The sequence below is a fragment of the Shewanella sp. 3_MG-2023 genome (genome assembly GCF_030548765.1).
Lineage (GTDB): Bacteria > Pseudomonadota > Gammaproteobacteria > Enterobacterales > Shewanellaceae > Shewanella.
In genome coordinates, this window is record NZ_JAUOSH010000007.1 from 1 (window position 1) to 57671 (window position 57671).

General features: G+C 38.7%; 39 protein-coding genes and 1 other RNA gene. 24 read left to right on the top strand and 16 right to left on the bottom strand.

Annotated features, from left to right (window positions below; genetic code table 11):
• The 4 genes from Q4591_RS05530 to Q4591_RS05545 form a co-directional block, all read left to right on the top strand.
• Positions 1-421 (top strand): hypothetical protein (locus tag Q4591_RS05530; protein ID WP_303459838.1); only part of this gene is annotated, 421 nt, incomplete at its 5' end.
• A gap of 167 nt (positions 422-588) precedes the next feature.
• Positions 589-756 carry a hypothetical protein gene (locus Q4591_RS05535; RefSeq protein ID WP_164717954.1) on the top strand — a complete coding sequence of 56 codons (168 nt, stop codon included), beginning with the start codon at positions 589-591 and terminating at the stop codon, positions 754-756.
• Positions 757-1365: 609 nt separating this feature from the next.
• The gene (locus tag Q4591_RS05540; protein WP_303459840.1) at positions 1366-2469 is read left to right on the top strand and encodes a DUF4238 domain-containing protein; all 1104 of its coding nucleotides are present in this window, start codon (positions 1366-1368) and stop codon (positions 2467-2469) included.
• A gap of 858 nt (positions 2470-3327) precedes the next feature.
• A complete protein-coding gene (locus Q4591_RS05545) occupies positions 3328-3798 on the top strand; it encodes a hypothetical protein (protein ID WP_102532013.1) in 471 nt (156 codons plus the stop codon).
• A gap of 571 nt (positions 3799-4369) precedes the next feature.
• Here Q4591_RS05545 and Q4591_RS05550 read toward each other — a convergent pair.
• On the bottom strand, positions 4370-4882 hold the full coding sequence (locus tag Q4591_RS05550) for a hypothetical protein (protein WP_102519582.1): 513 nt from the start codon (positions 4880-4882) through the stop codon (positions 4370-4372).
• A 157-nt stretch (positions 4883-5039) separates the two neighbouring features.
• On the opposite strand from Q4591_RS05550, the gene Q4591_RS05555 reads away from it, so the two are divergent.
• The 11 genes from Q4591_RS05555 to Q4591_RS05605 all read left to right on the top strand — a co-directional run bounded on the left by Q4591_RS05555 (position 5040) and on the right by Q4591_RS05605 (position 24955).
• Complete coding sequence (locus Q4591_RS05555) at positions 5040-5279, top strand: helix-turn-helix domain-containing protein (protein ID WP_102440054.1); 240 nt, start codon at positions 5040-5042, stop codon at positions 5277-5279.
• Between the two features lie 230 nt (positions 5280-5509).
• Positions 5510-6637 (top strand): tyrosine-type recombinase/integrase, encoded by a 1128-nt coding sequence (locus Q4591_RS05560; protein WP_303459841.1) that lies wholly within the window; start codon positions 5510-5512, stop codon positions 6635-6637.
• Between the two features lie 68 nt (positions 6638-6705).
• Positions 6706-8376, top strand: coding sequence for a hypothetical protein (locus Q4591_RS05565; RefSeq protein WP_303459842.1), 1671 nt, complete (start codon positions 6706-6708; stop codon positions 8374-8376).
• A 2230-nt stretch (positions 8377-10606) separates the two neighbouring features.
• Entirely contained in the window at positions 10607-10933 is a 327-nt protein-coding gene (locus Q4591_RS05570) for a hypothetical protein (protein WP_102530780.1), read from the top strand.
• Positions 10934-10989: 56 nt separating this feature from the next.
• Positions 10990-11583: a hypothetical protein gene (locus Q4591_RS05575; protein WP_303459844.1), complete on the top strand. Its 594-nt coding sequence runs from the start codon at positions 10990-10992 to the stop codon at positions 11581-11583.
• Between the two features lie 58 nt (positions 11584-11641).
• Positions 11642-12316 (top strand): metallophosphoesterase, encoded by a 675-nt coding sequence (locus Q4591_RS05580; RefSeq protein ID WP_102530782.1) that lies wholly within the window; start codon positions 11642-11644, stop codon positions 12314-12316.
• Positions 12317-12407: 91 nt separating this feature from the next.
• Positions 12408-12995 (top strand): ECF-type sigma factor, encoded by a 588-nt coding sequence (locus Q4591_RS05585; protein WP_303459847.1) that lies wholly within the window; start codon positions 12408-12410, stop codon positions 12993-12995.
• Complete coding sequence (locus Q4591_RS05590; RefSeq protein WP_303411095.1) at positions 12992-14125, top strand: serine/threonine-protein kinase; 1134 nt, start codon at positions 12992-12994, stop codon at positions 14123-14125. The genes Q4591_RS05585 and Q4591_RS05590 overlap by 4 nt, the downstream gene beginning before the upstream one ends.
• Positions 14126-15254: 1129 nt before the next feature.
• A complete protein-coding gene (locus Q4591_RS05595; protein WP_303459848.1) occupies positions 15255-19091 on the top strand; it encodes an AAA family ATPase in 3837 nt (1278 codons plus the stop codon).
• Between the two features lie 97 nt (positions 19092-19188).
• Positions 19189-22872 carry an ATP-binding protein gene (locus Q4591_RS05600; RefSeq protein WP_303459850.1) on the top strand — a complete coding sequence of 1228 codons (3684 nt, stop codon included), beginning with the start codon at positions 19189-19191 and terminating at the stop codon, positions 22870-22872.
• A 160-nt stretch (positions 22873-23032) separates the two neighbouring features.
• Entirely contained in the window at positions 23033-24955 is a 1923-nt protein-coding gene (locus Q4591_RS05605) for an NAD-binding protein (RefSeq protein WP_303459851.1), read from the top strand.
• A 669-nt stretch (positions 24956-25624) separates the two neighbouring features.
• Here the strand turns inward: Q4591_RS05605 and lepB are convergent.
• Positions 25625-26344 carry a signal peptidase I gene (gene lepB, locus Q4591_RS05610; RefSeq protein WP_303459854.1) on the bottom strand — a complete coding sequence of 240 codons (720 nt, stop codon included), beginning with the start codon at positions 26342-26344 and terminating at the stop codon, positions 25625-25627.
• Between the two features lie 1107 nt (positions 26345-27451).
• On the opposite strand from lepB, the gene Q4591_RS05615 reads away from it, so the two are divergent.
• The 6 genes from Q4591_RS05615 (at position 27452) to Q4591_RS05640 (ending at position 33725) form a co-directional block, all read left to right on the top strand.
• On the top strand, positions 27452-27976 hold the full coding sequence (locus tag Q4591_RS05615) for a hypothetical protein (protein ID WP_303459856.1): 525 nt from the start codon (positions 27452-27454) through the stop codon (positions 27974-27976).
• Between the two features lie 96 nt (positions 27977-28072).
• Positions 28073-28564 carry a hypothetical protein gene (locus Q4591_RS05620; RefSeq protein ID WP_303459859.1) on the top strand — a complete coding sequence of 164 codons (492 nt, stop codon included), beginning with the start codon at positions 28073-28075 and terminating at the stop codon, positions 28562-28564.
• 73 nt (positions 28565-28637) lie between these two features.
• Positions 28638-29366: a molecular chaperone gene (locus tag Q4591_RS05625; protein WP_303459863.1), complete on the top strand. Its 729-nt coding sequence runs from the start codon at positions 28638-28640 to the stop codon at positions 29364-29366.
• Between the two features lie 86 nt (positions 29367-29452).
• Positions 29453-30262: a hypothetical protein gene (locus Q4591_RS05630; RefSeq protein WP_303459865.1), complete on the top strand. Its 810-nt coding sequence runs from the start codon at positions 29453-29455 to the stop codon at positions 30260-30262.
• A gap of 5 nt (positions 30263-30267) precedes the next feature.
• On the top strand, positions 30268-32742 hold the full coding sequence (locus tag Q4591_RS05635) for a fimbria/pilus outer membrane usher protein (RefSeq protein WP_303459867.1): 2475 nt from the start codon (positions 30268-30270) through the stop codon (positions 32740-32742).
• Positions 32743-32780: 38 nt separating this feature from the next.
• A complete protein-coding gene (locus Q4591_RS05640) occupies positions 32781-33725 on the top strand; it encodes a hypothetical protein (RefSeq protein ID WP_303459870.1) in 945 nt (314 codons plus the stop codon).
• A gap of 150 nt (positions 33726-33875) precedes the next feature.
• On the opposite strand, the gene Q4591_RS05645 is transcribed toward Q4591_RS05640, so the two are convergent.
• The 8 genes from Q4591_RS05645 to Q4591_RS05680 form a co-directional block, all read right to left on the bottom strand.
• Positions 33876-34544, bottom strand: coding sequence for a LuxR C-terminal-related transcriptional regulator (locus Q4591_RS05645; RefSeq protein WP_303459872.1), 669 nt, complete (start codon positions 34542-34544; stop codon positions 33876-33878).
• Between the two features lie 801 nt (positions 34545-35345).
• Positions 35346-36995 (bottom strand): pyridoxal-dependent aspartate 1-decarboxylase PanP, encoded by a 1650-nt coding sequence (panP, locus tag Q4591_RS05650; protein WP_102476376.1) that lies wholly within the window; start codon positions 36993-36995, stop codon positions 35346-35348.
• Positions 36996-37127: 132 nt separating this feature from the next.
• Positions 37128-38288: a glycerate kinase gene (locus tag Q4591_RS05655; protein ID WP_303459875.1), complete on the bottom strand. Its 1161-nt coding sequence runs from the start codon at positions 38286-38288 to the stop codon at positions 37128-37130.
• Positions 38289-38572: 284 nt separating this feature from the next.
• Positions 38573-39148, bottom strand: coding sequence for a hypothetical protein (locus Q4591_RS05660; RefSeq protein WP_303459880.1), 576 nt, complete (start codon positions 39146-39148; stop codon positions 38573-38575).
• Between the two features lie 205 nt (positions 39149-39353).
• A complete protein-coding gene (locus Q4591_RS05665; protein WP_303459883.1) occupies positions 39354-41441 on the bottom strand; it encodes an MtrB/PioB family decaheme-associated outer membrane protein in 2088 nt (695 codons plus the stop codon).
• Positions 41442-41453: 12 nt separating this feature from the next.
• Positions 41454-42443 (bottom strand): DmsE family decaheme c-type cytochrome, encoded by a 990-nt coding sequence (locus Q4591_RS05670; RefSeq protein ID WP_303459887.1) that lies wholly within the window; start codon positions 42441-42443, stop codon positions 41454-41456.
• An 82-nt stretch (positions 42444-42525) separates the two neighbouring features.
• Positions 42526-44580 carry an OmcA/MtrC family decaheme c-type cytochrome gene (locus tag Q4591_RS05675; protein ID WP_303459891.1) on the bottom strand — a complete coding sequence of 685 codons (2055 nt, stop codon included), beginning with the start codon at positions 44578-44580 and terminating at the stop codon, positions 42526-42528.
• 248 nt (positions 44581-44828) lie between these two features.
• Positions 44829-47021, bottom strand: a complete 2193-nt coding sequence (locus Q4591_RS05680; RefSeq protein WP_303459894.1) for an OmcA/MtrC family decaheme c-type cytochrome — start codon at positions 47019-47021, stop codon at positions 44829-44831.
• 811 nt (positions 47022-47832) lie between these two features.
• Between Q4591_RS05680 and ffs the strand changes: the two genes are divergently transcribed.
• Positions 47833-47929: signal recognition particle sRNA small type (gene ffs / locus Q4591_RS05685), an RNA gene on the top strand.
• Between the two features lie 134 nt (positions 47930-48063).
• Here the strand turns inward: ffs and Q4591_RS05690 are convergent.
• From Q4591_RS05690 to dinG, 6 genes are read right to left on the bottom strand one after another with little or no spacing between them, the layout of a single operon-like run.
• Positions 48064-48387 (bottom strand): late competence development ComFB family protein, encoded by a 324-nt coding sequence (locus Q4591_RS05690; protein WP_102436094.1) that lies wholly within the window; start codon positions 48385-48387, stop codon positions 48064-48066.
• A gap of 55 nt (positions 48388-48442) precedes the next feature.
• Entirely contained in the window at positions 48443-49348 is a 906-nt protein-coding gene (locus Q4591_RS05695; RefSeq protein ID WP_102436092.1) for a histone deacetylase, read from the bottom strand.
• Entirely contained in the window at positions 49348-50076 is a 729-nt protein-coding gene (locus tag Q4591_RS05700; protein ID WP_102476368.1) for a DUF2057 domain-containing protein, read from the bottom strand. The genes Q4591_RS05695 and Q4591_RS05700 overlap by 1 nt, the downstream gene beginning before the upstream one ends.
• A 9-nt stretch (positions 50077-50085) precedes the next feature.
• On the bottom strand, positions 50086-50751 hold the full coding sequence (locus Q4591_RS05705) for a primosomal replication protein (RefSeq protein ID WP_102436088.1): 666 nt from the start codon (positions 50749-50751) through the stop codon (positions 50086-50088).
• A complete protein-coding gene (locus Q4591_RS05710) occupies positions 50748-51521 on the bottom strand; it encodes a TSUP family transporter (RefSeq protein ID WP_102436086.1) in 774 nt (257 codons plus the stop codon). The genes Q4591_RS05705 and Q4591_RS05710 overlap by 4 nt, the downstream gene beginning before the upstream one ends.
• A gap of 8 nt (positions 51522-51529) precedes the next feature.
• On the bottom strand, positions 51530-53605 hold the full coding sequence (gene dinG, locus Q4591_RS05715) for an ATP-dependent DNA helicase DinG (RefSeq protein WP_102436084.1): 2076 nt from the start codon (positions 53603-53605) through the stop codon (positions 51530-51532).
• A 129-nt stretch (positions 53606-53734) separates the two neighbouring features.
• Between dinG and Q4591_RS05720 the strand changes: the two genes are divergently transcribed.
• The gene (locus Q4591_RS05720; RefSeq protein ID WP_303459897.1) at positions 53735-56074 is read left to right on the top strand and encodes a DNA polymerase II; all 2340 of its coding nucleotides are present in this window, start codon (positions 53735-53737) and stop codon (positions 56072-56074) included.
• Between the two features lie 225 nt (positions 56075-56299).
• Positions 56300-57484: a porin gene (locus Q4591_RS05725; RefSeq protein ID WP_303411066.1), complete on the top strand. Its 1185-nt coding sequence runs from the start codon at positions 56300-56302 to the stop codon at positions 57482-57484.
• Positions 57485-57671: the final 187 nt, after the last annotated feature.

A 57671-nucleotide genomic window follows, 5' to 3' on the forward strand; every position in this document is an offset into this window, starting at 1 on the left:
CATTAACGTTGATGACAGCGGCAAAGGGCAACGTATTAAGAATGCCAATGCAAGACGCAGTATTCCAATCCACCAAACCCTGATAGAGCAGGGCTTTATTGAATTCGTAGATAAGCGTAAAAAACATCCCCAGCTGTTTAATTACAAACCAGTGGGATTAGTGGAAGATTGGTCAAAAACCTATTGTAAGCACCTATCGATATTACAAACCTGCATTGGCATGAAAGCGAGTCAACGACCAACGGCTTATAGTCTACGACACACTTTTATCGATGAGTTTAAGCGTTTGGATATCAGCGAGCATATTGTGGCGCAGATAGTCGGCCACGCAAACCCAAACATCACCTACGGCCGCTATGGGAAGGATATTCAGGCTAGGGCATTACTCAAATACATTGAGCGACTTGAATATAATATTTGATGATCGGTGTGTTTATTCGAAAGTGGTAGAGGAGTGTGTAGCTCATTTATGCCCCTTTTCGTTTTACATGATCTATCCGCGACCCACTTACAATGTGTCAGTTGACCAAATTTTATTAATGAGCCAAGGTATCTAAAGGACTAAGGAATTACCAGAGAGGGAATGCAATGAAAGTCGAAATCGAAAGAACCGAAGATGGAGAGGCTTTTTTCAGATTACCTGATGAATATCTTGCAGACCTAAAATGGCAAGATGGTGATGTCATTGAGTGGATTGATAATAAAGATGGTACCTGGACCTTACGAAAGTCCTCGGTAGCAAGTCCTGCGGATTAGTCATGCTGGTCAATGGGTTTTATTCATAATTATTTAGAAAATGGATGCAGCATCAGACTTATGTACATCATTGATGATTGATCATGAAGTACTGGCGATAGAGATAGATTATTGGAAAATGGGCGGGAAACATGATATCGAGCTCAGGTTTATCCAATCAGCAACCCACAACAAATGCCTATGTGGAAAGCTACACACTACTGTACGGCATGAATAGCTGTGGTTTTATAACAATGAACGACCTAACACATATGAGCCTTCCGCCAGTCAATAGGCGAACCTAACTTATTTGACTGCTTTTGCAGTCAAATAAAAATCAATCAACAAATTCATCTACTTCGTCTGTCATTTAGCTGTAGTGGTATGGTGAATTTTGCCACTATTTTAGAGCATACCTAGCTTATTTATGCCCCAAAACGTTTTAGTATCAATTGTGCGACGGCTATTGCTTCTAATTTCTTGACCAAATTTATCTAATGGAAGAATATGACATTAATTGTACAAATAGACTAGTGATGTAATTCGTAATGAGCATAACTTTGGCAATGATGTCGATATCAGCTCGGTTGTAAGTAAGCACAAATAGAAGAAGTGCAAAGGTAAGTATGGATGTCAAAAATCACTAAGAATCAGCACTTTGTGCCTCAATGTTTACTCAGAAATTTCACTTCAGAAAGTGGAGTGGTGAACATCTATGACTCTGCTCGGAAAAAACTAAGAAACCCAACGAGTGTTAATCGAGTTTTATCGGAAAACTACTTTTATGATAAAGATAACATCGTTGAAAATTTCTTAGCTGAGTATGTTGAGGGGCCAGCTTCGCACATTTTCAAAATGATTGCGGGTGAAGTGAGTGGTGGTTCACTGGATGAGAAAGCTCACATAGACTTGCTCAGATTTATTATTGTGCAATTGAGTCGTACACCAAGAGCGTTTTCATCTTCACTGGACAATATAGATACTGTTTTTAGCGAGCTAATAAAGCAACTTGGTGAGCTTAACAACTTCGATGAGGATGTAATAAATAGCGTAAAATTCTCTTTAAATGATCCAAAAGACATTTTGCGATTACAAACTTTAGAGGCAGCCCTTGATTGGCCTCTTTTAGACGATTTAAAATGGCACTTTTTAATCAATGACACTGATAAAGAATTCGTTATATCGGATCATCCTGTAGTCCATTACAATTGGTATCTCAGGAACCTAGATGTAATGGATGTTTCGAGTTTAGCGAAATGTGGTTTGCAAGTATTCCTTCCAGTATCTAGTAGAATTACACTTTGTTTATATGACAAGAAAATCTACAAGATAGGTGATAAGAATAAGCATTTTTCACTAGTGAATGATCTATGTGACATTCATTTGCTAAATGAGCTTCAGTTTAGAAGTAGAGAGTCATTCATAGTTTTTAGCTCAAGGTCTGACTCCAACTACGTTGAAAAGCAATGCCAACGCTTTCCAAGCAATAGCCTATATAATAATGACTTCAAATCATCTCCTCCGGTCTTTAATGGTAATGAAGCTAAAAGTAAACTTGCTCTTTGGCGGAGGCCGCATGTTTTTGAAAGATGGCTATCGTTCTGCAAAGTCAAAAATAAAATAAGCAGGCAACAAGTTATTAGCTATGACAGACGACCGGACATTGTGAGAGATCATCGGCAATTTAAGGAGCATATGCGAATGAATAGAAAGCGCACTCTCACAAACGTATAAGGCTTCAACATACTTGCTCTAATCCGAAAGAGTACGTATTAGATCATTCTTCTTAACAGGTTTATGTCCCAAAATGTGTTTCGCAACTCAAAAGGCAAGTTGGCCGAATAAAGCTTTGGCTTTAGAAAAGCTAATGATAAATGGGTTTGCTTAGTCTATAAGCTATGCCTGTCCTATCTTTGCTTTTCAGCAAAAGCATCGTTAATTGGTACTTTGTCATCTTTCAACCGCCAATCTAAAAATATGATTTGATCGTTTAATGTGGCATGGAGCTTAAAACTGGAAGGTGTCACTATCTTGTTGATTTATAGATATTAGATAGAGTTGTTTTACTAACATAATTTCGAATAGGTACCACTATAAGTGATTAGGAAAACCTGCGGCGCTAGAGTATTTATTGAAACTCACGCTAAATAAGCATCTTAAAACTACTTGAATAGTGGCTACATTATCCCCATCTAATTTATATGGCTAGATGGAGTGAAAATGGATTTACTTAACTCAATTGGTATAAAGGATGTGCTTCTTCAATACTGTGTTGGAGTCATTCTATTTCTTATTTTAGTTAACTCTTTGTATAAAATGGTTATTTGGGGTAAGAAAATGTCCAAAGGAGCATTTATATTTTTGGCAATTTTCCCTTAATTTCAGTTTTTCCGATCCCGCCCCCAGCATTTAAAAATGTGGAAAAAGCGAAACAGGAGCAACATAAGAGAAAAGAGGATAGTGGTGATCCGCCAGATGAAGAGTGAGGTTAATTATAGTTATAGTAAATTAAGCCACTAAGCCTTTTAATTCTTCATTTCAAATTTGTGCGCGAAAAATTCTAAATCAAAAATCCGATATTGAGCGAATATCATGGCCGATAAATATCAATCTGACTCACACAACAATCAAAAGGATAATTTTATGATTTTCAAGGAAGAATCAGTATTTAAAACAATAATACTATGTATGCTGACGTTAGGGGGATATTTGATGTATAAATTGTATACATTTTCAGTGCAAATTAATGAAAATACAGAAATGAAAATTTCAAAAGTATTTATGACTATAACTATTGTTTTGTTCTCGGTCTCACTTATTACTCTTGCTGTTGGTTTATTCTATTTACCTGAGAAGAAAATTTTAATCAGTTCGCTAGGGTTACATGTTCTTTCTACCGTTTTTGATATTTCATGGATATTAATGGTTCGTAATCGAATGAATCTAATCACTGGCGCCAAAAAAGGTGAGGCTCTGTGGTTGGATCCACTTAAAACTTCACTATTACATGTTATTTATATGCAACATAAGATAAATCAGGGCCATGAGCAAAGCTCCATGTAACAAAAACTTCTATTAGGTGACTAAAGCTTTAGATTGGCATTATCTCATATCCGATTGTCATACTTTCCCTAATGAGACTCATCATCTTAAGAGCTTTAACTCTAACAAGCTTTTGTCCAGGTACGTGTCAGAGGGGGACTACTGACACGTTTATGTCCAGGGCAGTTAAGCCGTTTTTCCTTGCTTGTGTTAACTGTTGATATTATTAACTCAAAAAATCTCATAAACGCGAACAAGTTGCTCGCTTGATGACACCCTAGTGTTAGGTTTTCTATTAAATACTCAGTTCTGACAAGTTTGTTAGGCTAATCGTTTGATGATAAATAATACAATATGGAAAACAAAACACACAATAATCCAATACTTGCCAAAATCAAACCCAAGTCTATATGCTCCATGCTGCCTCTTAACACTCCTTGTTAATTGTTCTAAAACTATAGTGCCTGATTAATGTTTATGACAATTCTCACAAAATTATTTTTGAACTCTCTGTCCAAAAGTCGCTAGACAAGTCAATGCTGTGGCCTGTGTTCATTGGTCACTAAAATAGAATTCAACGACATAATGACTTCTAAATCAGTTGCCTTTTTTTGACTTCATTAATCAACTCATTCACCGCATTGAGTTCAATGCTTTTTTTATACAGTTCGGCATCTAACTTCTTGAGCTTGGGATTAATGATTGCGCGACATGACTCAAACTTATCACTAAGCGATTTAAATGCATCGAATTGATGCTTTAACTGCTTGATATGTTTCTGTAGTGCATTATAGTGACTTGTGAGCGTACTCGTGTTGTTTATGTGCTTATTTGAAGTACCTTCAGGTCTTTTGGTGAGCACTTTAGTTGTGCTTTCTTGACTGAAAAGCTTTTCAAATTGGCCATTAGGGCTGCCTTTTGGAGAAAGCCGCTTTATAAGCTGTTTTTGTTCTAATCGGTATAAGTGGTTATGCATGCATTTTCGCAGAACGGCGACACTCTCAGATGAGTTAGAGTCCCACTTAAGTGCTTTTAATAACTGTTCTGTTTGAAAGATATCGGAACAATATCTGTTAAGTATTCTAATAAATTCAGCTTGTTTCATCGGTGATAGATTCGAGTTGTGATTAAGTTAACCCACTGATGCAAGCACCAGTGGGCGGGAGTTTAGCTAATAAGGCAGCGGCAAACTGATATTAGCTAAGTGAATAATTATCACAAAACACACTATAGTGTGTTTTGTTCTGGTCTTCAAGATAAGAATGAAAAAAAAGATTGCGACTGAGTTTGGAAAAAAACTAGCAGAAAAAAGAAAAGAAAAGGGACTACTTCAAAAAGACCTGTCTCAACAGTGTGGCTTTAGCCTTAATTATATCGGTATCGTAGAGCGCGGAGAGAAGAGCATTAGCCTTGAAAAAGTATTTATTATTGCCAGCGTTTTATCGTGCTCGGTGCATGATTTAATGCCTGATGAGAAAGCATTAGCTATCGATACTGAATAAGCTTAAAGCATAAGGTGACTTAATGAGGTAGCGATATATTTTGCATTAGGCTTAACTCACTTTAACGATACAGATAAGATTTCTATAAACTTGTCAAAATCAAAAGTTAGCAATATACTTATTTAAAATCATGCACTTACAATTAAATAGGTGTTGATTATATAACTGTGAAGTGTATTATTGTTCCCAAGAATAAAGCAGGCTAAATCAAAGCTGCAGACCTGGGGATAATGACTCAAACAGTTAATCAATTTATAGAAAAATACCTCGCATTTAGAAAAATCAAAGCAGCGCCTTCTACATTGCGCTCTGAACGCAGTAAAGCCACTAAACTATCTAGGTTGATTGGTCATCGTTCAATTTGCTCCGTCAGTCACAGTGACGTTCTGCAGCTCATCCAGACGCTCGATACACATTACGCGAACAAAACCATCAATGAGTTCTTAATCATTTTGCGTGCTGTATTTAATTATGCAGAACGTGATGGTGCGATTGCTCATAACCCTATGGCAGGGATTGCCAATTTAAAGGTCATTCACAGCGAGCCTGAGCCTTTTACGCTCAATGAGTTAAGCTTGATGAACCAGGTGGTCGTTGAGTGTGAAAGCGGTAAAAACCTGTTTCAGCTTGGGGTGTTAACTGGGCTGCGCATTTGTGAGTTGCTGGCGTTAACCTGGGAGGTCGTGGATGTAGACAAAGCGCAGCTGCATGTAAAAATCGCGCTGGTTGATAACATTTATAAGACCCCAAAGACCGCTGGTTCAGTCCGAATAGTTGAATTATGCGATTCAGCGGTTGAGATATTACAACAGCAACACTTGATAACCGGTCATAAAAAAACCGTTAACTTAACGGTCTTGCAAGCAGATAATAAAACCAAAAAAATTGAACGGCTTTCACCTGTTTTTTACAATAGCAAAACCCACAAGCCGTTTATTCACGCCAAACAATTCAACAAAACCTATTTTGCACCATTACTGAAAGCTGCAGGTATCAGCCATCGTGGAGCGGGGCAGTTACGCCACACGTTTGCGAGCCAAGCATTAACCGCAGGCATATCAAAAGAGTGGATTGCAAGGCAAATGGGGCATACCTCGACGGCGATGATAGATATTCACTATGGTCGCTGGATGTCACAAGATGCACCGAACAATGTCGCTCAGGTATCAAAGCAGTTTTCTAGCGTATTTGGTCGGTTTAACCCTCAAAACAAACAGATTCAATCGCCACCTTCCGCACCAGACAATGATATTTCGCTAACTTCTGAGCAGTTAAAAAGCCTGCTACACCAGCATCCTGAATTGCTAATGCAGTGCATTGGTCAGCTATTCGGACAGACTGATGTGGAGGGGGCGTAATGCGTATTATTAGAGCCTTTTATTCATGTATAAATTTTGCTTATAACAAAAAAGGTCGGCGCACAGGCATGGCATCGCTGATACATTCACTGCGTCTTACTTGCCCCAGTGTCGCCGGGTTAACCCATTTAGGAAAAATGCAAAAATACCTACGCACGAAAGAGGAAATTCAAGTCGAATGGGATGAGTCACTATCGGATTCAAATCTGATAGATACACCAGATGGTATTATTCCTCTTAATTCTATTTCGCCAGAACAGCGTGAAGCTATTTTATTTGATGTCATGGGTGAAACCACTCAGAGTGCGGCTTCTTATGCGCAAAAAGGCAAAGCCAAATCGAAAGCAAAATCCAAATTGAAGTCGTGGATTGCAGATGACAAACTTCCTCAGCAAGTTGCTAAATTAGTGACGAGCTGCATCGAGTCCACCGTCTTTATCAACGTCAATGAGATTAGCGCTGAATTTAATCAGTTTGAACTGCCGAGAAAAAATCAAAAACTCAAACAACTTATCAAATATATCAATTCACATAATGCGCTCATTGATAAACCGAAGACCCTAAACTCGACTAATTTCCAAGAGATACTCTTTAAAATTCCTATCAAACATGGCGTTGGCGCGGATGTGATTAGTCATAGAAGCATGATGGAATCGATGAAGTTATACCTGCAAACCTACTTCCCTGAATACCCCATTAAACTCATGACATTGCACCATGATGAGCGTCTACCCACGGAAAACACTGGCGGTCATGTTCACGTGTTTATTTCTGGTCAAAACAGTTTAACAGGCGAGCATGATTTACGTCTGTCTCAAATTAAACGTGTCAATGAGTTTTTGATAAAACGCGGTGATGGCGCAGATTGCCTCGCAGAGTCTGGACGACTGTATTATATCGAGAGCAGTGAGGTTTATAGTTATCTGCAGCAGATGTTTTATGAATTTATCAATGAAAACCTGTTTAACGAAAAAGACCTCAATGCTGAATTCTCACCAGAATCTGAGCGTCAGTCTGCAAAGCGAAAAGCGATGAATAAAGAGGCTAAATTACCAAAACATCAGCGTCCATTTAATTTCTACACGCGCAAAATAGAATGGCTACAGCAACAGATAAGCGTGCTGAATAAGCAGTACCAGTCGATAACTTATAACATCTCAAATGGCGAGCAAACCCTCGCGAAATTGCAGACTGAAAACAGTGAGATACAAAAACAAAATCTTGATTGGCAACAAAAAACATCTGGATTACACAAGGAGTTCAAACAATTGCTCGTTAAACGCGACGATATCTGTACTGACATTGAGAAAGGGCAGAAGTTTATTCACGAGCAGGCGTCTGTGAGTGAGCAATTAGATGTTGAAGTCAAAAACAAATATGCTGAAGTGAATAAGCTAAATCAAGTAGCCGCGGTCAAACATAAGCAGGTCATTGAGCTCGATGATGATATTAGCAAAAAACAGGCGTTATTAGCGCGTCTAAAAGAGATAACCGCGCAGGCTCTTCAGCCGTTAGAGCAAATGATATCGAAAATCTATATGCGCTTCCAGACTGCGGACAGCAGCAAAGGTAAATATTATTTTAACATGGTTTTGGAAGCATTTAACGACAAGCTTTCACCTTTAATTCGAGACATCTCGATAGATATTGCCAAACAGACTCAAGACAACGCTCTCGAATCGGCATTAAAACGAAAAAACCAAAAACTGGCTGAAAACAAGTCTGATAGCGGCTTGTAGGCAAAGCATAGCTCATAAGCTAAATGGACCTATGCGACTAAAACGCAGTGAGACGTTAATGATTACCTATATGGCCTTAATCAAGCCTGTAGCAGCCTTTAAGGCAGGCTACAGGCTTAAGTAAAAACATAATAGATCAACCATTTCTCAAAAGAGGCTTATAGCGCACATGGATGCCTATAAGCCTTTTGCATTCAACCCACTCATTATTTCCCCAAACTTGGTAAAACCACATGTCTCGATGTTGAGCATTAACCTTGCAGCCATTACGAGGGCGCTGATAGCTTGACGCGCTCGAGCATGAAGATTTACCTCCCTTTGGTGAATGGCGGCATTACGGGCCCTCAAGTGCTTGTGACTACTTTTGGCATATACACAGCTCATTAAACCTTTCAAGCGGTCACAACCTGTTGCAATCAATTCTCGAATTATATGGTGTCACCATAGTTAGGTGAGGGTGTGTTACTGCCAGTGATGGCAATGCTACTGTCACAACTGGCAGTGATAGTGTCAAATGTGGCAGTACGGATGCCATGAAGACTGCAATGGTCGCGAAACATAGGCAATCAATACCAGACAATGAGGTTAAGAAGAAATATCGCTGAATTTGGGACTCATTTCCTGTCGTTTTAACGCGATATCATTCCTATAAAACGCTCTGAGAGATGACGCTGCAGTGTCAAATCTCGACTTTCTCACAAGCCTTTTATCGATCCCTTTGAGCCAAAAAAGACAAAAATATCGCAATGAGAAAGACCGATTTCTTGGGGCATTTCACCTGCAAGGCTGAATTTGGTTAAAAAAACTATTTCTACATGTCATTTCAACAAAAAGCGGTAAATATAACGAGTGAGGTACGAACAACTGTCAATATTTCGCTACAGCAGAGAGCAACCAGTTTTGAAACTCGTTTGCTCTTGCTCTCAGCGAGAGCAAAAGTTTTTTAAATTTATTTGCACTCGCTCTCAGTGAGAGTAACTTTTTTCGAAATTCTTTTGCTCTTGCTCTCAGTGAAAGCAATATTTTTAATTTATTGGCAACTAGATAAGCTCAAGAGCGGTATGTGGTCGTTTTGAAGTGTTTATAGGGCTGTATTTGCGATTGTTAATACCATAGCGCAGAATTCGAAACTCTAGGCGCTAGAGGCATGGCTCAATTGCTTGTAAAACAGCACTCAGCGAGTGCGAAAAACGCAGGCCATCGCAGTCTAGACTGCGAAAAAGATTAGCCCACTTAAAAAGTGGGACAACATAGTAACCCGGTACGCTTGTATCCCACTTTTTGTTCCAAAAAGGTCGGATACAAGCTAGGGCAAGGGGGTACCCCTTAACCCCAAAAGCCAAAAGCAACAAGCAAAAGCATGTGAAGAACTAGTCGGTCACGCAAACCCAAACATCACCTACGGCCGCTTTGGCAAGGATGCTCAGGCTAGAACATTACTCAAATACATTGAGCAACTTGAATATAACATTTGATGACCGGGTGTGTTTATTCGAAAGTGATAGGGTCGTGTGTAGCTCATTTCTGCCCCATTTCGTGCTAGCTCATAAAGCTGGGTAGACTGTAGCTAACTACGTTTGCCATACTGTAGTGGCCACAGTCATGGAGTTCAACCAGAATAATCATTTGATATCTTGGTATAGAATTTCTGCTTATCTTGTTCACCCAAAACAACAGAATGTAGGGTCTTACTAGCTAGAAATAAAAAAACGACCATGAAGGTCGCTTTTCATTTTCTGACAGGCAAAGCATAAGTTTGTTTGTATAACTTTAAATCACGCGCGCAGCGTGTACCTAGCATTGATTTGAATGTGTTTAAGTAGCTCTAAACTCTAAGTTCAATTAATCCAAACATCCTCACTGGTCAACAAAAAATCACATTTAATATTACTTTAATTAATTACTTACCCAAGATAATAGTATTGCTTATTCCGCACAGGTTTATTTATATTACAAAGGACAATCTGTGACAGTAAATACATAGCCAATGCTCGTCAACTATAGTGGCCAGTTTTACTTGACCACGATAGTTAAGTACATAAGGAAAGTGATGTCCCCCAGTGTCAGGCTATTAACGATTTCCTTTGTAGATCCATCTATGTTCTCTTTTTAATTCACCTTTTTGCGTAAATAATTTTATTTTACGTCACTCATCAATTTTGAACATTCCTTTAAGCTGACCCTATTCGCATATTGATTGAATATGTATACATAAGAAAAGGAAGAAGTGATGAAATCGAATTTTAAAAACAATATAAAAGCGAGCGTGATTTTTGGGTTAAGTGCGATGGTGTTAGTGGGTTGTGGCAGTTCTTCAGAAGAAGATCAACTGGTTTGGATTCAGAATTGGAACAACTCGCTTAATGTTGAGGCAAAAATGAAAATGCTAAATACCTGCTTTAAAGAAGCGGGAGTGAAAAGTATGACTATGGAAATGACAGACGCACAAAATCAAATAGTGAATCAGTGTGAGCTTGATTACGTCATCGAATTGGCTGAAAAAGATGGCATTAACTTGGATAGAGAGCTTTTAGCGGCTAACACGCTGCAATTATAAGATTTAATACGTCATCACGCTGGTAGTTTGGCAAAAGAGATCAAAAAGGAATATATATGTCATTAAAAGAAAAAAACTTAGATTTAGTCAACGAAGTAAAAAATACTGCTGAGCAGTTAACTCATAATTTACAACAATCGCAAACATTTGAGCAAGCTAAATCATCGCTTTCCAATACTAAAGAACGGGCGCTAGCAGTAGACCCTGCCAGTATTAAATTGATGAACTTTTTTGCGGTATTTAGTTTGGCTTTTATGCTTTTAAGCACTTATTTCCCGGTAATGAAGGTGATGGGAAGCAGTATACCGCTGAGTGAGATGACTCCAGTTTGGTTATTTATTGTTGCCATTTTAGCCTTGTGTAGTCACTTGTTTGGGGTCAAACAGTCAATTTCACGTGGGCTTTTATTATTACTGCTACTGTCGATTTCTTACACCGTGTATCAACAAATAGCAGATATGTTTCAAGCTGCAGAAATGTTTGGAGGTGTAAGCACAAAAGACATTATGAGGGGGGTAGCGGAAGGATTGAAATATGCAGGTGTTGGTTTTTATCTGTTTTTAGCGAGCCTTGTGTTGGTGGTAATTGCAACGATTAAACCTGGTTACAAAACTAACCATGCATTGTGGGCTCAATTAATTCAAAAGTAGCTCGTCATTTTTGAAGTAGCCAGTCTATGACTGGCTATTTTTTTAAGGCTTAGATGATATGCAACTAAAACCTCGCAAGCAGCATATTTTTAATACTGCAAATTTAGTGGGTAAAGACTATATCGTCGGCGATATACATGGCCAAATACAACGGCTTTATGATCAATTATTTACGCTGGAATTTAACTTTCAAACTGATCGCCTTTTTTGTACTGGAGATCTTATCAGTAGAGGTAACGAGAGTATTGATTGCATTAATTTACTCACAAAGAAGTGGTTTTTTTCGGTGATGGGAAACCATGAACAGCTGTTTCTATTAGGTTTTCAGAGCCCTGGTTATTGGGACTTTTTGAGACAAAAAGAAGGTGAGTGGCTATCACAGCATATGCACCGTTTTGATTTGTTAATACGCTGGAAAACCTTAATTGATATTACGATGCCATTAGCGCGTACTATTGATGTTAATGGCAAAACGATTGGTATTAGCCATGCGTCCTCCACATCTAGTTGGAAAAGACTGCAAAATGGTACTTTGTCAGATGATGATATTTGGCATGTGTTATGGAGTCGTCCTTTACAGAATGCTCACTCTTGCGCAGGGATTGATGAGGTTGACTATGTAGTACATGGGCATAGCCCCGTAGACAGGGTAACTTGTCATGGGAACCGTTATTGGATTGATACCTTCAGCTTGAAGCAAGAACTGTCCATAATCAATCTCAATGATTTATAATAATGTCAGCTTAATGTTTTGTAATTTCTAGTAATTGAGGCTGAAGTAGTTGATAATTCAATTGTGATGAATGTTGAACAAAGGGATTGTTGTGTCAATAAGAGAGCTAAGCAATGCCACTGAGTTATTGGTGGGTTGGCAAAATAGAGACAAGCATCAAAGTAAAGAGTTCCTTACTTATGCTTATCAAGATATTCGGTTAATTGTTGAAAAATACCTTTCTCAACACCGCCCTAATGAAACCCTTTTACATGATGCCTCCATTACTGAGTTAGCTAATGAGTCTGTGGTGAAATTACACCGCTGGCGTAACGATGAACAGCCCTTTGAAAACCGGAAAGACTTTTTTGATTATGTGCGCGTATCAGTGTGGCATTTGTTGTTTGGTAAGCCCCATCAATCACTAGTGAATCAACACAAAGCGAAACAAGAATACTTGCATTCACAATTAATGGACTCTGAGGTGTTACTGCCTAATTGGACCGAAAACCTTTCATTATCTTCTGCTTTAGAGCTGCTTCAACAATTCCACCCAAGGCAAGCTGACGTGTTTGAACTTAAAAACTTTGCCATGGTGTCACATCAACAGGTGGCTGATATGCTGGGGTTGTCGCCAAGAACAGTCGATAACGACTTAAAATTTGCCACGGTTTGGCTTAGAGCAAAGTTAACTGAATGATAGATATTGTTTCTCTATATAGTGAGTTGGCGAATTTAAGTAAAACAGATCAACAACAACGCTTATTGCCCTTAAAGAAAAAATTCCCAAAACAAGTGTTAGCGCTTGAAAAAATGCTGACGATAGATGATATATCGTTATCCAGTAGTCAGTTAATATCGCAGCAACTCTCTAATCAGTCCTCTGTTTCTTATGATGCATTGATTGGTGAGGAAGTCATGGGGTTTACTATTACCCAGTTAGTTTCAGAGTCTGGTGGGATGGGGCTGGTTTTTCAAGGCGAACAACGCTTAATGAACCATGATAATGGGCGTGTAAGAGTACATAAAGCGGCTATTAAAATTCTACGTACGAATAAGTTTAACTCCCAGCAGCAAAGGGAGATATTTCACAACGAAGCCTCTATTTTAATGACACTAGACCACCCTAATGTTTGCAGTATATACGGGGTGTCAGAGGTGTTAGGCAGCGCCTGTATCGTCATGGATTTCATTGACGGTCAAGGGCTGGATGTATGGCTAGCTAATAATAAACTCAATCTAAAACAAAAACTGAATGTGTTTGAACAATTACTGCGAGCTGTGAGTTATCTACATGGCCAACATCTTTATCATGGTGACTTAAAGCCGCAAAATATCATTATAAATGATCAAGGACACTTAGTACTGATTGACCTAGGACTCGCAAAAAAATATAAACAAGAAGTCAGTGATAGCAACGATGGCTATCATCAAACAGTTCAGGCGTTTACACGCCACTGGAGCGCGCCTGAGCAGGTGGCAGGGCAGGTTTGTACCTCACAATCAGACGTATTTTCACTTGGAGTCATACTTCACTATATGATCACGGGTAAGGTTGCGATAACCGATGCGGTGAATAAACTAAAAAATCCTGAGCTTAATTCGATAATCAATAAAGCCTTAGAAAACGCACCACAGCAGCGTTATCTCGATGCAGAATCATTTAGGCAGACTATCCATTTTTTTCGGCAAGGTTTACCTGTTCAGGAATACTCCCAAAGTGCGCCTTACCATTTGAAAAAACTGTTAAGACGAAAGCCTTTTACCTCTCTTGCTTGCGGGTTACTGGTTTACTCTATTGCAACAACCTTATGGATAGTATTTCGTTAAAAAATTCCATATATATTGCGTAAACTCAGAGTGTATCTGTCACTGCAATCTCATTAGCCGTCGCTATATCATTATCTAGAGTTAATCGCTACCACTCATCCCTCAGTCTGTCATATTGCTCCAATAATGCTAAATATGTAAAAAATGGCCAAGTTATGATTATGTAAATCTCCCTAGTTTTTTTGGGATCCCTACTTAGGTTAAATTAGTCCAAAAAATCTGGGGCTGTCCAATTTAAATGTTGACTTTGTTTTATATTTCTCCATAAATATAGTAAATTGGATGATATAAACCTTTTTCTAGAAGGTATGAATGGACTCAATAAAACAACTTAAAGGAATAAGATGAAAAGGCTAGGAATGACTTTACTCACCTTTGTTATCGCTTACTTTATGGCCTTCTTTATCATTAAATTCGGCCTGACACTTCTCCTGACTACTAAAACTGGATTTAGCCTGAACCATTTTGTCGAAAACTGGCAACTTATCGGTGTAATTCTATGGCTTTTATATATTCCAGTTAGTTTTTTGGCCTCCTTAATTATCTCTATTATCTTCTGGTGTAAATATAATCGATATGGTAATAACTAAGATTATTACAGCACGTTGTAATGATTTTATTTGATTGTATTTTATTTTTCTGGCAATACACCATAATTTACAGGCAATACTATTTATTGAACCTTTTCTAAGTAGTAATAGTTTGTAACTTAAATTTTGCAACTTCTTAACATTGATTCTTTTCGATATTAAAGAAAGTGTGTAATCTATTGGTTTTATATGGTTTTATTTATTTTTATTGTAAAGAGGTTTAAATGTATAAGGAAATGCTTTTATTCGGCTCGTTGGCGCTCTCTTTTCAGGGAGTATGTTCGACACAAATAACAGATTTGGTTAATCCATCAGGAGATGTAAGCCCAGCCAACCAAAAAACATTTTGAGTGCCTACCCTAAAGAGCACTGAGATCGTCGATTTAAATCGTCCTTGCTCTTTTGAGTGATATACACGCTAAATTAGTCGGTTTTTTTACACCCATTATCTTGCTGATATTTAGGGATGCTCCATCTGGTCTTAAAGGTAGTGAAACTATAACTCAACCAATTATCAAGCAATTTTCCTTTGAGGCTTTATGATTTCAAATGCATTAGTTGAAAACTTTTTTGAATACCGAACTGTGATGTGTTCTGACATGGAAGTGGACATGTACTTGCTAGAACAATCGGATGTAGCACTTCCATTTGTTTTGCTGTTGATTAAATTAGCAATTAGAGATACTGAGTTGGAAAGCTCAGTGGTTAGTTTTGATTTAGTAAAACAAACGCAATCATTGTGCTTTTTGTCAGCTGAAAACATTGATCTAAAAGATGAGAGATGTGCGTTAAATATCATCAAAGAACTTGGTGGGTACCGAGCTGTAAATCAGTTCTCTTGTGTTGCTGACACAATTCAAATCGAAAAGTTGGTTGAGCAACTTCGTCATTTTTTACAAGAGCTTGAAGAGGGTAAAGTCATTCAAGTTAATTCGGATTTGTATAAGGCCGTTTCTGGGCTGTTCTCTGTTGAGCTTGATAAAAGCTTTGTTCAGTCCGAGTTGAAAATAATGAATGACGAAAACTATTTGAATCTTACCGAGGATGTTAAATTGGGGCATACCGATCAGTCTTTTAAAGTGAAACAACATTTTTTTGAATTAGAACCTGACGCGCAACAATTGATGGAAGAGGTATCGGTGCTGACATCGGCATTATATATATCATCTAACCCAAAATCTGCCGTTCAAAGCATTAAAACAGCGAAACTTCCTTCGGTTGGCTATACAGCATTACTTGCTGCAATTTTTGCCATACCCAGTGTTTTACAAGCTCTGGCCATGCAACTTAAGTGTCACCCCCATCAGTTGATTATGCCGCGTGTAGTGTATCAATGTCGCCAAACATTAAAGAATACCGCAGTTACACGGAGTTTTACCGCTGATAATGATTCAAGTAAAAATTGGTATCAAGTCGCTAAGTCATATGTAGGCGATCTTCAATTTGAACACACTATACAGGCTTGCCTGGATGCAGCCTTTAGTCACGGCGAACTTTCTTTTGCAGATTTTATAGCAGCATTACTAGAGACAAAATCGGATGTGATAATTGAGTTGTTAGCGCTTAACAAGCAAAGCAACCAGTTTATAAAAACAGCGCTTAGTATTAAAAACATCGCTGCTAACTTAAATGATAAAGTAATCGGTCAAAGTGCTGCAATTGAAAGTCTTTCACAAGGATATCTGGCATCTTCTATCAGTCCAGGTGAAGGCCCTAGAACTATCTATACCTTTTTAGGCCCATCGGGAGTTGGTAAGACATATCTGGCATCTACATTCTGTAAGGTCATGAATGAATATGAGCAATTAGGCTATGTTTTTACAAACTTTAACATGGAACAATATTCAAATGAAAATGACTCATTAAGATTATTCGGTTCAGGTATACAATACACCGATGCGAGCTTAGGTGTACTAACGAGTTCTGTCAGAGCGCAACCTAGACAAGTATTACTGTTCGATGAAATTGAAAAAGCGCATTCGAGTATAATTCAATCACTGTTAAGCGTATTAGATAAAGGGAAAGGTCAAGACCAGACAAGTCAAGAGGTTGTTGATTTCACACAATGTATTATTATTTTTACTACCAACCTAGGGCAGGATATCGTTGAGAAAAACTCGCAAGCACATCAAATTAATGTTTTTGATCTGCTTCGTAACTCAGAAAACCCTGATTCAAAGGTTAAGCTTTCTTACGAATTTATCAACCGATTGGCCAAAGGTTACTCAGTTCTATTTTCCCCCTTGAAAACTAATCATTTGATCCGCTTAGCTGAGAGAGAGTTGGCCAAGCCTCACGATTTTGAAGAGCAGCTTAAGTTTTGTTGGCCAGCAAACTTTGCTTCATTCTTTCTGCAAGACCTGTCACCAGAAGTGAATCCTAGGCGGATAAATCATTATTTGCCAAAGCTTAAATCATCAATTGTAAGTAAAGCAACAGACTTGATAGACAGTACTCAAACACAATTAGAGTTTGTTATTGAAGTAGACGACGTTAATCAAATAGGCCACAGACAAGCAAAACTTCTGCTTATTGATGACGATTCAAGAGTTTATGGTAATTTAAATGAGGTTGTCAGTCTTAATTCGATTTCACTGTCGAATTCAATTGAGGATATGCAGGTTACGTTAGAGAAACACAGCCCTGATGCCTTACTTATCGATATCGATTTCATTGGCAGTTCTGGGACATCACTTACTGATTTTGCGAATAGCGTCAATAAGATAAACCCTAGCTTGCCATTGTTTAGTTATCAGATTTATCACGGCAAACCCACTCAAGATCATACACTAAGTAAGAATCATGATATTAGAGAACACTTTTCCCTATCTGGTATAACAATTGAAAATAAGCTCGACAAAATGCTCGAGCGAGTCAGTTATTATATAGCTATGGAGCAAACTTTAAGAAGCATGTCGAGGCGAAATGAAAAATTAGAATATCATTGCTCCACTTCATCAAATGAGGGGGTGTTTAAGGTATGTTTCAATCAATCGTATCGAACTCAGCTCATCCATTCTGCCGATCTTAAAGAAAGTGACTTATTTACACATAGCGTACCAGATAATTCATTAGCAGATGTTATTGGTCTAGACCGAGCTAAGCAGCGGCTTTCGGAGGTCGTTGGTTGGTTAAAGTCGCCTGACAAATTGAAGAATTTTGGGGTGAAATTACCCAGTGGATTTTTGTTTGCAGGTCCTCCTGGCACGGGTAAGACCTTGTTAGCGAAAGCGTTAGCGGGGGAGTGTGGCTTGCCATTTTTCAGTATTACGGCTTCGGAGTTGTCAGATCGTTATGCTGGAGGGACGACTGCGAATATTAAAAAGCTATTCGCGACCGCACGTAAATATGCTCCAGCAATAGTATTCATCGATGAGATAGATGCGCTAGCGGCGCAAAGAACCACCAACAGCGATAGCTTATCACGTGATAAAAACCTTACCGTAAATGCGCTGCTAACAGAAATGGATGGCTTTACTCCACACGATGAGCCTATTTTTGTATTGGCAGCGACTAATCATCCTCAGATATTAGACAAGGCAATTACTCGACCTGGGCGCTTTGATGAAACGATATATTGCGATTTACCCAATAAAAAAGCACGACAGACCTTCTTTGAAAGGTTTGCTGAAAAACATCATATAGATTGGTTGCAAAATGATCTTATGCAATTGGTATCTTCGGCCCAAGGTATGTCCTCGGCCGATATCGAGCAAGTGCTAAGAGAAGCAATTTACCAAGCTGTTAGTGATGATAAGGCCTTAACAATTGAGCACATTAAGCAATCGATGATCCGAATAGTATATGGAGCACCTTCAGAACAGATTGTATTAAGCCAAGAAGAAAAACGCCGCACCGCCTATCACGAGGCGGGACATTTGTTAGCCTATAAGTTGTTATTTCCAAAGCAACGTATTGACTTTGTGACTATTGAGCCAAGAAACCAATCGTTAGGGTTTGTTTCAACGCGAGCATCTGATGAATATGAAAGTTATTCAAAACGAACCGTGATGAATAAGTTACAAGTGCTACTGGCTGGGCGGGTAGCTGAAAAGCTGTGTACGGGCTCAATTGATGAAGTCAGCACCGGAGCTTCAAATGATATCGAAAAAGCGACTCAGTTAGCTATGCATGCAATCTATGAAGGTGGGATTGAGCCAACTGTGGGGCCAATAAACGTTGCTATGATTACTAAATTTGAAGAAAGTAACCTGTTATTAAAAGCGCAAGGTGCGGTGCAATCCTGGTTACTTGAAGCAGAAAAATCAGCGGAAGTGAAGTTAATTGAGCATCGTGCTCTACTGGATCACATTGCCAATGTATTAATAGAAAAAGAATCATTGAATCGTGGTGAGATAGAGGCGTTGTTTTTATAAATCGCTACTGAAGAATTTTGAACGATTAAATAACAAAAAATTAATAATGCCCTTTTAATTCTCTGCTGAATAAAGAGGCAAGCCCAAGGAATGGATAATGACTAACTCAAAAACTTTCAGATTATTTATAAGCTCAACGTTTAGCGACTTCAAACGAGAAAGAGAAGTTTTGCAAAGTAACGTATTTCCACAAATAAAAAACTATGCAGCACAGCAAGGTTACACTTTTCAACCTATTGATTTAAGGTGGGGGGTGAGCAATGAAGCTCAATTAGACCAAAAAACACTTGAGTTATGTTTAGACGAAGTAAAAGCGTGTAAAACGTTTAAGCACCCTAACTTTTTAGTGATGTTGGGTGACCGATATGGTTGGGTACCACTCCCTTATGCTATTGAAGCACTAGAGTTTGAAATGCTCTGTGCGCTTATGACTGAAAAAGAAAAGCAAAACCTAGCGAACTGGTATTTAAAAGATCTTAACCAACTACCCATATCATATATTTTACAAGAAAGAACCGGTGACTTTGAAGCGTTTGAATGTTGGGAAAAAGAGGAAGAAAAGTTAAGAGCTATTATACAAAGTGCCGCTGAAATGGCTTTTAAGAATAATAGTGAGCAACGAAAAAAGTACTTTATTTCAGCAACAGAGGCTGAGGTGGAAGAGGGCATTATTTCTTACTTAGAAGCAACTCCCTCTCAAAAAAAATTAAATATATCACCTGAGATAGATGCACAGAATGTTTTCGGATTTTTCCGCTCTATCGAGCCAAGCTCAAGAATCGCAGAAACATTTATTGCAGATGCTGCTGATAACGTGGAAGCTCAAAAATTTAAAAATAAAGTAAAAAAGGTGTTGCTAACAGAAAATAAGTTGCATGCAGAAGTAAAACAAGTTGATAAAAATAAACTCGATGAAAATTACTTGCAGGGTTTTCAGGAAAGAGTTACTCAATTTCTTGAATCGAAAATTGATGCTCAAAAAGAAAATGAAGAACATGATGTGCCAACAGCTTTAGAGATAGAGCAGAAAGAACAAGAATATTTTGCACAAAACAAGCGTAAAAACTTTTTAGGACAAGAAAAACTGTTAAAGACTATTGCGGATTATATATCAGATAATAATCAGCAACCTTTAGTGATTTATGGCAAATCGGGCTGTGGGAAATCAGCTTTAATGGCACAAGCGATTCAACAAGCGGAGGCAAGCACAGCTAAAAAAGTGTTATACCGGTTTGTTGGGGCAACAGCTAATTCAAGCTCTTCGGTTGATATTTTAACTTCCCTCTTTACGGAGCTAGAAATTAAAATTCATGATGAAGATAGTAGAAATCTAGCTTTAATTGAGAAGAGCGATAACAAGGAAACATTTGAACAGTTTAGCCTAAGGGTACATCAAGAGCTTAACTCTATTAGAGGTGAGGTTGTTATTTTTATTGATGCAGTTGATCAATTACAAAGTGCTGATTACTTTTTATGGTTACCGAAGATATTGCCAATCAATGTAAAAATAGTTATATCTGCTTTAAATGATGATAAGTATGCAGAAGATAGCCAGTACTTTAATGACTTGTCGGTTAAAACAAGTAATCAATATCCAATACCTGAGTTCAATGATGCCCCAAAATTAATTAGAAACCTGCTAAAGGGGGAGGGAAGAACGTTACAGCCAGAACAAGAACGCTATCTTTTAAAACAGTACGAAATTGAGCCTTCACCATTATATATCCGCTTGGCAATTCAAGAGGCAAAGCAATGGCGTTGTATTGTTAATACTAAAAATGAATATGTTAAGAATGAAGAAAATGAAGCAAATGAAGAAATTCAAGGAACGCATGTCGGCATCATTCAAACATATATCCAAAATCTAACTGAGATTTATCATCATGATAGAGAATTTGTTAATAGAGTGCTTGGTTATATTTATTCTTCAAAAGATGGTTTAAGTGAGTATGAGTTATTAACAGTATTATCAATGGATCAACACTTTGTTGATAAAGTTGCCCCGACTACTTTCCATAATAATATAACTCAAGAATTGCCATTAATTCATTGGACAAGATTGTACAACAACCTTAAAAACTTCTTGAGTATTAAGCAGAAAGATAACTCTGAGTTAATGTATTTCTTTCATAGGGAAATCTCACGAGCTATTACTAAAGAAATCAACCTAAAAGAAGAACACGAATCAATTATAAACGCAGTACAATCCCTCATCATAAATCATCAAAATCAAAGTTTTGAATCTAATCGTTGGGGGAAACTATATATAACGCTAATTACTGAGTACGAGCGGTGTTATCCAGATAACCAAAAATACCAAACGTTTGTAACTTTTCTAAGTGATAGCCAACTACTTGATTGTAAATGGATTGAAGATTGTGTTTATTATATTACAAGCACTAGCAATAATTATTATATAAATAATGAAATAAAAGCGGCTTCCCTACTTCAGTCTATTTCAGTCACTATTACAGAGCTACTTTACAACAAAGATAAAGACAAATGGAAATATCAATATGCATCTTCTCTCAATTTGATGGCTGAATCGTGTAATAAAGAAGGTAGGTTTAAAGATGCTATACAGCTTGGAAAAAAAGCTTATGAGGTAGCAAAGTTATACTATCCTCAAGAACCAATATTTTGGAGGCTACCATTACTGGATTTTATGAACAACCTGTGTAGTTACTATACTCAAATTGGAAAACCTAATGAAATGCTAGATCAGTTAGAAGATGATCTCATTAAATTCAAAGAAAATGTTCCACAGTCTGAGTGGGCCAATTTAGAATGGAAAGCATTTGCAATGGCCCTTAATACATTAGGAGGAGGAAAATATCGATTAGGGGAATATGACAATGCCGATGCATTAGTTAGTACTTCACGAAAAATATATTCACGTTTATTTCAATATAAAAAGAATGATTTTGCTTTGGGGTATGTAGAAGTTCTAATAAATTATTCCAATGTAAAAAATAAATTAGAATGTTATGACGAGGCTTACGAACTTATTCAAGAAGCTGTAAGTATTTCTAGTGAATTTTATGAGAAATATCGAGACCAATGGGTAGGTAATTATGTGAATTCTTTGAAAATGCTATCAACTCTTATTTCTAATGATGACCCTAAACAAGCCTGTATTAAATTAAGAAAGGCAATCGAACTATTACAAAAGCCTTATGGCTTAGAGCCTGCTCGTTGGCTCTTAGAGTATGTGGTCATTGTTAATAATTTAGTAACTTTATCAATTGATAATTATTTTTTTGATGGAATCAAAGCTTATGCCATTGAATCTATGGAATTAGCTAATAAACTTTACTCTCAAAACCCAATGATAGAATATGCAGTAATTAAGAATAATAGTTTTTTTAATTTGTCTAGGTACTCGTTTTTAAAAGAAAAAAACTTAGATAAAGCTATATATTACATGCAAAAACATTTTGATTTTAGTAAAGAAATATATGGGGGGGATAGTACGAATGCAAAAGAATCATTTGATATACTATCTGCCTTTATTAATAAGAAATCAGAAGGACAAAACTCACTTACAAAATCACAGGGAGTTACACTTGAAGATCTGGTAAATATTTGTCTTTCAAGGCAGTCCCCCAGAGTTGATGCAGAATTACTCAATAAAGTATTGCAAGATTTAGTTATTGTTTTTGATGAGCACAAAGGTGTGTTTACACAAATATTAAATGAAACTCCAAGTGAAACATTTCATGAATCATTCACTTCTTTCTGTAATAAATATAGAGATACTGTTATTGGCCTAAAAAGGTAATAATTAATAGGGTAGATAATTTTCTAACCTATATTTCTAGTAGTTAAAAGCTTTATGGTATTTCATATGGCAACATCAAAGCGATTGAAGATATTTATGAACAGTAAGGGTCTTATGATAATTTTACATTTATTAATATTAATACAAAGGACTAACAGAGATGAATGATTTACCTAGTTCTTCTACTCAAAAAAAATCCCCTAGTATCGTTTACACTTTGCTAGAAAACAAAGCCATCACTATTGCTATTGTTTGCATATCGGCCTTTATATTACGCTTTGTAATGGACTCTCCATTCCCTAAAGGAATGACAAATTCGGTTGGCAGTGCACTTGAGTTTGCTTCAATTGTTTCCGCTTCAGTAATTGCGGTTTTAATCTATTTTAAAGATGCGGTAAACCAGCAAATAGTCAAACGGCTACTCAAAAGAGAGCACATTACTGTTTTTGGCCTTGGTGAATTTAATAGTGCTTTATTAAGTAATGAGATGGCTGTCAACAATAACGCTTATGTTATTTTTGAGAAAAGCAAACAAAATGACAAGCTAGATCTGTTCAGAAAGTTCGGTATGGGTGTGGTAGAAGGGGATGTTTTTAGTGATGAAAAATTAGAAATATTGAACTTTGACACAATGCAAAGTGGTGTTATCTCTTTAGGTAATGACCGTTCGAATGTTGAATTAGCTACCCTTATTATTCAGTTGTATAAAGAGAGAGTAAAAAAGGAAATAGCAGAAGATAAGTGTATAAGACCGTTAAAATTGGTTGTACACATTATTAACCAAGACTTGAATGCGCTTTTCCATCAGAACTTTATTAACCCCAATAACGTTGAAAATGAAACTCTTCAATTAGATATCCAAACGTTCTCTTTTTATGAAGAAGCTGCGGAAGCATTTTTTGAAGGTAACTTTGTCGATGGAGAAGGGCGTGAAATCATTGATAGTAATGATGATTACCATATCGTGGTCGCAGGTGATGGTGAGCTTGCGCTTAACATTATTTACTTGACCGCTAAATTAGCCCACTTGCCCAATGAAAATAAACTGACTATTCACTTAGTGGATGTGCAGGCATCAGCTTTTAAAGAGAAGGTCATTAAGCGGTATCCTGGTATCTTAAATGTACTTGCTCTAGAGGCCGTTAATTGTGACTGTCATACGCTTTCCTATTTTGAGAATGATGCCTTATGGTTTAAAGATAACTTAACCCATGTTGTTGTTTGTTATGACGATGAAGGGCGAAACCTTAGCATTGCAGCTGATTTATTTAACAAAACATACTTGGAAAAAGCAGTTGATGAGACGTTAAAAACACGTATCAGTTTTGCCAGTTTCAATAATTATAATATGAGTAAAATTATAGATGCTGACAAAGGCAGTTTTAAACAGTTCTTCACCTTTGCAGATGTAAAAAACATTTGTACTCGTGAGAATGTATTAGATGAACAGCATGAGCTAATTGCAAAGCTTGTGAATCATCAATACGCGGAGGAATACTTGCCTACGGCACAATATAACTTGAGCGATCTAAGTACGTTAGATGAAATTAATAGAAAATGGTACAACACATTAAAGCTTAGTGACAAGTTATCTAACAAATCACAAAGTTTACATATCGATATGAAACTAAAAGCGCTGGGATTCTTGAAAATTAAGTCTGATAAAACAGCAAATGATCTGCTGACATTAAATTTAGACCTTTTCCATGGCGCTTTAAAATCTGATAGGGAGTTACTTGGTTTAAGTAATGAATTTATTCAAGCATACTCATTAGAGCTTCCTAAGTTATGGCAAGAGGGCGGAGAGCCTATTAATATTAGTTATTTCCCACATGAATATAGCTGTATGTTAGAAAAATTGATTCGTGCAGAGCATAATCGTTGGAATGCCTTCCATTACTTAAATGGTTGGAAATATAACGAGACCAAATCTAAGGCTAAAAAGCAGCATGATTGTTTGAAACCATTATCTGAATTTGTAAAGCCAGAGCATAAGTTAACGGTAATCTATGATCTGTACGCGACCTTGTATATCCCTAATTACTTAGCCAATGCTGGCTATGAAATACAATTAATCAAATAGTTAATAACAAGGATAGCTAACGTTAGTGTTTGATTCGGATGAGGGCCATAAGCTTCTTTCACTAACTTCAGTAATCGCTTATCTTCAACGGCTCTGTCGCTTAAAAATAACATAGCCACCCATTCCTGGTGGCTATTTTGGCAAAATAACATAGCCATATATGGACACTCCCGGTGAGTCAAGACAATAGTCTGCCTACCGAAGGCTTTAACCTTGGTTTTCTGCTAAACTATTCACACTTGCTGTTGCTATTGATGTCACTGATGTACCGCTTAAAGCGGTTGTTCTGCCAGATATACGGGCTTAACAGTCTAACTGCGCCGCTTAATGGTGAAACACCCATTCGGATTAAGTTCATCCTTGGCCTTTTCTGGCTTACATTGGTTGGACTGAGCCATTACTTCATCGTTTACAACAACCCTGGTGAGTTATTAATGTGCTATCTCGCCAATGCTTGATTGAGCTTGCTATTGGCAGACCATGAAGCACGTTTGTCAGTATTGAAGACGCAACATTTTACTACTCCATTGGCAGTTGTGTACTTAAGGCATGACTAACGGGAACCGATACCGTTGAAAAAAATGGTTGGAGGGGATAGGTTCCCCCTAGAACAGTGGGTATAGCATAAGATTACCAGGCATTCTGCTTTCCAAATCTGCGAAAATCAACCTACTCAGTGTCTTCCCAAAACCGCATCTTTACATCAGTAAAAATCTGTTGATAGTTAAATGCTATTTTAACAACTTTGCCTGTGATTTTATCCATATGAATGGCTCCAATATACCGACTATCACCACTCATGTTTCTATTGTCGCCTATCATAAAATACGTATCTTCAGGAACAACATAAACCTTACTACTTACAATCATATTTTTAATATAATCTTCCTTAAAGCCTTCTGCATAAATAACATCATACTGTAGCCCTGAGAAGTTTTCTTCTCTATAGGCTTTATATGTATACTCTTCTTGAGTCTTAAACTCATTAAGGTCAACAGATTCATTTCTGGTGTGGTTTAACGGTAATTTTTTACCATTGATATAAAATCTATTATCTGTCATTTTAAATGTGTCACCACCGACAGCCATAATCCTCTTGACATAGTTAACACCATTATAATCAAATGTAACAATATCCCCTCGCTCTGGAGAACCAAAATTTAAAAGTCCAGTTTCAGCAAATGGAAGCTTAAAGTTGTAAGCAACCTTGTTAACTAAAATAACATCTCCTTCATGCAAATTAGGATTCATAGATTTAGTTGGTACATGATTATAATTTAAAAACATTGTGCGAATAAAAATAAAACCTAAAGCTACCAGTAAAAATTTTCTTAACGGTTTAAATCTTTTTTTACTTGTGTCGGCTTTGTTCCTACGACAGTTCCACATTAGTTATTTCCTGTAAAAATTATTTTTCACTATTTCAAAAGTAAGTTAATACATTTGGTAAAGCCCTTCCACTAAAATAACATAGGCATATATGGACGCTCCCGGTGAGTCAAGACAATAGCCTGCCTACCGAAGGCTTTTGACCTTGGTTTTCTTCTATACTATTTACGCTGTTAACTAATTTAAAGAATTTTATGCATGGAATTACCATGTTTAATCATTAAGAATGTTGACTTTTTTGCCATTCAGAAATATAGTCAATCTTAGTTGGCAATTGCAGCTTCTATTTACATTATTTGATTGCAAGCAATTGAAACTAAACAACTAATTTATAATTTAATACGGAAGCCTTGGGTTCAAATCCCTATCTCTCCGCCATATTTAGAAAAGCCCGTTACGAAAGTAACGGGCTTTTTGCTTTCTAGAATTTACTGATGTGAACAACAGGTTTATAGCACCACAATGTAGGGTTCCTATTTCAGAAGTAGGCTATCTCTCCGCCATATTTAGAAAAGCCCGTTACTGAAAAGTAGCGGGCTTTTTGCTTTCTAGAATTTACTGATGTGAACAACAGGTTTAAAGCACCTCAATGTTGGGTTTAAAATCATCCCAGCTGCTGTGTTGCAGTTTTTTAGTGGTGAAAGCTAATGAACTACAGCAGTCACGTTTTTTTAAAACGTACATTAGAATAGAAGCCAATAGTTAAGCTTGATCAAGTCAAAATGTAGCATCTCAATCTAGCGTTCTAATCACCATAATTTCGCCATTTTTAAGACGAAAGGCTCATCAGCAATGATGAGCCTTTCGTTTATCAGTTTTGTTAAAAAGGTCATATCTGAGTCATACTTAAATACCTATCTCATACTTAATTAACTATGTCAGACTCGAGCCTTTCAATAAGTCATTGCTTTATATATTTAATTTAATTGTGTTTATTGTAATATCTTAAAAGTATGAATTAAGCACACTGCAAGTATGAATGATTAATAACAAACTCATTCTTAAATTCATATTTTGTAAATTAACTTTATTGCTATCATCAATGTATTGATTTCATATACACCTGTTTTGGCAAAGCGTGTTTGGGCAATCTATAGGGACATTGATATGAGTGTTAACGGAAAAGGGCTTTATGCAGTGAAAAATACTGTGGCATTCTTCGTATTACATTGTTGCTTCGGACTTGCAGTTAGTCATGCCAACGAATCACTCACTTTGGCACTCTCAGGTGTTATTGAAGATAAATGTGAGATTACTATTCCAAGTAGTTCGACTTTTGATTTTAGCCAACAGTTAATACACAGTACAACGCTCTCTATTGATTGTAACCAAACGATGTTGGTCGCACTTCGCTCTGAGTATGGCGGGCTTAAATTAAATCAAACTCAGGATGAAAATAGAATTATTGCAGCCTATGACATAGATTTTAAAATTGAATCGATTCAATTTAATATGAGCGCGAATAGTTTTGATATTCAACAAGAACAACGATTTAATGCTGGCGAAAAAATTCCATTTGCGACGTCGGGTAGTTTAGAGATTAGCCTTCCTGAAGCATTGGTATATGCCGGGAAATACACCGATATTCTGCATGTTGAGGTTTATCCTAATTTTACCATGCAGGGTATTTAATGAAGTTTTCTCCAGATGGAGAAAGTTGCCGACCGATAGGCAAATATCGGTCGGCATAGTAAAAAACCAATCTGAAATTTTAAAAGGAGTTTTACAATGAGAAAGATTACTTTAATTGCGGCATCTTTAACAGCACTAATCGCAAGTACAGCTAACGCTGGTGACGTTCAATTAGTTGGTTTTGTTCCTGCGGTATGTGAGGTGACAGGTCTAAATACTCAATTAAATGATTTTGGTAACTTACAAAACGCTAACACCGCTTCTGATATTGTTTTTGGTGTTGAATGTAATGATGTCGATGGTGCAAACATTGAAATGATTAGTGCAGAAGGTGGCCTAGAATCAGATGATGCTGAAGATCAATCTATACCTTATACGGCTACTTTAGCTATAACTGGTTATACTGACCTAGTACTTAATGCGCCTGGTGGTATGGGCACTAATGGTGCAAATATTAATCAAGATTATTCTGCAGCAGGCTTGCTAGTTGGCCCATCTGCAACATTGTCATTTAGTACACCGGGTGATGCAAGCTGGTCTGGTGGTTATTCTGATACGTTAACCGTTCAAATTAATGCGGCTAATTAATTTAGCTTAGTCAGTGAAAATATGAGGGGGATATCACTCCCTCATATTTAATTATATTAATATGGAGTGTTTTATGATTAAAAATATGACTAAATCATGTCTAGTGGCAATGGTCAGTCTTATAATCGTTTTTAGTTTACCGAATGCTTTTGCTTATAAAGTGCAGCCTATGGTGGCAGAAATGTCACCTGTAGGTAAAAAAGCACAGTTAAATCTGCGTATAGAAAATAATGACAGTGAATCCCTCACTGTTGAGATGATACCACTGCAGTTGGTTATTAATAATTCTGGTAAAATTGAATATATTCCAGCTGAAGATGATTTATTAATTATTCCTGTGACGGCTATTTTAAAACCTGGCCATTCTCAAGCTGTTATGGTGCGCTATTTAGGTGAACCTGATATCGCTGAGTCAAAAGCTTATAGTGTTGGTTTTCGTCAAATACCGATTACCATGGAGGGAGATAATATTTCACAAGTGAAAATGGGGGTTAATTTTAATACCCTAATCAACGTAGTGCCGACCAATACGAAAGCAAATTTGCTAGTTAAAGAATTAAAATTAATAGATGGAGAGTGGAAAATAACGATTAACAACTCCGGTAACCGCTATGTACGTTTAAGTGAAACTCAATGGCAAGTTAGTGATGGTGCAAACTCACTGCAGTTAAATAAAGAGCAACTTTCTGAGTTACTGAATGGCAATTTATTTTTACCCAACTCTTCTCGAACGTTAACGATGAAGCCTATTGAATCATTCAGTATGGATAAAATTGAGATTAAAATTGAAATTATGAAATAGTGAGTTAGACTTTTTTATCAGGCACCTGCTGTGTCAATTTTGTAGTTTCTTTTAGATAACTAACCTTTGAGATAAAAAGGAGGCTTATGTACATCAATTCGATAAGCTTACAAACAGTGCTTGGATGGTGCGGTATTTCTTTAATGTCTCTGTTCTTAGGAAAACCAGTGTATGGAATAGAGATCTCTCCTATGGTGACCGCACTCTCAATTGATAGTCGTGCTAATTATCAGCAATTTTTAATTACAAATAATTCTAATTTAACTTTACCTGTAGAAATTGATGTTAATGAAATAGAGTTTAACCCCCTAGCAAGTGGTGCGAGCTATAAGGTTATATCTGAAACTTCCACCGATTTATTAGTATTTCCTCCAGCAACCGTTTTAGCTCCAGGTGCAGTTCAGTCCGTTCGTGTTCAATGGCTGGGGCAAGATACCTTAGCCAATTCCCAAAGTTATTTTATTCGTTTTAGCCAGCCTCAATTAGTCGATGATAGTGCAAGTAAAAGTGGGGTTAAAATATTTGTACATTTTAATGCGGCAGTTCACGTATCGTCCAGCAAGCAGCAACCTCAGTTGGTGATTAATACATCCTCTATTCAACATCAGATTATTAATATAGATACTGATTATTCATTACAAAAGAAACAACAAAATACCTCGTCATTGTTAAAGTTTACGGTTGATAATATAGGTAATAAATACGCTACGCTTAATGATTATTATTTGAATATAACAGAAGCCGACGGTAATACATTTACTATCGAAGAGGAGGCGCTTGTAACAGATCAAATTAACACCTTTTTTCCTCCACATTCAAAACGTGAGGTGTCCATTAATCTTGGTCGCGTATTGTCTAAAGGCTTTAGTCTAGCCATTACCCCTGTGGTGCGGTAGTTTTTATGAGTAAATTAATTCAACGATTGATATTAATGTGCTTATTACTCTCTTTTACGCTCATGGCTGAGGACGTAATATTAAACACCACTGGACGGGATATTAATCTACAAAGTTTATTTCGATTACAAGACAGTCTAATTGGTGATGTTGAATTAACGATAACAGCAGATCAAAAAATTGAACTGCCAGCCACATCAACTTTGGCGTTGTTGGCTGACACCCTTGTACCGGAAACGCTTGAGCTATTATCGACATTTCAGCATGATGATGTATTAAACCAAGCTGATTTTTCAAAGGCTGGGCTTAGTTTGACTTTTGACATGTCAACTTTTGAACTAATAATGCAAGCACCTATTGAGGCGCTTAAAATTAGCGGCCTATCGTTTGCTCCCAGCAAAAATACCCGTCGATATATAGAAGCGTCATCATTGAATGGTTATGTAAATCTCCACTTGTCTGCTACCAATACTTCGAATATTAGTGATGATAGCCAAAATTTTCTCGATTATAACCACCTTCTTGAAACTGGGCTTAATTACCGAAATGCCGTTTTGGAGTATGAGGCGGTTTACAATCATTTAGATGGTCAATCTGGAGAGTACTCTCGCCAAGGTACGCGTCTTAATATTGACTTTCCTAGCCAGGGTACTCGTATGGTTTTGGGGGATTTTTATAGTCGCCCCAGTGGTTTTCAGTCTGGTATTGATTTTCTTGGGTTAGGGATTTCTCGTGACTTTTCACTTATTCCAACCAGAAATGTTAGGCCAACGGCTGCACGTCAATTCACTTTAGAACGAACTTCTGAAGTTGATGTTTTAATCGATGGGGTGGTAGTAAAAAGGCTCAGCCTTGGTGCGGGTTCTTATAATCTTGAGGATATTCCTTTAGCCGAAGGCGTTAGTGATGTTGAATTATTGATAACCGATCGTAATGGACGTCAAGAACGAATAAATTTTAGTATTGCCACGGGTATGGATCTGCTAAAACCTGGAGAATTTGAATATGCATTTAGTTCAGGAGTGACGAGTGATTTAGTTGAAGACAAGCTTAAATACGACCGCGATGCATTTGTTGTCGATGGTATGTTGGAGTACGGTCTCACGCCATCACTAACATTAGGCGTAAACATGCAGGCGGCACCTAAAATCTACCAACTGGGGCAACGGAGTTTGTTTGCTACAGGATTAGGTGTGTTTGATTTAAACCTTGCTTATAGTAACCAAGATTTAGTTGGCGAAGGAGCGGCTGCCAGTTTAGGGCTTGATGTCAGTTTCGAAGATGGCCCTGATAATTCTCAACTCAGTTTTTTTTATGAATATTTTTCTCAGTCATTTACTCGAGTCGATGATTTGTTTCAAAGATCTGATGATTCGGTTTTTAACCCTATAGATTTACTTTCTTCTTTAAATATTAACAAACATTTTTTCACCAGCCGTTATAGCCGATCCATCACTCAGGCTTTGCGAGTTAGCCTAACCCTTAACTATATTGATGTATATCAAAAGGAAGGTGATTATTGGACTATTAGCCCAGCACTTTCTGGTGATCTATTTGATACCCCAGCCACTTGGAGTGTTCGGTTAACACACAAAGATAATCAGGATGAAAGTAACGAATTTAATGCATTACTTACTCTAAGTTGGCCGTTTGGTTCATCTCGCGTGGTGAGTAGTTATAGCAGTGACTTAGAAGATTTAAAAACGGAATATAGTTATCTTAACGGCATCGGAAAAACAGGTGGGGTCAATATGTTTATCGGTGCACAGCGCACCAGTGATACAGATGCTAACCTAGAAGCAGGTATTGATTACTCTGCTAATCGGTATCAAGCCAACCTTCAACATACTAGCCGGTTTACCGACTTTACGAATAAGCAAAGTAGTCATTTTAGCCGAGCAGAACTTTCATCAGCATTAGTATTTTCGGGTTCTCAATTTGCTTTAGGTAGACCTGTTGGAGATAGTTTTGCCATTATTCAACCGCACGCTAACTTAGCAAATAATCGTATTGATGTGGATATGTCAGATGAAGGGGCGAGAGTGCATAGTGACGGTGTAGGTGCAATGGTCGTTCCAGATCTTGTCGCATATAATGAGCAATTAATTTCCTATGATGTAACAGATTTACCTCCTGGTTACGATTTAGGTGAAGGGGTGTTCGCGCTCAATCCTGGATATAGACAAGGTTACTCACTAAAGGTGGGCTCTGATGCAATTATCACGGCTATGGGGTCAATTTTTGATAACAAAACGGGTGAACCTGTTAGTTTATTAGCGGGTAAAGCGATATCTCAAACAGATAAAAACTTTGAAGCATTAGACTTTTTTACTAATCGCAGCGGACGATTTGCGATTAGCGGCCTAAAACCTGGCACCTATTTACTCAAGCTAAATAGCGAATCAGTAGGGACATACGAGCTTATTATTAGCGATGAAAGTGGTGCATTACTTCGCTTAGGTAAGATTTATGTTGATTAACACGAGATGTATAACACACTCATCTCCTAGGAGGACATATGACTCAGACTAACTCTATCAAGTTGATCAAGACAAAACTTATGAAGGTTTTCTGTCTGATCGCTATATTTATCGGTTCTAGCTTATTTACTATTAGCAGTTTTGCTGCTTGTGACGCTCGAGTGCAAAGTGTCAATTTAATGAGTTCAGGAGTTCAAAATCAATATGATGTGTTTGCGACAAGTACTTTTGGTTTAGTGCAGTCTTATGAGGTGAAAGTAAATTTTAGTGACCCAAATGAAGATTGCTCCTTGAGTTTAATGATTTCAACTGTCCAGCAAGGGTATGAACTTACAGGTCAAGGTGGCAATTTATTATCTTTTACGCCATACCTTCAAACTTCCGGCAGTTTTATTCAAAATAGACACTGGTTTGCAGAGGTATCACCGAACCAATCTACTTTTCGTTTTCAATTACGATTCCCGTCACAACAATTTGGAGCTGCTGGGGATTATTCAAATCAATTAATCGTTCAACTCATCCCAAGCCCAGAACAATCATCGATAGTTCTAGATGAACGTAACCAATTAATTTCATCTCGTATTCCACCTGTTGCGAGCATTAGCTTTTACGGCTTATCTCAAAGGCTTTATCCATTAGACCTTGGGCGATTAACAACAGGTAAAAAGGTAAACATCGATCCTAACTTGTATATTCGTAGTACTACAGGCTATGAAATTAGTTTCCGTTCAGATAATCAAGGTAAGTTAAGACACCAAAGTAAGCATGAACGCTGGGATGTTGACTACGAATTCAGTGTTGCTGGCAGTGTGATTGATTTTTCGGAAGCAGGTAATCAGCTAATTGTTAATGCACCGCAAAACCCTAACGGTCAAAGAATTCCTATGACGATTCAAATAGGTGAAACAGAAAATAGGCCTGGTGGTGTGTATGAAGATGAGATTCATATCGATATCAGTGCATTAGGCCTCGGAGGTTTTTAATCTAAAGCTGCTTATTAAATAACATCGCTCTTTGGCGGAGGGGATCAGTAAGTCACTATTTTTTAAATCTGTTTTATCAGCAGCTAAAACAGATTTCAGCTATAGAAAAGAAGATGACTCAATTGAAACAAATAACGCTAAAATTACTCTCTACAATTTTATTTCATTGGAGGATTTTTTATATTTATGTAGATGAACCTTTGCCCAATTCACCGCTTGGATACGGTTTTTAACCTCAGTTTTCTTGAATACCTTATAAAGATGAGATTTAACCGTGTGTTCACTCACAAATAGTGCGTTAGCAATATCAATGTTGGAGTTGCAGGTGGTGAGTAATTTCAGTACATCACGCTCACGGCGAGTGAGAGAGACGGGTTGTTGTTCTGGAGGGAGTTCATCCTTTCGGTAGTGTTGCAGTAACTCGCTCATCATTGTTCTTGGCAACCAACATTCACCCGCGAGAATTTTTTTCATTCCACGCTCCAATAATTCCAGTGTGCATGATTTGGGGAAAACACCACAACAATTTGGCCAGTCGAGTAAATCTCGCTTTTTGAAGTTTTGAGAAGTATTCAGTAAAACCGTATGAACTTGGTTAATATTTTCATTAAATAAACTATCCCAATAACTTTCATCAATATTCGGTAAGTCAGCGACATCAACAAGTAATAATGGATTTGATGTGTTTTCGAGGTGAGATAGCTCTCTTTCACTGCTAATGAATAGGGTCTCACAACCTAAATTAGAATTTAAAAAATCAGAAATAGCTCGACTCTGAATAGATAACTTCATGACTAAAAATAAAGTTTGTTTCAACATAATGAATAATTTCCTTTTCATTATAATGGTACCGTGAAGCGCAGAAACTGTCTCTAAAGCTACCCTTAAAAATATCACATTTCGAATACAGAAGCTGTATCGTGGCTGAGAATCATCATAAATGTTGATGCAATTACTTTTACCTGTGAGTGCCAGCTCAGCAAGGCTGATAGGCAAGTCTTAAGCGATAAACACAGCACCATGCAGCCTTACATTTATAATATTTTGCTCTTGGTGGGGACGTGTGAATATGACTGAGCGAGGGTAAGCTTTTATAACGACACAAGTTATAACATTTGCTTAAACACATTTATTTATAACAGACTAGATTGGTTTTTAATGTAGAGGCCAGCTTTCAGTGGTTACTAACCCCCAGTGGTTGTTTAAAATGGTTATGAATGTGCAATGGTAAACCTTATTTATTTGTAATTTCATTCAGTCACAATTTGGGTTCATTTCTAGTGATTAAACGCTGCTGATTGCTTTATCATTATGTTTGATGTTGCTTGGTGCCCAAAGCTGTCAATCATGAGCGCAAGATGTACTCAGCGAGGTGATAGTTTGATAATGTGGAAGTTGTTTATGTTAATTTTGATAGCCATTACACCACAAGAGTCTATTAGTGGATAAAACCTAGAAGGTATATTGAGTTAGATGTTACCGCTATGACCCCAATTGGTATCCTGCGGCACTATGGCTGTAGTGCACGCAGTTAAGTTTTTTGGAGAATAAATAACTTGTATAAATATGCCCACTTAACAATGGGCTTATTTTGAGTATCGAAGAGTTAAACTAGATTAATCAATAAGCTTTAGCTATTGATAATAACTGCGGTAAAAATTCATTATCTAATGTGGCAATCTCGGCTTGCTCACTTAACACATCATGTAAAATTTCATGGGTAGTAAGCGGATTCGCTAATACGACCCTAAATACGGTGACGATTTCACGGTGGTATTTAGCCGGTTTTATTCTGGTGCGTGAGACAAATGATTTACCTTGTTCACGTTGGTGCTTTTGAATAAAGCGGGTTAAGCGGTCAAGCAGGTAATTACAGCGCTCTACAGTATTTATATCATCATTAGCTAATGCTTTATCAATTGTTAGTTGAACAGTCTTAGGCACGTAACGGTAGGTTAAAATACATAATTCAGGCTCTGTGATGAGCTCAAAATTTTCATCTGCAGCAATGTGCGATGCGAAATAACGGGCCATTTCTAGACCGTTGTTGATTAAAATCTCATAACCGTCACCACCGATGATCTGTAAACAAGCATGCACTAGCATTGCCATGCCAGGTCGTGAGCCTTCGAGGGTTTGACTACCTAAATCTTTAGAGCCTACTCGCAAAATATACTCGGCATGATGAGCAATGGCATGTGCAAGCTCTGGGTCTTTAAATAACACCATGCCCGCACCCATAGGCACGTACATTTGTTTATGGGCATCAATAGTGACCGAGTCGGCTAATTCAATGCCATCGAGTAAATAGCGGTATTTGTTCGACAGTAAACTGGCCCCGCCCCAAGCTGCATCAACATGAAAGTGGCATTGGAGTTCAGTGGCGAGTTTTGACAGTTCAACTAGTGGGTCGATATTACCGGTTTCGGTGGTGCCAGCAACACCGACAATGGCCATTACCTTAATATTGTCATCGGCGAGCTTTAATGCGGTTTGACGCATGGCCGCTACATCGACTTTATTGTCCGCAGTGGTGGGGATACTGATGATGTTGTCTCGACCAATACCCAGTAAGTCAGCGGTTTTACCAATTGAGTAATGGCCGCGCTCAGACACTAAGATGGCTAAATCGTCATATCCATAGTGTTTCAGTGCTTTAGGTAATCCTTCACGGTTAATGCCTTTAAAATTACCATCAGCTTTTAGTAACTGGTTTCGTGCTATCCATAATGCGGTGATATTGGCCACCGTGCCACCAGAGCAAAATGCGCCAAGGGAGTAGTTAGCGCTGTGCATCCATTGCTCATAAAAGTCAGTGTCTTGGCTGTAAATTAAGTGATGCATCATCCCCAGCACTTGGCGCTCTAATGGAGTGAATGCTTTAGATGTTTCGATTTTGACTAAGTTCTGATTCAAGCCCACCATCATTTTAGATAAGGGTAAAACAAAGTAGGGCAGCGCTGATGTCATATGACCGATGAAGCTCGGCGCCGAGGTATGCACCGAGTGTGCTACCAGATTTTGCATTATTTCGTCAGTATAATCAGATACAAAACGAGGCGAATCAGGAATTTGAAACGCTTTAAAGTCAGTTTCAATAAGTGATAATGGCTTTTCTAATGCAGCAATACTCTTACCTAAAAAGCCCGCTAAGTCTTCAGAAAGTTTCTGCTCGATAATGCTTAAGGTTGAGTCGGCGTCTTCAGGTACGGTAAAAATACGCAGAAGACTTGCCTCTGATGCTTGTGCTATGCGGTCGTGTTTGGTCATTAACTGGTGCCATCATTTTTATTCTTGGGCCAATAATGTGCTAAATATATTGATATAAGCGCTTTCATGGCCATTATGAGGGCTAACTTTACTGCAAGGATTATTTCGCAGCAAGTTTTTAACTCAAACTGACTATTTACTCAGCGACAACTGATAAATTGCGGCGATATTCTGCGCAGTATTCGCCAGGTTGTCATGGGCGTTAGCCAGAATATCATCCAGTGGTGCTAATGACGGAATAATAGGAAATATCGCTGTCATGCCTTGAGCTAAAATTAGCTCGGCGCCATCACCAAAGCAGCCAGCAATGCCAATGACAGGTACGTCTTGATGTATACCTTGTTGCAGCACACCCATTGGGGTTTTACCGCCTAATGTCTGGCTGTCCATGCGGCCTTCACCTGTGATAACAAGATCGGCGTCAGCGATAGCATCTGCAAGCTTCACCGTGTCAATGACGATATCGACCCCCGGCTTTAGCTTGGCATTGAGTAGTGTCATCACCCCATAGCCCATACCGCCGGCCGCGCCTGCGCCAGGAAACTCTGCGAGATCAGTTGTCGTTGTAAGTGAATGAGTTGCACAAACCACCTTGGCAAAGTGAGCTAATGCAGCATCAAGTTCTGTAACCATCTGCTCATCAGCGCCTTTTTGAGGACCAAAAACAGCGGATGCGCCATTAGGGCCGCATAGCGGATTATCTACATCACAGGCCACCTCAATTTTACATCGCGCCAGTAACGGGTGAGCTGATGTGTTATCAATTTTTGCAAGCTCGGTTAACCCCAAGGCGCCATAACAAATAGGCTTATTTTGTGCTGTAAGTAAGGTAAAACCTAACGCCTGGGCCATACCTGCACCGGCATCGTTTGTCGCACTGCCACCTAAACCTAAAATAATATGTTTTATACCTCGGTCTAAAGCGTCTTTTATTAGTTCACCCGTGCCATAACTTGTCATTAGCATAGGGTTACGGTTAGCACGTTCCACGTAATCTAGTCCAGATGCTGCGGCCATCTCAATCACAGCGGTCGCAGTTTGAGCATCTTGATTAATGATGCCGTAATGAGCGTTTACAGGAGTGCCTTCGGGGCCTGTGACTTGCAAGCTGATAATTTCCCCTTGGGTTGCATCAACCATAGCCTGCACCGTACCTTCGCCACCATCGGCCATCGGCACTTTACAATACTGAGCATCAGGAAATACTCGCTTAAAGCCTGCTTCAATGGCATTGGCAACACCTAAGGCGCTGAGGCTTTCTTTGAAGGAGTCTGGTGCAATAACAATTTTCATCGTTCGCTTCCCTTTAGTCATTTGCTGATTGAAATATAAGCGTGTGGTTATGAATAAATTAGCAGTAAATGCATGTTTGATAAATGTTTAAAACGAAGCAGCTATTGAAAAATTTTATTATTGCTATTGGATAAGTGGATATTAGCCATAAAGCTGGCTTTGATAGGGGCAGGACTTGGGGATAGGACTTAGGCCAGGAGTAAAAATGAAAATGGGCACTCATCTCATGATAAATGCCCACAAATATATAATTCAGCTGAAAACCACCAAAGTGTAAGTGATGGTCAGGCGACGGAAATTTGGTTAAACAACTGGAATAGCCAATAGCCAAATAAACCGTAGCTGGTTAACAGTGTCAATATGGTCGAAAACTTTGCCACTGGCGCAATAGGCGTTTGTTTTAAGGCTAAGTGGCACAATACAATAGAAAACAGGCTGATTGGGGCAACAATAATGCTTAAAGGCAAAATAATAATCGCCCCTGTTAGTAGCATTAACGCCGATTGCATACAAGGCACTTTTTTATTGGTTAACAACAGTGGCGCTAATGCTGCACCAAAGGCCAATAACACAGCGCCCAAATATAGAATAAATTGTGCCAAGGATTGATACTCGGCAATAAAGCCAATTAACGCAATAAGCGGAAACACTAAGCTCAGTGTGACATGCTTTTGGCTAACACTTTTTTGCACGTATAAGCCTGCAAAATAGCAGCTAGCTTGCGCGATAGCATTAACGCAAGTAAAGGCCATTAAAGCAATGAAGATAAGAATGCTGTTATTGGTCATAACGGTCGAACTGGCGGCAAATGCCGGAAATGCAACCAGTGAGCTAAGCAGAACAATTGATGTTTTTTGCATAATAATTTGGCTATTTCTACTGTATGAAATCAAAGATAGTGGCACTAGCAGTAAATTTTAATCGACTATTAGTGTAATAGCTTTTGTTAATTTAGTAATTGCAGGTTATTTGTAGTTTATTGATAGCTACTGCACAAAACGTTAAATTTCTGGCAAAAAAAAGCCTGCTATATTGCGATAGCAGGCTGGTATTTTTTACTTAGTTTTATAATTTGTAATTTACACTTAACATAATCATATGTGCTGTGTAGTCATGGCTATTACTGCCAAAACTCATTACATTCCAAATGGTATCTGGTTGGATATCATTGGCTGCATCATTATCTAAGTACTTTTCAATTTTGTAGTCTAAACGGACAGCCATTTTGTCAGTGGCTTGGTATTGACCATATAAATTGACGTTGTGCACTTTAGCAAAGTAGTCACCGTAGTTGCCAGTAACATTTTGGCGAACTTGAGTCGTACTGTCAGATTCTGAATAGGTGTAATCTAAACCTAAACGTAAACGGCTATCCATTAAGTTGTTGTAACTTAAATTTGCACCGACAACATCGATAGTATCTTCGATATCCGCTTCCCAAGTTGGACCTGAGAATGTGCTACTACCCGCTTGTTGTGACTCAATGATTTGATAATTATAAAATGCATTTAGCATCACATCTTTATTAAACATGTAGTTGAAATTGATATCGTAACTGGTGTCTTTCGACTCAGTTAGGCCAATTTCAGTGTCTGTATAATCATCAAGTGCGTAACGCGCGCCAAAATCGATGGCTAATGCTTCGAGAGGGCTATAGCTCACTCGCGCTTCAACCATACTACGGTCACGATCAGCAATGTAGTACTTACGTAATAAGTCGTTATTTTCTGAAGAGGTCCACTCAGACGCTTGGTAATCAGAACCATCACGGCTGCCAAAGCTACCTTTAATCCACATGTCCCATTTATCAAAACTGTTTAAACGGTAACGGGCCCAAACTGTGCTTTCTTCAGTGACTTCACGCTCTGAATAACTACGCTCATCACGGTTATAATCAACACCGGCATCCAGTTTCATACCACGGCTAATGCGGTAATCTGCAGCAATCTTAGCGCGATGAGTCGTTTGATCGTATGGCGTGTTATAAGCCACTTGACCGTTGACATCATTGATGCTGATTTGAGTCCACTCTTCGATGTTGGTGTTGTTGTCGCGATCTGAGTAGTCGTAGCTACCAGTAACACGAACTTCACGGTTGATACGCTTAGCTGCTTTTAACGTTAAGCCGGTGATATCAACTTTGGCATCAATTGATTCCGTTGGTACGCTGTAACCATAGCCTGAGGTGACTAAATCTTGATCTTGAGTCATTTGACCAAACATCAAACGGCCACTAAGCGCTGCGCCATTTTCATTGTATTGACCTAATAACGACACAATATGTGATTCGTTGTCAGGGTCTAATGACATATAACCACGGGTTTGAGCACCAAACGTTGGGTTAAAGGCATTGTCATAGCTTAACTGGGCATTATCATTTTTAAAGATAGAACCGTCATAGTTAAGGCTAGTGAACCAGTTAGCGCCTCTAAATTTAATACCCGCATTGATGGTATCAGTGGTGTAATCAACAGGCTCTGCAATCATCATAGATTGATTGAAAAAGCTACCCGATGCCGTTTTGGTGCCGGTTTTTTCTTCACGTTGATAATTCACATAAGTAGTGAATAGTGACTCAGTTTGATATTCAAACCCTAAACCTGCACGTTCACGTTTAAGTGATAAATCAAACGGGTTTAAGCTGTTACCAAGCTCAGTCATACCGTCAGTCGTACCTGCTGTCACCCAGCCATCAGGCAAGGTTAAATCGTTACCACCAATACCACTGTATGGAGACATCACGGTATTAGAGCTATAAGTAGCAATTGAGCGGTAGTTTAGGTTGAAATTATATTGGCCTAATTTGCCAACATTCACATCTAAACGACCATTGTCTAGGCCTAAATCGGTGGCTTCAACTTTAGCGCGGTAGCCCGATTTACCAATATAGTTAATATCAGCATCAACTTTGGGAGCAAACTCGTTGCTGCTGCCAAATGCATTGGCAGAGTGAATATCATCTTCGCTGTTATACGCAACGCCTACACCCACACTACCGGTTACGCCAGTTTCTACAGCACAACCTTTACAAACCCACTTGTCATATTTGACTTTGTCTGTGTTGGCATTACCGACACCGTAACCATCAGCGGCCATTGCAAAGCCTGCATTGGCTACTAGCGCTAAGGTGATTAAGTTCAGTTTAAATTTCATAGTCGTACATCCTTAACGCTGAAGTAATTTGCCAGAAGGGTGGTTTGAACCATGTACTTGGCTATGACAATTTAAACAACTGCGGCCACCAGTAAAGGCATTATCACCAACATTAGAACCCATTCCTGTGTTGCCTAAGTAAGCATTGCTAGCATGACCATCGCTGGCATGACATTGCTGACATAGCTGAGGAGCACGAGTTTTTAGCATTCCTTCGTTAACTGAACCATGTGGGTTATGACAACTTACACAGTTTTCTGTCACTGGTGCGTGTTCCCAAAGTTTTGGACCACGTTTTTCAGCATGACATGAGTAACATGTTTCATTGACACTTGGTTTAACAAGATCTGAATCAGCCATGCTGCCATGTGGGTTGTGACAATCACTACAGGTCATTTGGTCAAACTTCATTGGATGACTTGAGCGTTTGTTCATGTCGGTTTTAACTTTAACATGACAACTAGAACAGACTTCCATTTCAGTCTTTTTAGACAAAATAGGGTCATTTGCAGTATGAACATTATGACAAGATGCACAAGCAACATCAGCATTATCATGATGGCTAGTGTTCCAAGACATACGCTTGTCGTCTAAGTGACAGCCCATACAAACACTGTTTTGCTTTTCAGGTGCTAAGGTTGAGTTAGGGCCAAAAGCAATCATTGGCTCATTACCACCACGGTTATGTTTACCCATAGGGCCATGACACGCTTCACATTGAAGGCCAGCCATTGGGCTTTTTGATGAGTCAATTGCGCCATGAACACCTTTAAAGATATCCATTACTTTTTCTGAACGCTTATGACACATTAAGCATGAGTCAGCGCCTTTAGGTGAATAACTACCTTCTTCGAACTTTTTATCAAGTACGGCTTCAACTTCGTCAGGTGTCATTTTTGCATCCCACTTCGACGCATAAGCCGAGTGAGACATCCCAAGAGATAGCAAAACAACTGCCATAAATGTCGGGATTAAAGTGTTTAATTTCATTTTGATTTTCATAGTGAGGCTTCCCAATCTATCCATGATGTTGATGTGATTTATGTAATCTAAGGGAGAAGCAAGCTTCTCCCTTAAGGGTAAATTACATCTTCACCGCGGTGTGATCGAAAATAGTAGGTGCGTGACAGAAGAAACAGGTTTCTAACTGAGCAGCATCATTCGCCTCTTGGTAAGGCCCATTAACTAAACCGCCTTGGCTTTGAGCATGATTCTTGATTTCTTCAAAGCCATGACAAGAAGCACAAGTTGCTGTGATTGGGGTGGTGTACAAGCTCTCTTTTTGACCAGGATCTGAGTAAGCTTCGATGACCGATGATGCTAATGCGCCTTTAAGCTTGAATGCATCAAGATTAAAGTCGTTATGACACTGAGCACAGTCTTTAATAACACCTTGCTGGCCATGAACGCTATGAAGCTTCATCTCGATAGCGCCTTGGTTTGCACCAGATGCGTATGTACCATCAGGGGTGTGACAAGCCACACAAGCATCAACACCGACTATAGGCATATCGTTAGCATCTGTTGTGTGCGAAAGCTGCTCAGACATCACAAAGCCTGCATGTTGCTGGCCCTTGTGGATTTCAAACTCAGGGGTATGGCAAGTAGCACATGCGCTAAAGTTAACGGAATCTACATGACGCATAGAAGGAGCTTGGCCAGATAGTGTGGCGAAGGCTAAATCAGCTTTCATACCAGTGTAGAAGTCATCTTTTAACCATTTAGCCTTCACAGTTCCATCTTCATTGTAGCTAAAGTTCATATTCTCATCGCTAACGACTTTAGAACAATCGACAAATGCGCCATCTTCAGAACACATTGACCAACCAACAAAGCTAAATGCTGTTTCGTCATCGCTTCCTGCAGTGCCAAGTTTAAGATCTGCGCTAGTGGTATATACTAACTTACCACCTTCAATAGTAGCTTTTGTGTCAACAACACCGTTCATGATTGCATTAATAGAGTCTTTACCGTAATAGCCCAGAGTTACATTATTTGGGCCAACGTTGGTAATAATTTCAATGCGCTGAACCATTGCTGAAATGGTATTAAGATCGACATTTTCACCGTTTGAATCTACAACTTGGATGCTGATAGTTGCATTTTGAGTTGTAGGATCTATTGTTGAGTCAACATTGATACCATATTGGTCCATCAACGCTTTTTTCTCGACAAAATCACCAGTGTGAATTTCTTCAGTCCAGCTGGCATTGTGACATGCGATACAGTTTGAATTATCAGACTGTTGTGGGTGACCTTGACCAGCTTCGAAGTCGATGCCAGTGTGACAACTCGAACAGGTTTCCATGGTTGGAACACGTGTCCAGTTACCCCATTCAGTTAACTCTTCTGATTCAACGTGACATGATTGGCAATTATTTTGAATTAAAGCTTCTGCAGTAACACCAGTATATTCTTTACCATTTTTATCAGTAAACGACTTATTACTGTTGTGAATGTTATGAATTAAGTGTTTCCACTGACTTTCAGTAGAAAGATTTGTACTGTGACATGTCGCGCAAGTTTCTTGAGTAAAGTAACTGCTATGTCGAGTAGTGATAGGCTCACCTTCAGCATGGCAATTTGCACAAGTGTCATGTGACACAATGTTCTTTGTATATTTAGCGTCATAACCTTCACCATCAAAGTCTTGTGATAGTTCAGTATGAGGTACTTCTGTTACACCATCGAGCAGCATTGCATTTTGAGCAATGATGTTATAGCGCTGAGTTAATTCAGAATTGAAGCCTTTAGTTTCAATGGTGAAGCTATAGCTACCATTTTTGTTATCAATGAACTCTTTTTGAGAGCCAATTGATTCCCAAACTGCACTATTACCAGCGCCCGTTGCACCAGCTGGTATAAGTTGAGCTACTTTTTTAACTTCAAAAGCGGATAATCCGACTACTGCTTCATCATCTTCATTAGTCGCAAAAACCTTAAGCGTTGGGTTATCACCTTCATACGTTACTGAAAGGACTTCAAGCTTAAGTTGTTGGATAGCTTCAGCTGGTTCGCCGCCTGGAAGGCCTGGGATACCATCTTTACCATCATCTCCGTCACTACCACAGCCTGTTAAGGCAACTGAAAAGCTAGCAGCAAGGAGTAAAGCAATTTTTGTATGTTTTGTGTTCATCATATTTTCCCTAAAGAGGTAATACATTGAACTTATTGGCAGTATTTTCTGCGAAGAAGCCACTATCATCACTAGTGTTTTCCTGTTCTCAATTAAGTCAATGTTGGAAAATGTATTCCTAGTAACTAGATTACTGCACCTAAGCAAAAAAATCTTTAAAGCTTAGGTGATTATGTGACCCTGTTCTAAGTATTCCTAAAGTGGTATTTAGAAATAAAAAGAGGAGACATCGTCTCCTCTTATATTAACGATTACTTATAGTTAACTGGATGTATGCTATCAACACCAAAAGCTTTACCTTCAGCATGACAGGTTGCACAGGTTTCAGAACCTGGGACATAAGTACCTTCAGGATCATTTGCTGCACCACCTTCACTACGAATGTGAGAAACTAATGACTCTTTAACACCATGACAACTAATACACGTTGCTGCGATTGGAGAAAACTCTACACGCCCTAGCTCGGCATCAGTAGTTTGTGTCGCTGGCACGCCAGCTGTATCCATACTTAACTGACCTTTGTCATGACAGGTTGCACAATTACCATAATACTCAGGGAAGGTAATTCTATCCTCTCCACCAGTTCCTTGACCCTCACGCTTGTTGGCATGTAAAGAGTGAATGCGAACTTTAAAGTCAATGTGTTCAACTATTGATTTACTACTAGAGTAAGTGGCGTTATGGCACATTTGACATTCCGCTTCAAAATTGGTGTAAGAACCACCATGAGGGATTTTGTTGCCGCCAAACTTAGATAAGAACTTGCCATCATGACAGTTGGCACAAGTCTCGTTGCTAACCACTTGGCGACGTGCTTCTACGTTTTCATCACCAACTAGATTGAACGGGACTATGTCACCAACAAGCGTTGCAGCGCTGACAGCTTCATCTGAACCTGTTCCGCAAATTACACCTTGTAAGCTATCACGGTCAACGCACATTTTAGTTGTGATAACAGCTGTTGATGGTGTTGTTGTGTCAATTGTTAGGTTAATATCGGCGATTGTGTAAGTGAATACATTATCAGCAGCCTGAGTAGGCGCTGTAGCTAATAAATCAACTCTTTGGTAACCCTGTTCAAAATCATCAGTATTACCAAAACCTAACATAATTCGGCTATGCGTTAATCGGCCATCTGCATCAGGGCTAGTTACACTTTCTTCGTTGGTGTCTTCAATATTAACTGCAAACGTTAGTTCTTGAGCAGCAGAATCATAGCTAACACTATTTGCAATCAATGTTGCAGAATAGCTATCTTGAGCATTTTGTTTTGCTACTGCATCAGTAAAGTGATGTGCTGCACCAGCCATTCCTTCATCAGCATGACAAGTAGAACAGTCAGTAGTTTCGATATATTTACCGTGCATATCAGCTTTTATTTGAGCAGGATCTGTTGAGTCACTATGACACGAACCACATGCTAGTGCCGTGTGATGCTTAAAATTAGCTGCATCAACAGGGCTGTTGTCGCTATTTTCAATGTGACATGCTTGACAGTCATATAAATCAGCAGGGAAGGTCACTTCACTGTAATCATGAACACTGCCATTGTAACCAGCAACTAAATAGTCACTTTTATGGATTTTATGTGCCATGTAAGCAAAATCTAAAGAAGCGCCAGTTTCTGGATCTGCAGAGTAATTGTTATGACAAACTTGACAATTTTCTAGTGCAATTCGTTTACCGTCATGCATTGCTAATTTAGGTGCCCTAGCATGTCCGTAATTGTCACTATGACAACGAAGACAAGACTCTTCTAAGTTATTAACAGTGCGAGTTTCTTCTGGGCTTACTTGCTCACCAGTGATAGGAGAGAAATCAAAGTGAGTGTTAACGAGTTTATCTGCACTGCCTTCAGCTCTTAATTCCATCGTGATACGGTGAGTAAGAGTTTCGTCATAGGCTAAATCTAGCCCTTCTATGGCGTCGATACTGTTTAAGTTAACTTGGAATGTATAAGTGTATTGACCAACAACATTACCGGCGGTTAGACATTCTTGTTTACAGCTTCTTTCCACCGAAGCTTGAATTTGAGTACCTGCTTTATCTTCAAATCCCGGCGGAATATATTCAGCAACAGGTTCAACTACATTGTTAATATAGCTAACCCATTGTGGGGTTTTGTAACCTTTGCCACCCTGTGGGACAAGTTTAGCAATACCCATACCTAGGCTATCGACATTGTCATAAGTGGTAAGATCTGTAATGGGAGTACCATTAGCATCACCAAGTTCAAAATGAACGCTGATTGCACCATCAAGAATTTCTGTTGACGTGATATCAACTTGAAGACTTTTAGCCTTATTGATCGTGAGACCGACTACTCCATCTTCACCATCTTCACCGTCTTTGCCATCACTGCCACAGCCAGTCAATGCAAAAGCTAATAGCCCTGCACTGAATACCGCTTTAGCAGTCGTATTTAAATTAAATTTATTCATCATTTTTCCCTGCAAGAGATTTATTTTCACTCGACTTTTCATCATAAAATCGTGCGTATGGATAATATCCAAACTTATTCGAAATAAGCTGTACTATTTTAACCACTTGTAAACTATACCGCCGTGATTAAGATCTTACTATTCCGAAAGGAGTACTTCTAAATTCTGCAATTTACAACTCGTTGTTTTTAAGTTGTTAAACTGTCGATAATCAGTAGTTGCTCTCTGTGGGTGTTTTTTGTTGATTGACGCTAAAAACCCAGTTTGGTATCCAATTTCAGTAAGCTCTGATATCTGCAATGATTTTGGTAATGTATTATTCACTACTAAATAGATTGCTAAAATTGCCATTACTAATAATAAGTGATTTATGTGAAAGATGGGTTAAAACCTGAGCAAATTGTGTGTTTTTTGATGATTAAAGACTGATTTTGGTTAAAAGTGTGATCGTGATCTTATTGTGGTTGATGTGCATTATCACTTGGTCAAATAATTTTGCTGAGTGCGAGGTTTTGGCAGTTAATTTTAGCTGACAAGTTGCTGTATATTGTGTTGTGTATTGGTAAGCTCGAATTGAATTGGCACTTTGCAGGTGCTGTATACTTAAATCAGTTAAATAATGAGCTAATTTAACCGGGATCGAGTAAAGCTTGTGCAGTCGAGCGCTTTGTTGATAAAAGTGAGCGAATTTAACTTGAACATGGTCAGTGCTTAGGGGATAATCCTGTTGTTCTCGTTAAGCAGGACTAATTTTAGATGTTTAAGATAATTAGATATTTAAGGTTATTAGCTTAATTAGAAATCAATGGTGACCTTAGGGTCCCCCCGCAATGATAACTTGTGAACTCGGCCAGGCCTGGAAGGGAGCAACCGCAGCAAGTGACTCGTGTGCCGGGGTGTGGCTCTAGGGGAACCTCCAATACTCCTAGTATTTCTTTCAAAAACTCTCTAAACACCTTACTTTACTTAAAATAACGTTTTTTATCAGCGTTTATGTTGAGTGTTTCTTTAGTAAACCAACCTAGCCATTTAAAATTTTTGCGCATTAGATGTTTGGCATTTTCTTGATAGCAGGCTCTTTAGCTGCGCTTTCTGCATCTTCCACTAACTTTTTATGAAGGTTGGCTTTTAAAAACTGTCGTGACTTTTCAAGTGCGCTATGGATCTCGTTTTTCATCTGTTGCAGTTCTGCATAATCTTCAAAAAAATAAGTATCAACGAGGTGTCTTATGTAGCGAACTGGAAGTTGATTTAAGGTAACGCAGCATAAATCAGCTAAATACTCCTCTGGTAGCTCTTCGAGTAAGCCTTCGTCTCTTAATATTTCCATTAAAAGCACTTCATAGTAATTACGAATATCAACTTGCATCCTTGACTCCCTATAGAATGAAATTTAACTTGTTTATCTGATTATCATTAGTGTGCTACCAGATTGCCTTGGCTGCAATAAAAAGTTGGCTATGTCTTTGAGTTAGTGCTTGCTCGTTGCGGCTGTAACCGCCTCCGATCACCGCTGCAATCGGGATTTCTGCCTGCTTAGCTTGCTGTAAAATAAATGTATCTCGGGCCAATATGCCTTTGGTTGATATGTCTAAATAGCCTAAATCATCATCTTGGTGAATATCAACGCCGGCATCGTAAAGGATAAGATCTGGCTGATGGATGCTTATAAGGTATGGGATCACTTGTTTGATAACCGATAAGTATTCATCGTCGAGAGTGTGTTTATCAAATTCTATATCGTGATGGGAGCGTTGCTTTCTAAATGGGAAGTTTTTTTGGCAATGAAGCGAGCAAGTTATTATGTTGTCTTGGGTTTGAGACAATGCCGCAGTGCCATCGCCTTGATGTACGTCACAATCGATAATAAGCACTTTCGTGGCTTTTTGCTTAATAAGCATTTGCTTGGCTGCAATCATTAAATCGTTAAAGACACAGAAACCACTGCCAAAGTCATAATGAGCATGATGATAGCCACCACTTAAATGTAGGGCAATACCATGGTCAATTGCCAAATTAGCGCTTAGCACTGTGCCATTGACCGCGTGAAGGGTGCGGTTAACCAGTGATTCGCTCCAAGGAAAACCGATACGGCGCAGCACTTTATTAGTAAGGGTGTTATTGATAAAGCCATCAACATAGTCACTTTGATGGGTTTGTTTTAACACTTTAATATCGATGGGGCTTGGCTGATGAAAATCTTGCGGGATAGCGAGACCTTGTTCAAGTAAATATTGCTGTAAACGTTGATATTTACTGGTAGGAAACCGATGCTTTTTAGGTAACGCCAGCTTGGAGTAGCTGGCGTGATAAACGAGTGGAATAGTCATTAAAGCTGTTTAATAGCCCAACTCATGAACTCTTTGCGTGTTTGCTCATCAGCTTGTAACCACCAATATTGCAGCATTTGCTCAGGATGAGTTGCCGCTTTATCTGTTACAGCCGATGTCGTTGCGGAAGCTGTCGCAGTTTGAGTCACAGGTGTGCTAGCAACTACTGCGGTCGAGGTCACGGCCGCTGTTGTGGCAGTTGCAGTGTTTACTGCGGCTGGAGCGACATTGCTACTGGTTGCAGAAGCTGCTAATGCGTCAATATCATCACCTTTATTACTGCCAAATAACCCGCCTAAAAATGAACCTTCTTCAAAATCGGTTTGGGTAATTGTGTAATCGACTTTGCCATTATCTTGGCGTGAGATAATCACTTGGGGATCTTTAGCAAAGCTTTTAGGGCGTTTTACAAATTCTCCGTCTGCGGGCTTAAGAAAATACTCATGATCGCCATCGACTATAATAGTGACAATAAAAGGCGCTGATTTTATAAAGCTTTGGCTATCGCTGAAGTCATCTTCAATCATATCGTGGTAACGGATGGCTATTTTATGGGAGCCATTACTAAGGTCTAGATCTGATTTATGGGTAAACTTATTGGTATCAATTTCTTTGCCATCCAATGCTAAATACTCAAACGACATTGGAATGGTTAAATTTGCCGCTAAAGCTGATGTTGATGTAGCTAAAGCAAGTAAAGTGGCACTTAGCGTTCGGGTAAAATTCATTGTTGCTCCTTAACGATTTAAATTTCTATTAGGTCGTTCAAACATCTGGATTCTTTCCTCTATATAACTAATTGCTTGACGACATTTTCCTAAGCGTCGATGTAGAGAGAGAATTTCATTTTGTAATCTGATTTTGTCAGTACTATGACAGTTTGCAAGTGCAGATTCCATTTCTGCTATTTTTTGTTCAAAGGTTGTAGCCCAATTCAAATGTTTGTTCAGCTCTTGATAAATTTGGTGGCTGTTTTTCATTACATTACTGGCTATCCAGCCAAAGCCACTGTCTGAATGTTGTTGCTGTTGTTTTTTTGCATAGCGTGCACGGCTATTGTCACGTTTTTGCTTTTCAGTATTCACATTCAGGTTGGTGGTCACTAAGGCTCGTCTTAATGCGGTAAAGCGATCTTGAATGCGCTGGCAGCTAAGCTCAATGATTCTGACATCAAGTTTGAAAGAAAGTTGCTTTTCTAATTGCTGAATGTCTTTTTTTAATTGGGCAATACAAGGGCTTAATTGGGCACCTTGTTGAATAAATAATTGTGAATTAAATCGTTCAATATCTTGCAGCATTTTCTTTTGTTGCGCAGGTAATTGCTGATCGTGATGTAAGGCATCTTGTTCTAATGAACTGAGCTGCTGTTTTAATTGGTAAATGAGTTGGTTGGTGTTTCTCATAGCCAAGCCGTCCAAGCTAAATGTGCTGCAATGGATAATACAGTAATGATAAATAGCGGTTTGATAAAGGGAATACCAAATCTTATAGCAGATTTAGCCCCAATAAATGATCCCGCCATCATACAAACACCGATCCACAAACCTAATATCCAATCCACTTCGCCTAATAAGGCAAAAATGACTAATGCGGTAACATTACTCACTGAGGTCATTAGCCTTGCTAAGGCGCAGCTGTTTAATAATGGCAGCTTATGCAGCCTGATGCTGGATACTGTCCAAAATGCGCCAATACCGGGGCCTGCAAAACCATCATAAGCACCTAAGGTCATTCCTTGCACTATTTGTTTGTTTTGAGATGGCAACCCGGTGGGTTGATTGATGATAGTTTCGCCCATCGCTTTGGGACTTATAAGGGTGTAGATTGCAATCCCGATAATGATCAGCGGTAAGATTTTTTCGAGCCAAGCAGCATCAATAAAATAAACTAAAAAACTGCCGATGATGGCACCTATAAAGGTCGTCAAAAATGCAGCCCGCCAGAAGGAAGGTTTAATGAGTTGTTGTTTGTAGTAGGTATAACCTGCAGTAATAGAGCCGAAACAGGCTGCGAGCTTATTGGTACCCAATGCTAAATGGGGTGGAACGCCCATCGTTAGCAGTGCAGGGATAGAAAGCAAACCGCCACCGCCAACAACGGCATCTATAAAACCTGCAACAACACCAATTATCGCCAGAATGACCCAATGACTAGGGTCTAACAAAAATTCCAAAAAAATACCTATTCAATAACTTTACGAAATGGCGGTAGGGCATCGAGTAATGATTTACCGTAACGCTTGGTAATTAGGCGGCGGTCTAAAATAGTCACTCGGCCATAATCGTCTTCTTTGCGCAGTAATCTACCACAACTTTGGATTAATTTACGTGACGCATCTGGAATGGTTAATTGTAGGAAAGGGTTGCCACCTTTGCTTTTTATATATTCCGCATGTGCTTGTTCAACTGGTGATGTCGGCACTGCAAAGGGCAGTTTGGTGACAATCAGGTTGGTAAGGTAATCCCCAGGTAAATCTAATCCTTCTGAAAAACTGCCTGTGCCAAAGATAATACTGGCTTTTCCGGCATCACAACGGGCTTTATGTTGAGTTAGCACCTGTTGTCTTGGCATAGTTCCTTGAACAAATAACTGCTCTTTAGGCATTTTACCAATAATTTGATCTGTCACCTTTTCCATTTGCCAATAAGAGGCAAACAGCACCAATGTTGCCATTTCATCTTCAACTAATGCCAATATCTGCTCTGCAAGCTCATCGGTAAAGGCTTCATCTGTAGGCTCATTCTTCATTTGAGGAATAAATAATGTGGCATTATTTTGATAATCAAATGGCGATAGTAACGCCAAAAAGCGGCTGCCATCATTTAATGATAACCCGACTTGATGGGCAAAATGATTAAAATTATTCAGCGCCCGCAGTGTTGCGCTGCACAATACAACACCTGCGGCTTTTTGCCACAGCATAGATTCGAGCATGAAACCCACTTCAATAGGAGACGCACAAAATAAATAATCCTGTTGTTTACCTGTGATCAGTTCAGCCCAGCGCGCCATGGGCGCACCTTTTTTTGAGTCTTCTTTAGCGAGCATTTTCCATAATTTATGCAAGTTTTCTAAACGCTGGGAAATAAAGCCTGCTTCTGAAAGCACTGTTTCTGATTGATGTTTAGGTAACTCACCATCTTTTATCGCTTCACTTAAAACGGTTTGAATTTTATTAAATTGCTTTAATGCAGAATTCGATGCTGAAGCTAAGTTTTCGGCCTGTATGAGTAATGACTCTGGTAATTTGCCATTTTCAAATCTTAAACGGGTTTCTGGGTTGGCAAAGAGCTGCGGCTGGGTATCACAAAAATGTGCCACTTGATTAAGCTGGCTAACCAGCTCATTAATGTGATCTAGCATCGCTTGCACTGGTGCAATAATATGAGTGGTTTTTAATTGGTTTTGTAATTTAGAGCAGGTTTTACCTGCCTTTTCTAGCCAATCAGCTGTGCCGCGAAGACTTGCTTGGGCGCTGGAGAAATCTCTGGCAACTGTTGGCAGATGATGCGCCTCATCGATGACATAAAACATCTCTTCAGGCTCTGGTAAAATAACGCCGCCGCCCAGTTCTAAGTCGGCAAATAACAAACTGTGGTTAACAATGAGTACGTCCCAGGTTTCGACATCTTCACGGGCTTTATGAAAAGGGCAGTTATGATGATTGGATAACTGACGATGGCAGCTGTGTTTATCACAGCATATTTGCTGCCATAAAAAGTCAGGAACAGGTTGCTCTAAAGTGTCGATTTCACCGTTCCACTTTTTATCTTGGTAATCTTTATGGATTTTTTTGAGTTGGTCAATCTGGCTTTGATCAGGCTTTGTCTGCCACATCGCCATTTGTGAGGTGTCTTCGGGGCCGATCATGGCTTCAAGCTTTGCTAAGCAAACATAGCGCTGACGGCCTTTGACTAAACCAAATTTAAAGTCTACCCCAGACTGTTGCAAAAAGAAGGGTAAATCTTTATGCAGTAATTGCTCTTGTAATGCTACGGTTGCCGTTGCTATACAGACTTTTTTCTTGCTGGCAATGGCTAACGGAATCGTGCCAAGAATATAGGATAAGGATTTACCAATACCGGTGCCGGCTTCACAAACCATAATGCGACGGTGTTTGTCATATTCACCGGCCAGTGTTTTAGATATTTCAGCCACCATATAGTTTTGCTCACGGCGAGAGCGAAAATTTGGCATTGCCGCCGCGATATCTTTATAGATAGTGCGGATCTGACTTTTGACTTTATCCGTTAACATGAGTGACCTATTCGCATTCTTTGCTTACTGTTTATGTGTACGCTGTTATATGCTGTACATAATAACAGTGAATTGAACTGCACGAAATATTTAATCGAGCCAAAAACTATGACATCAAGCGTAAATAAGATGACTTCTATCAAGGGGCGAGTGTTGACGCGGCATTCAGCTTTTCGTGATGGTCAACTTATACTGCAATATTATTTAAAAACCGCAACTGGACCTGTACTGATTGAAGTTAACGGGGCTGAAGTGGTGTGTTTTTGTCGTCAAATAGATATACCAAAGCTAACCGGGCATATTCACCAAGGTTGCAGAATAGAAACTGTTGCGCTTAAAAACTTTAACCATGAAGCTATCGCTTGTATTTACTTAAAATCAGCTAGTGTTCAACGGCAATTATTGCGTATTGCTAATGACATGGGTATTGAAATTTATGAAGCTGATATAAGGGTCGAGCAACGATTCTTAATCGAACGCTTTATTGCTTTTGATGTGGAGTTTATCGCTCAAGAAAAATCACCCACAGGGAAATTACCTGTTTTCGTTTCAACTAAAGCGAGAAAGAGTGCAACTGATATCAAGCTATCAATGATTTCATTAGATTTTGAATGTAGCCCGAGTGGCGAGTTATATTCAGTTGGCTTATATGGTGAAGATTACCAATTAGTCATTATGGTGGGGCAGCCTCAAGATTCAGCAAGCTATATCCAGTGGGTGGCGGACGAAGTTGAGCTCATTAAGCGCTTAATTGTTTGGTTTGCTGAATATGATCCAGATGTCATTATTGGCTGGGCGGTCGTCACTTTTGATTTGTCACTATTGTATAAACGTTGTCAGTTACATTCTATACCTTTAACAATAGGCCGAGGCGAAACGTTACTAAGCTGGAAGGTTGAAGATAAGCATCGCCCTGAAACCTTATCCTTGCCTGGCCGAGTGGTATTAGATGGCATCGATTGGATTAAAGCGGCTTTTTATCATTTTGAACGCTATTCATTAGAGCATGTGTCGCAACAATTACTAAATGAAGGCAAGGCTATTGATCATGTAGATAATCGTGGCCAAGAAATTTGTCATTTGTTTGCCCATGATAAACCCGCGTTGGCGTTTTATAATATTACCGATTGCCGCCTAGTATGGGATATTTTTGATAAAACCCAGTTACTGGCATTTGCCATTGAACGGGCCAAACTAACCGGCTTAGAATTTGGCCGCGTTGGTGCATCCGTTGCTGCTTTCAATAATTTGTATTTACCGCACTTACATCGAAGCGGTTTTGTTGCCCCTGCTCACCCAGCAAGCGATGGGCTTGAATCTCCTGGTGGATATGTGATGGATTCTATCCCGGGTTTTTACAAAGATGTTTTAGTGTTGGACTTTAAAAGCCTCTATCCATCAATTATTAGAACGTTTTTGATTGATCCCAAAGGCTTGGTTGTAGGTGAACAAGAGTCTAACGACGTGACTGTACCAGGGTTTCTCAATGCCCGATTTAGCAGAGACAAGCCAATATTACCAGAGCTTATCGCAACACTCGCGCAGCAGCGCGAGCAAGCCAAAAAACTTAACAACCAACCTCTGTCTCAAGCCATTAAAATAATCATGAACTCTTTATATGGCGTATTGGGTTCTCGAGGCTGCGTATTCCATGATGCCAAGCTTGCAAGCTCAATTACTATGCGTGGTCATCAAATCATGAAGCAAACAAAAGCTTGGATTGAAGAGTTGGGTTACAAGGTAATTTATGGTGATACCGATTCTACCTTTGTGTGGTTAGGTAAAGACCATCAAGTAAATGATATTGATCAGTTAGGTAATATGTTGGCGCAGAAAGTGACCCAAAAATGGGCTGAGTTTTGTGCTAACGAATTTCAAATACAAAGTTATCTAGAACTTGAGTTCGAAAGCCACTTTAATCAATTCGTTATGCCGACTTTAAGAGGCTCTGATGCTGGCAGTAAAAAACGCTATGTAGGGGCGACCACTGACAAGGAGGGGCAATTAGCGCTAACTTTTAAAGGTATGGAGCAAGTCAGAAGCGACTGGAGCCCTTTAGCTAGAAGAATGCAATATCATTTATATTTGTTGTTATTTACTCATGGCGATGTAAAAGGTTATTTGCTAGAGCAAATTACTGGGCTACAAAATGGTGTATTTGATGATGAACTAATTTTTAGAAAACGCCTAAAACGTAACATTGAAGATTATACGGCTAAATCTTCACCACATGTGAAAGCCGCAACGCGTCTATGTCAAATAACAGGTAATTCGGAGCTTGGTAAAAGAGGCACCATGATCGCTTACAGGATGACTCTGAATGGTGCGCAACCTATAGAAGCAACCAATGAATCAATTGATTACCAATATTACCTTGATAAACAAATCGAGCCCATTGCAGAACCAGTATTAGGGCTCAAAGGTGACAGTTTTGATAGTCTTGTGAGCAATCAGATGTTGTTACTTTAATGTTGCTGGCTGTGTAATTTATGGTGATACGTTATCATTTTTATGTCTTTTGGTAGTGGTTTGTGCTTTGCAATGTGCTTATTTAGTTTATTATGATATTTAATCGATTTATCTCTTTGTTTCATGCTAATTCATCATGCTAGCCTTCAGTTAATGGAAAAATTCTATGCAAATAGATTATTTAAAATAATTAATGATGAAAATGAAATGGGAAGGTTTAGCTCGATGAAAAAGACTTTAATCGCATCAACACTTGCAGCAGTTATGTTTGTACCAACAGCTTCTGCTATCGAAATCTATAAAGATGAGAAAAACTCTGTTGCTATTGGTGGTTTCATCGATGCACGTATTTATAGTGGCCAAGGTGAAACTGAAATCGTCAATGGCGCATCACGTATTAACTTCGCCTTTGATCGTCAAATGAATGATGGTTGGGCAACCTTTGCTAAATTCGAGTGGGGTGTTAACCCATTCGGTAACAGTGAAATCGTTTATAGTGCTGGTAGTCAATTTGAATCACAAAGCGATGACTTTCTAAATAACCGTTTAGGTTACGTTGGCGTATCAAATGATACTTACGGCTCAATCAGCCTAGGTAAGCAATGGGGTGTTTGGTACGACGTTGTTGCCGGAACAAACTACCCTATCGTATGGGATGGTAATGCTGCAGGTGTATACACATACAATAAAGCTGATGGCGCTATTAACGGTGTAGGCCGTGGTGATAAAACCATTCAATACCGTAACTCGTTTGATAAATTCAGTTTTGGTGCGCAAGTACAGTTAAAGCAAAATGAATTCGTTATTTACGAAGATGAGAACGTAGATGGTTTTTCTGATGCACCAAGTATTAGTGATGAAGAGTCACTAGGTACTGTAGAATACGGTAATACCTTCGGTTTATCGGCTATGTATCAATTCACTGATGAATTATCTGTTGGTATTGGTTACAACACGGGTAAATTTGAAGGTGAATTAGAGAACGGCACCCGCATTGAAGAGCGTGATGAAATTTACGGCTTAAGCGTAACTTATGGTAACTGGGATGCAGAAGGTATTTATTTCTCTGCGAACTACAATGAAAATAAATTTCATGACACAGATAACATTGGCCGTATGATTGAAAGTGCGAAAGGTGTAGAGTCATTAGTATCATATCGTTTTGACAACAACATCCGTGTTTTCTTAGCATATAACATGTTAGATGCTGATAGCGTATTAGGCGCTGATGAAGGTGAAGTATTTAAGCGTCAGTTCACTACAGCAGGTATTCATTATATCTGGGATACAAACACTATCCTTTATTTTGAAGGTCGTATCGACAGCAGTGATTTCCGCGGAACAAACGAAGACAAAATGAAGATCAGTGAAGATGATGGCATTGGCTTCGGTATTCGTTACATTTTATAAAATTAAAATTTAACAACTACCCATTAAAACACTCCGAAAGGGGTGTTTTTTTTGCTTTAAAATTCATAGCGACCGTCTGCTTGTTAATTAATTGTAAGTCTCGAAGGTCATTTGACCACATATCTATTTATTGTTGTGGGTATAAAATAGCCGATTGGAACAATTCTGCAATATTTTAAATTGTTAT

Coding starts and splice junctions, on each gene's coding strand:
- Q4591_RS05545 (WP_102532013.1), top strand. CDS start 3,328: ATGGCCGATAAATATCAATCTGACTCACACAACAATCAAAAGGATAAT.
- Q4591_RS05600 (WP_303459850.1), top strand. CDS start 19,189: ATGACTAACTCAAAAACTTTCAGATTATTTATAAGCTCAACGTTTAGC.
- Q4591_RS05725 (WP_303411066.1), top strand. CDS start 56,300: ATGAAAAAGACTTTAATCGCATCAACACTTGCAGCAGTTATGTTTGTA.
- Q4591_RS05625 (WP_303459863.1), top strand. CDS start 28,638: ATGATTAAAAATATGACTAAATCATGTCTAGTGGCAATGGTCAGTCTT.
- Q4591_RS05555 (WP_102440054.1), top strand. CDS start 5,040: ATGAAAAAAAAGATTGCGACTGAGTTTGGAAAAAAACTAGCAGAAAAA.
- Q4591_RS05635 (WP_303459867.1), top strand. CDS start 30,268: ATGAGTAAATTAATTCAACGATTGATATTAATGTGCTTATTACTCTCT.
- Q4591_RS05700 (WP_102476368.1), bottom strand. CDS start 50,076: ATGAATTTTACCCGAACGCTAAGTGCCACTTTACTTGCTTTAGCTACA.
- Q4591_RS05630 (WP_303459865.1), top strand. CDS start 29,453: ATGTACATCAATTCGATAAGCTTACAAACAGTGCTTGGATGGTGCGGT.
- Q4591_RS05615 (WP_303459856.1), top strand. CDS start 27,452: ATGAGTGTTAACGGAAAAGGGCTTTATGCAGTGAAAAATACTGTGGCA.
- Q4591_RS05620 (WP_303459859.1), top strand. CDS start 28,073: ATGAGAAAGATTACTTTAATTGCGGCATCTTTAACAGCACTAATCGCA.
- Q4591_RS05580 (WP_102530782.1), top strand. CDS start 11,642: ATGCAACTAAAACCTCGCAAGCAGCATATTTTTAATACTGCAAATTTA.
- Q4591_RS05720 (WP_303459897.1), top strand. CDS start 53,735: ATGACTTCTATCAAGGGGCGAGTGTTGACGCGGCATTCAGCTTTTCGT.
- Q4591_RS05565 (WP_303459842.1), top strand. CDS start 6,706: ATGGCATCGCTGATACATTCACTGCGTCTTACTTGCCCCAGTGTCGCC.
- Q4591_RS05655 (WP_303459875.1), bottom strand. CDS start 38,288: ATGAAAATTGTTATTGCACCAGACTCCTTCAAAGAAAGCCTCAGCGCC.
- Q4591_RS05645 (WP_303459872.1), bottom strand. CDS start 34,544: ATGTTGAAACAAACTTTATTTTTAGTCATGAAGTTATCTATTCAGAGT.
- dinG (WP_102436084.1), bottom strand. CDS start 53,605: ATGTTAACGGATAAAGTCAAAAGTCAGATCCGCACTATCTATAAAGAT.
- Q4591_RS05605 (WP_303459851.1), top strand. CDS start 23,033: ATGAATGATTTACCTAGTTCTTCTACTCAAAAAAAATCCCCTAGTATC.
- Q4591_RS05680 (WP_303459894.1), bottom strand. CDS start 47,021: ATGATGAATAAATTTAATTTAAATACGACTGCTAAAGCGGTATTCAGT.
- Q4591_RS05665 (WP_303459883.1), bottom strand. CDS start 41,441: ATGAAATTTAAACTGAACTTAATCACCTTAGCGCTAGTAGCCAATGCA.
- Q4591_RS05675 (WP_303459891.1), bottom strand. CDS start 44,580: ATGATGAACACAAAACATACAAAAATTGCTTTACTCCTTGCTGCTAGC.
- Q4591_RS05590 (WP_303411095.1), top strand. CDS start 12,992: ATGATAGATATTGTTTCTCTATATAGTGAGTTGGCGAATTTAAGTAAA.
- Q4591_RS05695 (WP_102436092.1), bottom strand. CDS start 49,348: ATGACTATTCCACTCGTTTATCACGCCAGCTACTCCAAGCTGGCGTTA.
- Q4591_RS05535 (WP_164717954.1), top strand. CDS start 589: ATGAAAGTCGAAATCGAAAGAACCGAAGATGGAGAGGCTTTTTTCAGA.
- Q4591_RS05570 (WP_102530780.1), top strand. CDS start 10,607: ATGAAATCGAATTTTAAAAACAATATAAAAGCGAGCGTGATTTTTGGG.
- panP (WP_102476376.1), bottom strand. CDS start 36,995: ATGACCAAACACGACCGCATAGCACAAGCATCAGAGGCAAGTCTTCTG.
- Q4591_RS05660 (WP_303459880.1), bottom strand. CDS start 39,148: ATGCAAAAAACATCAATTGTTCTGCTTAGCTCACTGGTTGCATTTCCG.
- Q4591_RS05670 (WP_303459887.1), bottom strand. CDS start 42,443: ATGAAAATCAAAATGAAATTAAACACTTTAATCCCGACATTTATGGCA.
- Q4591_RS05595 (WP_303459848.1), top strand. CDS start 15,255: ATGATTTCAAATGCATTAGTTGAAAACTTTTTTGAATACCGAACTGTG.
- Q4591_RS05550 (WP_102519582.1), bottom strand. CDS start 4,882: ATGAAACAAGCTGAATTTATTAGAATACTTAACAGATATTGTTCCGAT.
- Q4591_RS05560 (WP_303459841.1), top strand. CDS start 5,510: ATGACTCAAACAGTTAATCAATTTATAGAAAAATACCTCGCATTTAGA.
- lepB (WP_303459854.1), bottom strand. CDS start 26,344: ATGTGGAACTGTCGTAGGAACAAAGCCGACACAAGTAAAAAAAGATTT.
- Q4591_RS05705 (WP_102436088.1), bottom strand. CDS start 50,751: ATGAGAAACACCAACCAACTCATTTACCAATTAAAACAGCAGCTCAGT.
- Q4591_RS05640 (WP_303459870.1), top strand. CDS start 32,781: ATGACTCAGACTAACTCTATCAAGTTGATCAAGACAAAACTTATGAAG.
- Q4591_RS05575 (WP_303459844.1), top strand. CDS start 10,990: ATGTCATTAAAAGAAAAAAACTTAGATTTAGTCAACGAAGTAAAAAAT.
- Q4591_RS05690 (WP_102436094.1), bottom strand. CDS start 48,387: ATGCAAGTTGATATTCGTAATTACTATGAAGTGCTTTTAATGGAAATA.
- Q4591_RS05540 (WP_303459840.1), top strand. CDS start 1,366: ATGTCAAAAATCACTAAGAATCAGCACTTTGTGCCTCAATGTTTACTC.